Annotated in this window: 45 protein-coding genes and 1 CRISPR repeat array (1 of these 46 cut by a window edge); of the genes, 19 read left to right on the top strand and 26 right to left on the bottom strand. The window is 53.2% G+C overall.

Going from position 1 to position 57,671, the window contains the following annotated elements; all coding sequences use genetic code 11:
- The 6 genes from cmk to gyrA form a co-directional block, all read right to left on the bottom strand.
- Positions 1 to 265, bottom strand: partial view of a (d)CMP kinase gene (gene cmk / locus Q334_RS0110350; RefSeq protein ID WP_027313144.1) — the start only. The gene continues 425 nt to the left of window position 1, outside the view; only the first 265 of its 690 coding nucleotides appear in the window; it begins with the start codon at positions 263 to 265; its stop codon lies off the left edge, out of view.
- Positions 262 to 2,511, bottom strand: a complete 2,250-nt coding sequence (locus tag Q334_RS0110345) for a bifunctional prephenate dehydrogenase/3-phosphoshikimate 1-carboxyvinyltransferase (RefSeq protein ID WP_027313143.1) — start codon at positions 2,509 to 2,511, stop codon at positions 262 to 264. The genes cmk and Q334_RS0110345 overlap by 4 nt, the downstream gene beginning before the upstream one ends.
- Complete coding sequence (gene hisC, locus Q334_RS0110340) at positions 2,504 to 3,610, bottom strand: histidinol-phosphate transaminase (RefSeq protein ID WP_027313142.1); 1,107 nt, start codon at positions 3,608 to 3,610, stop codon at positions 2,504 to 2,506. Before hisC ends, Q334_RS0110345 begins: the two co-directional genes overlap by 8 nt.
- A 24-nt stretch (positions 3,611 to 3,634) precedes the next feature.
- Positions 3,635 to 4,738, bottom strand: coding sequence for a prephenate dehydratase (gene pheA / locus Q334_RS0110335; RefSeq protein WP_027313141.1), 1,104 nt, complete (start codon positions 4,736 to 4,738; stop codon positions 3,635 to 3,637).
- A gap of 44 nt (positions 4,739 to 4,782) precedes the next feature.
- Entirely contained in the window at positions 4,783 to 5,868 is a 1,086-nt protein-coding gene (serC, locus tag Q334_RS0110330; protein WP_027313140.1) for a 3-phosphoserine/phosphohydroxythreonine transaminase, read from the bottom strand.
- Positions 5,869 to 6,041: 173 nt separating this feature from the next.
- The gene (gene gyrA, locus Q334_RS18775) at positions 6,042 to 8,633 is read right to left on the bottom strand and encodes a DNA gyrase subunit A (RefSeq protein ID WP_035461461.1); all 2,592 of its coding nucleotides are present in this window, start codon (positions 8,631 to 8,633) and stop codon (positions 6,042 to 6,044) included.
- A 193-nt stretch (positions 8,634 to 8,826) separates the two neighbouring features.
- Here gyrA and ubiG point away from each other — a divergent pair, with 193 nt between their 5' ends.
- From ubiG to Q334_RS20035, 4 genes are read left to right on the top strand one after another with little or no spacing between them, the layout of a single operon-like run.
- A complete protein-coding gene (gene ubiG / locus Q334_RS0110320) occupies positions 8,827 to 9,549 on the top strand; it encodes a bifunctional 2-polyprenyl-6-hydroxyphenol methylase/3-demethylubiquinol 3-O-methyltransferase UbiG (protein WP_027313139.1) in 723 nt (240 codons plus the stop codon).
- Positions 9,546 to 10,226, top strand: a complete 681-nt coding sequence (locus Q334_RS0110315; RefSeq protein WP_027313138.1) for an HAD family hydrolase — start codon at positions 9,546 to 9,548, stop codon at positions 10,224 to 10,226. The genes ubiG and Q334_RS0110315 overlap by 4 nt, the downstream gene beginning before the upstream one ends.
- Positions 10,226 to 10,993, top strand: a complete 768-nt coding sequence (locus Q334_RS0110310) for a YciK family oxidoreductase (RefSeq protein ID WP_245593678.1) — start codon at positions 10,226 to 10,228, stop codon at positions 10,991 to 10,993. Before Q334_RS0110315 ends, Q334_RS0110310 begins: the two co-directional genes overlap by 1 nt.
- 21 nt (positions 10,994 to 11,014) lie before the next feature.
- Complete coding sequence (locus Q334_RS20035) at positions 11,015 to 13,819, top strand: cache domain-containing protein (protein ID WP_051527708.1); 2,805 nt, start codon at positions 11,015 to 11,017, stop codon at positions 13,817 to 13,819.
- Between the two features lie 5 nt (positions 13,820 to 13,824).
- On the opposite strand, the gene mtgA is transcribed toward Q334_RS20035, so the two are convergent.
- A complete protein-coding gene (mtgA, locus tag Q334_RS0110300; protein WP_027313136.1) occupies positions 13,825 to 14,532 on the bottom strand; it encodes a monofunctional biosynthetic peptidoglycan transglycosylase in 708 nt (235 codons plus the stop codon).
- 9 nt (positions 14,533 to 14,541) lie between these two features.
- Positions 14,542 to 14,949: a VOC family protein gene (locus Q334_RS0110295; RefSeq protein ID WP_035461457.1), complete on the bottom strand. Its 408-nt coding sequence runs from the start codon at positions 14,947 to 14,949 to the stop codon at positions 14,542 to 14,544.
- Between the two features lie 120 nt (positions 14,950 to 15,069).
- On the opposite strand from Q334_RS0110295, the gene Q334_RS18765 reads away from it, so the two are divergent.
- A complete protein-coding gene (locus tag Q334_RS18765; protein ID WP_035461311.1) occupies positions 15,070 to 15,561 on the top strand; it encodes an aminoacyl-tRNA deacylase in 492 nt (163 codons plus the stop codon).
- Between the two features lie 18 nt (positions 15,562 to 15,579).
- Here Q334_RS18765 and smrA read toward each other — a convergent pair whose 3' ends face one another.
- From smrA to bfr, 12 genes are all read right to left on the bottom strand, one after another.
- Complete coding sequence (gene smrA, locus Q334_RS0110285) at positions 15,580 to 16,161, bottom strand: DNA endonuclease SmrA (RefSeq protein WP_281173003.1); 582 nt, start codon at positions 16,159 to 16,161, stop codon at positions 15,580 to 15,582.
- Positions 16,162 to 16,164: 3 nt separating this feature from the next.
- Positions 16,165 to 16,467: an MTH1187 family thiamine-binding protein gene (locus tag Q334_RS0110280; RefSeq protein WP_027313133.1), complete on the bottom strand. Its 303-nt coding sequence runs from the start codon at positions 16,465 to 16,467 to the stop codon at positions 16,165 to 16,167.
- Between the two features lie 63 nt (positions 16,468 to 16,530).
- Positions 16,531 to 16,998, bottom strand: coding sequence for an outer membrane lipoprotein (locus Q334_RS0110275; RefSeq protein WP_027313132.1), 468 nt, complete (start codon positions 16,996 to 16,998; stop codon positions 16,531 to 16,533).
- A 320-nt stretch (positions 16,999 to 17,318) separates the two neighbouring features.
- Positions 17,319 to 19,121: an ABC transporter ATP-binding protein gene (locus Q334_RS0110270; protein ID WP_027313131.1), complete on the bottom strand. Its 1,803-nt coding sequence runs from the start codon at positions 19,119 to 19,121 to the stop codon at positions 17,319 to 17,321.
- A 170-nt stretch (positions 19,122 to 19,291) separates the two neighbouring features.
- Positions 19,292 to 20,035 (bottom strand): TerC family protein, encoded by a 744-nt coding sequence (locus Q334_RS0110265; RefSeq protein ID WP_027313130.1) that lies wholly within the window; start codon positions 20,033 to 20,035, stop codon positions 19,292 to 19,294.
- A gap of 97 nt (positions 20,036 to 20,132) precedes the next feature.
- On the bottom strand, positions 20,133 to 21,338 hold the full coding sequence (gene choV / locus Q334_RS0110260) for a choline ABC transporter ATP-binding protein (protein WP_027313129.1): 1,206 nt from the start codon (positions 21,336 to 21,338) through the stop codon (positions 20,133 to 20,135).
- A gap of 2 nt (positions 21,339 to 21,340) precedes the next feature.
- Positions 21,341 to 22,186, bottom strand: a complete 846-nt coding sequence (choW, locus tag Q334_RS0110255; protein WP_027313128.1) for a choline ABC transporter permease subunit — start codon at positions 22,184 to 22,186, stop codon at positions 21,341 to 21,343.
- A 27-nt stretch (positions 22,187 to 22,213) separates the two neighbouring features.
- Positions 22,214 to 23,152, bottom strand: a complete 939-nt coding sequence (locus Q334_RS0110250) for a choline ABC transporter substrate-binding protein (RefSeq protein ID WP_027313127.1) — start codon at positions 23,150 to 23,152, stop codon at positions 22,214 to 22,216.
- A gap of 180 nt (positions 23,153 to 23,332) precedes the next feature.
- A complete protein-coding gene (gene betI, locus Q334_RS0110245) occupies positions 23,333 to 23,929 on the bottom strand; it encodes a transcriptional regulator BetI (protein WP_027313126.1) in 597 nt (198 codons plus the stop codon).
- A 188-nt stretch (positions 23,930 to 24,117) separates the two neighbouring features.
- On the bottom strand, positions 24,118 to 24,897 hold the full coding sequence (locus Q334_RS0110240) for a 3-hydroxybutyrate dehydrogenase (RefSeq protein ID WP_027313125.1): 780 nt from the start codon (positions 24,895 to 24,897) through the stop codon (positions 24,118 to 24,120).
- A 133-nt stretch (positions 24,898 to 25,030) separates the two neighbouring features.
- Entirely contained in the window at positions 25,031 to 26,239 is a 1,209-nt protein-coding gene (locus Q334_RS0110235; RefSeq protein WP_027313124.1) for an ammonium transporter, read from the bottom strand.
- A 286-nt stretch (positions 26,240 to 26,525) separates the two neighbouring features.
- Positions 26,526 to 26,999, bottom strand: coding sequence for a bacterioferritin (bfr, locus tag Q334_RS0110230; protein WP_027313123.1), 474 nt, complete (start codon positions 26,997 to 26,999; stop codon positions 26,526 to 26,528).
- Between the two features lie 93 nt (positions 27,000 to 27,092).
- On the opposite strand from bfr, the gene Q334_RS20675 reads away from it, so the two are divergent.
- The 7 genes from Q334_RS20675 (at position 27,093) to Q334_RS0110200 (ending at position 38,007) form a co-directional block, all read left to right on the top strand.
- Positions 27,093 to 27,389, top strand: coding sequence for a (2Fe-2S)-binding protein (locus Q334_RS20675; RefSeq protein WP_081414417.1), 297 nt, complete (start codon positions 27,093 to 27,095; stop codon positions 27,387 to 27,389).
- 600 nt (positions 27,390 to 27,989) lie between these two features.
- Positions 27,990 to 28,379 carry a DoxX family protein gene (locus Q334_RS0110225; RefSeq protein WP_027313122.1) on the top strand — a complete coding sequence of 130 codons (390 nt, stop codon included), beginning with the start codon at positions 27,990 to 27,992 and terminating at the stop codon, positions 28,377 to 28,379.
- A gap of 13 nt (positions 28,380 to 28,392) precedes the next feature.
- Complete coding sequence (locus Q334_RS0110220; protein WP_027313121.1) at positions 28,393 to 29,262, top strand: pirin family protein; 870 nt, start codon at positions 28,393 to 28,395, stop codon at positions 29,260 to 29,262.
- A gap of 145 nt (positions 29,263 to 29,407) precedes the next feature.
- Positions 29,408 to 30,922, top strand: a complete 1,515-nt coding sequence (locus Q334_RS18760; RefSeq protein ID WP_051527706.1) for an ABC transporter substrate-binding protein — start codon at positions 29,408 to 29,410, stop codon at positions 30,920 to 30,922.
- The gene (locus Q334_RS20030; RefSeq protein WP_051527705.1) at positions 30,912 to 34,655 is read left to right on the top strand and encodes an ATP-binding protein; all 3,744 of its coding nucleotides are present in this window, start codon (positions 30,912 to 30,914) and stop codon (positions 34,653 to 34,655) included. Before Q334_RS18760 ends, Q334_RS20030 begins: the two co-directional genes overlap by 11 nt.
- A 114-nt stretch (positions 34,656 to 34,769) precedes the next feature.
- Positions 34,770 to 37,361, top strand: a complete 2,592-nt coding sequence (locus tag Q334_RS20025) for an EAL domain-containing protein (RefSeq protein WP_051527704.1) — start codon at positions 34,770 to 34,772, stop codon at positions 37,359 to 37,361.
- A 97-nt stretch (positions 37,362 to 37,458) separates the two neighbouring features.
- Positions 37,459 to 38,007, top strand: a complete 549-nt coding sequence (locus Q334_RS0110200; RefSeq protein WP_027313120.1) for a YaeQ family protein — start codon at positions 37,459 to 37,461, stop codon at positions 38,005 to 38,007.
- 381 nt (positions 38,008 to 38,388) lie between these two features.
- Here the strand turns inward: Q334_RS0110200 and Q334_RS0110190 are convergent, their stop codons facing one another.
- The 5 genes from Q334_RS0110190 to Q334_RS0110170 all read right to left on the bottom strand — a co-directional run bounded on the left by Q334_RS0110190 (position 38,389) and on the right by Q334_RS0110170 (position 43,184).
- Positions 38,389 to 39,318 (bottom strand): branched-chain amino acid ABC transporter permease, encoded by a 930-nt coding sequence (locus Q334_RS0110190; protein ID WP_027313118.1) that lies wholly within the window; start codon positions 39,316 to 39,318, stop codon positions 38,389 to 38,391.
- Between the two features lie 10 nt (positions 39,319 to 39,328).
- Positions 39,329 to 40,216: a branched-chain amino acid ABC transporter permease gene (locus Q334_RS0110185; protein WP_027313117.1), complete on the bottom strand. Its 888-nt coding sequence runs from the start codon at positions 40,214 to 40,216 to the stop codon at positions 39,329 to 39,331.
- Positions 40,217 to 40,376: 160 nt separating this feature from the next.
- A complete protein-coding gene (locus Q334_RS0110180) occupies positions 40,377 to 41,591 on the bottom strand; it encodes an ABC transporter substrate-binding protein (protein WP_027313116.1) in 1,215 nt (404 codons plus the stop codon).
- 83 nt (positions 41,592 to 41,674) lie between these two features.
- A complete protein-coding gene (locus tag Q334_RS0110175) occupies positions 41,675 to 42,397 on the bottom strand; it encodes an ABC transporter ATP-binding protein (RefSeq protein ID WP_027313115.1) in 723 nt (240 codons plus the stop codon).
- A 10-nt stretch (positions 42,398 to 42,407) separates the two neighbouring features.
- A complete protein-coding gene (locus Q334_RS0110170; RefSeq protein WP_027313114.1) occupies positions 42,408 to 43,184 on the bottom strand; it encodes an ABC transporter ATP-binding protein in 777 nt (258 codons plus the stop codon).
- 465 nt (positions 43,185 to 43,649) lie between these two features.
- On the opposite strand from Q334_RS0110170, the gene Q334_RS0110165 reads away from it, so the two are divergent.
- Positions 43,650 to 45,338: an AMP-binding protein gene (locus tag Q334_RS0110165; protein ID WP_027313113.1), complete on the top strand. Its 1,689-nt coding sequence runs from the start codon at positions 43,650 to 43,652 to the stop codon at positions 45,336 to 45,338.
- Between the two features lie 133 nt (positions 45,339 to 45,471).
- Here Q334_RS0110165 and Q334_RS18745 read toward each other — a convergent pair whose 3' ends face one another.
- Positions 45,472 to 45,942 carry a hypothetical protein gene (locus tag Q334_RS18745; RefSeq protein WP_051527703.1) on the bottom strand — a complete coding sequence of 157 codons (471 nt, stop codon included), beginning with the start codon at positions 45,940 to 45,942 and terminating at the stop codon, positions 45,472 to 45,474.
- 218 nt (positions 45,943 to 46,160) lie between these two features.
- Between Q334_RS18745 and cas1f the strand changes: the two genes are divergently transcribed.
- Genes cas1f through cas6f form a run of 6 tightly spaced genes read left to right on the top strand, consistent with a single transcriptional unit; the run spans position 46,161 to position 54,504 of the window.
- Entirely contained in the window at positions 46,161 to 47,153 is a 993-nt protein-coding gene (gene cas1f / locus Q334_RS0110155) for a type I-F CRISPR-associated endonuclease Cas1f (protein WP_027313112.1), read from the top strand.
- Positions 47,150 to 50,527 (top strand): type I-F CRISPR-associated helicase Cas3f, encoded by a 3,378-nt coding sequence (cas3f, locus tag Q334_RS0110150; RefSeq protein WP_027313111.1) that lies wholly within the window; start codon positions 47,150 to 47,152, stop codon positions 50,525 to 50,527. The genes cas1f and cas3f overlap by 4 nt, the downstream gene beginning before the upstream one ends.
- A gap of 36 nt (positions 50,528 to 50,563) precedes the next feature.
- Complete coding sequence (csy1, locus tag Q334_RS0110145) at positions 50,564 to 51,913, top strand: type I-F CRISPR-associated protein Csy1 (protein ID WP_027313110.1); 1,350 nt, start codon at positions 50,564 to 50,566, stop codon at positions 51,911 to 51,913.
- Positions 51,906 to 52,898 (top strand): type I-F CRISPR-associated protein Csy2, encoded by a 993-nt coding sequence (csy2, locus tag Q334_RS0110140; protein ID WP_027313109.1) that lies wholly within the window; start codon positions 51,906 to 51,908, stop codon positions 52,896 to 52,898. Before csy1 ends, csy2 begins: the two co-directional genes overlap by 8 nt.
- Before the next feature lie 17 nt (positions 52,899 to 52,915).
- Positions 52,916 to 53,938 (top strand): type I-F CRISPR-associated protein Csy3, encoded by a 1,023-nt coding sequence (gene csy3 / locus Q334_RS0110135; protein ID WP_027313108.1) that lies wholly within the window; start codon positions 52,916 to 52,918, stop codon positions 53,936 to 53,938.
- A 2-nt stretch (positions 53,939 to 53,940) separates the two neighbouring features.
- Positions 53,941 to 54,504 (top strand): type I-F CRISPR-associated endoribonuclease Cas6/Csy4, encoded by a 564-nt coding sequence (cas6f, locus tag Q334_RS0110130; protein ID WP_027313107.1) that lies wholly within the window; start codon positions 53,941 to 53,943, stop codon positions 54,502 to 54,504.
- Between the two features lie 130 nt (positions 54,505 to 54,634).
- Positions 54,635 to 57,663: a CRISPR direct-repeat array (repeat unit 28 nt; unit sequence CTTCACTGCCGCATAGGCAGCTCAGAAA).
- Between the last annotated feature and the right edge of the window lie 8 nt (positions 57,664 to 57,671).

The following is a 57,671-nucleotide window of genomic DNA, read 5'->3' as shown; positions in this document are numbered from 1 at the left end:
CTTCACCCTCAAGGATAACCTGCACACCCTCGCCTGCGTTGTCGGCATTAAACTGCACATCCAAATGCGCGGCTAAGACACTGAGCGCATCCTCATCACTATGCTCCAGATGATGACGGCTAGCCGCCAAGGCCACTAAACGATAGAGCGCTCCACTATCGAGCAAGTGCCAGCCTAATTTGGCTGCCAGACGTTTGCAGATAGTGCCTTTGCCTGAGCCACTGGGGCCATCAACGGTGACTACAGGTACGGAAGCCGCTGTCATAAGGAATCCTTTACACTGAGTTGAATGCCAAGCTTGGCAATAAGTTCAGGAAAATGTGGGAAGGAGGTCGCTACCGGTGCACAGTCCTCAATACTGATGGGTGCACTGGCTCGCAAGGCCGCCAGACTAAAGCTCATCGCAATACGGTGATCACCGCGGCTATGTACTTTGCCACCACTAAACACGCAACCTTCAGTATGGCCACGGCCTTGAATCAGGGCACCATCGGCCAAGGCTTCGACCTCAATACCCAGTTGGCGCAACCCCTCAACCATTGCCTGGATGCGGTCAGACTCCTTAAACCTCAGCTCCTGTGCTCCTTGGATGCGGGTCACACCCTGCGCACAGCAGGCAGCAATAAAGAGTGCTGGAAACTCATCAATGGCTAGCGATACCCACTGAGGATCAATGTCGATCCCCTGTAAAGGCGCATAGCGCACACAAATATCAGCAACGGGCTCTGCTCCGACCAAACGCTCATGCTGAAGCTCTATATCCGCCCCCATCTGGCGCAAAATATGCACCACACCAAAACGGGTTGGGTTGACTCCCACATGCTCCAGCCACACTTCAGAGCCAGGGGTAATCGCCGCCGCCACCATCAAAAACGCGGCCGACGAGATATCACCCGGCACCGCTATTTTGGCCCCCTGCAGCCGTCCTCCTCCCTGTAGGCTCACCCACCCTGGGCCCTGTTCAATCTGATAACCAAAGCTCTGCAACATACGCTCAGTGTGGTCGCGGGTGGTATGCGTCTCACGCACCAGGGTGGAGCCCTGAGCATAGAGCCCGGCTAGCAAAAGAGCCGATTTAACCTGTGCACTGGCGACCGGCAGTGCGTAGTCAATGCCAGTCAGGGCTTGCCCACCCTGAATACGCAGCGGTGGGCAACCAGCGGCACTGGTGTGAATCTGTGCCCCCATCGCGAGCAACGGAGTCGCTACCCGTTCCATGGGCCGCTTACTTAAAGAGGCATCGCCTGTCAGCTCTGAGTCAAACGCCTGGGCAGCCAGGATACCGGCAAGCAAGCGCATCGAGGTGCCGGAATTCCCCAAATAGAGTGCTCCTGCCGGAGCCTGCAATCCCGCCAACCCTACGCCATGAATCTTCACCCGCCCTTGTTCAGGGCCTTCAATCACCACCCCCAGGTCGCGAAATGCCTGTAGCGTAGCCAGGCTGTCTTCCCCTTCCAGGAAGCCTTCAATCTCTGTCATCCCCTCCGCCAAAGAGCCCAGCATAATGGCGCGATGCGAAATCGACTTATCACCCGGCACCCGTAAGCGTGCCTGGGCATGACCACCGGGCTGCAACAGGTAATGATTACCTTGGCTGGTTTTGCGCGGCTTCGCGTAGGCGGTCCCTTCCAGAATACGGGAGAAGTGTTCACGTGCTTCTTTAGCGCGAGTAAACACCCCCAACATGGTTAGGCTGTCACCTTGCTCCACCGCCTCACGTAAGGTCGAGAGTCCTGCAGTAAAGCGGTCCAGCACCTCTAACACGGCATCACGATTAGCTAAGAAAACATCATGCCACATGGTCGGATCACTGGCGGCAATCCGGGTAAAGTCGCGAAAACCACCCGCGGCATAGCGGAAAATGTCGCGATTCTCATGGTCATGGGCCAGGGTATCAACCAATGAAAAGGCTAACAGATGGGGTAAATGACTGGTTGCCGCTAACACTTCATCGTGATGCGGCACACTCATGCTCAGGACTTCTGCTCCGGCGGCTTGCCACATCGCCGTCACCACCGCCACCGCCTCACTGGCACTGTGTTCTAGTGGCGTAATAATCACTTTATGACGGGCGAATAACTGGCCATCCGCTGCCGCCATGCCACTGCGCTCTGCGCCGGCAATGGGGTGCCCCGGCACAAAGCCCGCTGGCATCTGCGGAGCAAAAATACGCTGGGCGGCCGCCACAATATTGCCCTTGGTTGAACCCACATCGGTCAATACCGTATGGGGGCGCAAGACTGGCCTGATCTGCTCCAGCAACGACTCCATGGCCTTTACCGGTACCGCCAATACCACTACATCTGCCTTGGCCACTTCAGCTAATAAATCCTGGCTACCACGGTGAATGGCACCACGCTGCAGAGCAATTTCGATCTCTTCTACCTTGCCATCGACACCGACCAACTCCCGGGCAAAACCCTGGCGCCGCAGCGCCAGAGCCAAGGAGCCGCCGATCAGGCCCAGACCAACAATCAGGACCCGCTCATGCTTAAACTCACTTTCAGGCATCCGCCAGCACCTTTGCCAAGGCGTCCAGACAACGCTGGTTTTCTTCCGGCAAACCAATGCTGATACGCAAGTATGTCGGCATCCCGTAGTTCGCCACCGGACGCACAATCACACCTTCCCGTAGCAGTGCCTGGTATACCGGCGCAGCCTCTTTCCCCACATTGACGCAAACAAAGTTGCCAACCGAAGGAATGTAATCGAGCCCCAATTTGGCAAAGCCCTGCTCAAACTGCTGCATCCCCGCCGTATTCAGGGCAACCCCTTTAGCCAGGTAGTCCTTATCTGCCAAGGCGGCAACCGCCGCGGCCAAGGCCAAGGAGTCGACGTTAAAGGGCTGACGCACCCGGTTCAGAATATCCGCCACCTGTGGGTGAGACACCGCATAGCCAACCCGCAGTGAGGCCAAGCCATAAGCCTTGGAGAAAGTACGGGTCACCACCAGGTTCGGATAACGCTGCACTAATTCCAGCCCATTGGGGAAATCCGGATGCTGCACATACTCGGTATAGGCTTCATCCAACACCACCAGCACCTGCTCTGGCACCTCAGCCAGGAAGGACTCTAGCTCCGTCCGGGTTAGCCAAGTACCGGTAGGGTTATTCGGGTTCGCCACAAACACCAGCTTGGTGGCAGGGGTAATGGCCGCCAACATGGCAGGCAGATCATGCCCCCAGTTTTTGGCCGGCACCTGCACACCTTTAGCCCCGACAGCCTGAGTGCTGATCGGGTAAACCGCAAAAGCATGCTGGGAATAGACCACTTCGTCCCCGGGGCCGGCAAAGGCGCGGGCTAACAGTTCCAACACATCATTGGAGCCATTACCCAGGGTGAGGCTATTAAGTGGCAGGGCAAAGGTATCCGCCAGCGCTTTTTTCAGAATATAGCCATTACCATCGGGATAGCGGGTCAGCTCAGGCAGAGCAGCCTGAATCGCCTCAATCACCTTGGGGCTCGGCCCCAAGGGATTTTCATTACTGGCCAGTTTGACAATATTGCGGATACCAAGCTCACGTTCGAGTTCGTCCACCGGCTTGCCTGGCACATAAGGATGCAGCGCCTGAACCCCTGAATTGGCCCGTGCCAGAAAATCACATGTCATCATTATTCTCCTTGTTGAGTCTTGTCACAGTACCGCTTGCGGATAAGACCCTAACACCTTCAACTCAACTACTTTGCTGGCGACTTCATCGAGTACGCTCTTAATCAGGGCATTCTGTTGATGCCCTTCAAAATCAATAAAGAATACATAGCCCCAGGCCCCCGAATTGGCGGGACGGGTTTCGATCCGGGTCAGACTGATCCCGGCACGATGGAAGGGCTCCAGAATATGATAGAGCGCCCCAGGTTGATTACGGGCGTTCACCAGAATGGAGGTCTTGTCCTTGCCACAGGCCGGCACACACTGATGCCCCAGAATCAGGAAGCGAGTGGAGTTATCTGGCCGGTCTTCAATGTTGCTAAACAGCCGTTGCAGGCCATATAGCTGCGCGGCCATATCACCCGCAATCGCCGCGACTCCAGCCCCTTCTGCTGCCACCAGGCGGGCAGCCTCTGCATTGGAGCTCACTGCGATCCGCTCTACCTTGGGATAGCGTGCATCCAGCCACTGGCGGCATTGGGCCAAAGATTGCTGATGGGAGTATATGCGACGAACATTATTCGGATCGCAGCCATCCACCCCTAACAGATGCTGATGGATACGCAACTCAACTTCACCACTGATTTTGAGTGGTGAGTCACGGAAGTTATCCAGGGTATGATGCACCACCCCTTCGGTAGAGTTCTCAATTGGCACCACTCCATAGTTGGCTGCCTTGGCCTCTACCTCACGGAAGACATCATTGACCGAGTGCATGGGTAAGCAGACGGCGGAATGGCCAAAATGCTTGAGGGCTGCCTGCTGGGTAAAGGTACCCTGGGGGCCTAAAAAAGCGATTCGCAGAGGACGTTCCAAGGCTAAGCAAGCAGACATGATTTCACGGAATAAGCGGGCCATTTCCTCATTATCGAGGGGCCCACCATTGCGCTCCATCACCTTGCGTAACACCTGAGCTTCACGCTCGGGGCGATAGAAAACTGGCTCATTACCTAATTGCTGATGTGCCTGCTTTACCTCGGCCACCTGCTGAGCGCAGGCGGCACGACGGCTGATCAGCGCTTGGATCTGCTGATCGATGGCATCGATTTCTTCACGAAGTTGCTGTAACTGCTGTTGTTCTGTGGCCATGCTGATTGCCCTTTATGCTGACGACTTTAAGTATCCTGTGCCCCTTAACCGGGGTAATAACGGGACTCAAAATCGGCCATAAAAGCGACCAGCGCATCGACCGCCTGCTCAGGCACAGCATTATAAATACTGGCTCTCATGCCCCCCACCGAGCGATGTCCCTTGAGATTAAGCAAACCATTGGCTTCTGCTTCCTGCAGGAAAGTCTTCTCAAGCGCCGTGTCAGCAAGAGTAAAGGGCACGTTCATAATGGAACGGTTGGCACTGGCCACGGGATTGGCATACAACCGACTCGTATCAATCGCCTGATACAACTTGGCGGCTTTACGCTCATTTTGTGCGGCAATGGCAGTTAGACCACCCTGACGCTTTAACCACTGGAATACCAAGCCAGACAGGTACCAGGAGAAGGTGGGCGGGGTATTAAACATAGAGTCGTTTTTCGCCACGGTCTGGTACGTCATGGTGGCAGGAGTGATCGGCAGTGCTCGCTCAAGCAAGTCCTCACGCACAATCACAATGCAGATACCAGCAGGGCCAACGTTCTTTTGCGCGCCCGCATAGATCACACCAAAGCGGCTAACGTCGATCGGCCGAGACAAAATGTTGGAAGACATATCGCACACCAGCGGCGCCTCTGTCTCCGGCACATAATCGAACTCCAGGCCACCGATGGTTTCATTGGCACAGTAATGCACATAGGCCGCATCCTGACTGAGTCGTAGCTCATCCTGACGGGGCACGCGATGGTAATTAAAAGGTTCAGCACTGGCTGCCACCTTCACATCGGCGTAGCGCTTGCCTTCTTGCAGTGCGTCCTTCGACCAAATTCCAGTATCGATGTAGTCAGCTACCCGAGCCTGCCCCAGCAGGTTCAGGGGCACGGTACTAAACTGTTGCTTAGCACCGCCCTGCATAAAGAGCACTTTGTAGTTAGCTGGAATGGCCAGCAAATCTCGCAGATCTTGTTCAGCCTGAGCCGCGACTTCCATATAGTCAGCACTGCGGTGGCTCATTTCCATAATGGACACGCCGCGTCCATGCCAATTGAGTAGTTCAGCCTGAGCCTGTTCCAGCACTTCGTCCGGCAAGGCAGCCGGACCGGCGCAAAAGTTATATGCGCGAGTCATGATGACGTCTTTCCCCAACCCTCGTAAAAAGAATGCAAAGTTATACCTGTTCGCTTCTGGCTTGACCAGCCATGCACCGCGGTATCCGGCCCTGCTCTGCACTCTTTAGTCAGCACAGAGCCAATTTTTCCCTGCCACAAACTAAAATGCGGCCCTTAGGCCGCATTTTAGTTTTACTCTGTTGTATCCTCGTGCTGCTCGGCTTGCTGTTGCTCGCCCTCTTCAGCCTCGTCCACTTCAGGTTCATCAATAGGGGCCAAGCCCACTAAGTGCTCACCTTCCGCTACCCGAATCAAGGTTACCCCCTGGGTGTTGCGGCTGAGACAGGAGATTTCATCCACACGGGTACGCACCAGGGTGCCGCGATCGCTGATCAGCATCACTTCCTCACCGCTACGTACTTGAATCGCACCAACCAGTTCACCATTGCGCTCGCTCATTTGCATCGCAATCACACCCTGGCCACCACGACCATGTGCGGGGAACTCTTCCACCTCAGTGCGCTTACCATAGCCCTTGGCGGAAGCCGTCAGAATGCTGGCACCGGCCTCGGGAATCACCAGGCTGATCACCTTAGCGCCCTCGGCCAAACGCACTCCTCGCACGCCCCGCGCGGTACGTCCCATGGCACGCACATCCGCTTCAGGGAAGCGAATCGCTTTACCATTGGAGGTAAAGAGCATGGCATCCTGCTCACCATTGGTAATGGCGGCACCGATCAGGGTATCCCCCTCTTCCAGATCCAGGGCAATCAGGCCCACCGAGCGGGGACGAGAGAACTGCTCCAGCGGAGTCTTTTTCACCGTACCCTGACTGGTCGCCATAAAGACGTAGTGATCTTGCAGATACTCTTCCACTGGCAGAATGGTGGTAATACGCTCACCTTCATCCAGGTTGAGCAGATTCACCAGCGGTCGTCCCCGTGCACCACGGCTGGCCTGGGGAATCTCAAACACTTTGAGCCAGTACACCTTGCCTCGGTCGGAGAACAGCATCACGGTGGTATGGCTGTTCACTACCAGCAGATGTTCAATAAAGTCTTCTTCTTTCACCGTGGTGGCGGCTTTACCTCGCCCACCGCGACGCTGAGCCTGATAGTCTGCAACCGGTTGGGTCTTGGCATAGCCGGTATGGGAGATGGTCACCACCAGATCCTCTTCATTGATCAGATCCGCCATGGTCAGGTCCTGACGGCTGGTGACAATCTCACTACGACGAACATCGGCATACTGCTCACGAATCGCTACCAGCTCTTCACGGATAACTTCCATCAAGCGCTCATCGGAGCCAAGAATCTTCAGCAGTTCCGCAATCTTTTCCAGCAGATCCTGGTATTCCTGCAGCAGTTTTTCATGCTCAAGACCGGTCAGACGATGCAGGCGCAATTCCAAAATAGCCTGGGCCTGGGCCGGTGACAGGAAGTACTGACCATCACGTAGGCCGTATTCCTCGGGCAACTCATCCGGACGACAGGCATCTTCACCTGCACGCTCCAGCATATTCACCACATTACCCGGCGCCCAACCCTGCGCCAGCAACCGCTCTTTCGCATCCGCCGCCGTAGCAGAGGACTTGATCAGTTCAATGACCGGATCAATATTCGCCAGCGCCACCGCCAAACCTTCCAGGATATGGCCACGCTCACGAGCTTTACGCAGTTCAAACAGGGTACGGCGGGTCACCACTTCACGACGGTGACGGATAAAGGCTTCCAGCAGCTCTTTCAGGTTCAGGGTGCGCGGCTGGCCATCGACCAGTGCCACCATGTTGATACCAAAGACACTTTCTAACTGGGTATTGGCATAGAGGTTATTCATCACTACTTCGGGCATTTCGCCACGGCGTAGTTCAATCACGATGCGCATACCGTCTTTGTCAGACTCATCACGCAGCTCAGTGATACCCTCTACCTTCTTTTCTTTGACCAGCTCGGCAATCTTTTCGATCAAACGAGCCTTATTCACCTGGTAAGGAATCTCGGTAATCACCAGCGCCTGCTTACCGCCGCGATCCATATCCTCAGTGTGATACTTGGCCCGCATATAAATGCGGCCACGACCACTGCGGTAGGCTTCAATAATGCCAGCGCGACCGTTAATAATCGCTGCAGTCGGGAAGTCAGGACCCGGAATAAACTCCATCAACTCATCGATGCTGATACGGTCGTTATCAATCAACGCCAGGCAGCCATCCACCACTTCACCGAGGTTATGCGGCGGAATATTGGTGGCCATCCCCACTGCAATACCCGAGGAGCCGTTGACCAGCAGGTTAGGTACCCTGGTGGGTAACACTTCCGGAATTTGCTCAGTGCCATCGTAGTTCGGCACATAATCGACAGTGTCTTTCTCAAGGTCAGCCAAGAGTTCATGGGCCATCCGTGACATACGGATTTCGGTATAACGCATCGCCGCCGCAGAGTCGCCGTCGATCGAACCAAAGTTACCCTGACCATCCACCAGCACATAACGCATGGAGAAAGGCTGCGCCATCCGCACAATGGTATCGTAAACCGCACTATCACCATGGGGGTGATACTTACCGATCACGTCACCGACTACACGAGCTGACTTTTTGTAAGCCTTGTTCCAATCGTTGCCCAATTCATGCATGGCAAAGAGCACACGACGGTGTACTGGCTTTAGGCCATCCCGCACATCCGGCAACGCCCGCCCGACAATGACACTCATGGCATAGTCGAGGTAGGACTGTTTCAGCTCATCTTCAATATTGACGTGAACAATTTCTTTAGCCAGTTCACCCATGGTCATCCGCGTTCCTTAATTATGTCTTCCGGCGGTACCGGACGGGTTTGACAGCGCGAGCGCAACGCTCCCGAAAAATCCGAGCGAGTATACCACAAACCCTTGATTCACGAATGCTTTATGCCGAGATAACTTTGAAAGCCCGGCTCCAGAAAGTATCATGGTGACTTTCCCAACCCTGGCCGGAATCCCTATGAAGCAAGCTGACTCCAAAGCCAATGTGGACCTGAACGAGATCGCCAAGTTTGAAGCCTTGGCCGCACGTTGGTGGGACACCGAAAGTGAGTTCAAGCCTCTCCACGACATCAACCCACTGCGGGTTAACTATATTGATGAGCGTGTCAGCCTGGCTGGCAAAAAAGTACTGGATGTGGGTTGCGGCGGCGGCATTCTCAGTGAGGCTATGGCCCGTCGCGGCGCGGATGTAACAGGCATTGATATGGGCGAAGCACCGCTCAGCGTGGCCCAGCTGCACAGCCTTGAAAGCGGTGTTCAGGTCAACTACCGCCGCATTACCGCTGAGCAATTAGCTGCCGAACAGCCCGGCCAGTATGATGTGGTCACCTGTCTGGAAATGCTGGAGCATGTTCCAGATCCAGGTTCAGTCATTCAAGCCTGTACCACCCTGGTCAAACCCGGCGGTCAAGTCTTTTTCTCCACCATTAACCGCAACCCTAAAGCCTGGCTATTCGCGATTGTTGGAGCCGAATACTTACTCAAGATGCTGCCCAAGGGCACCCATGACTTTAATAAGTTCATTCGCCCTGCGGAGCTGGCCAACTGGATTCGCCAAGCCGGTTTGCAGCAACGCCATATGACCGGAATGACCTACAACCCGCTCAGCAAAACTTATCGTTTAAATGAGCAGGATGTCGATGTGAACTACCTGGTGTACTGCGAGAAACCCAACCTATGAAGCTCCCTGCAGCGGTTTTGTTTGACCTTGATGGCACCTTGCTCGACACCGCTGCAGACTTTGTTGCCGTGGTGAACAGCATGCGCGAGCAACGCGGCCTGAGTCGGCGTCCGGATGAACTGATTCGCGCCCAGGTCTCCAATGGTTCTAGCGCACTGATCCGTGATGGCTTTGGCCTCGCGTCCGACCACCCCGACTTTGCTCCCCTACGCCAGGAATTATTGGATCAATACCTCGCTCATATCAGCGTCCACACTCGCCCCTTTCCTGGGATTGCCGAATGCCTTGCTCTCCTTGGTCAACACAACATTCCCTGGGGCATCGTCACCAACAAGCCACGTCTCTACAGCGAAGCACTACTGAACAAGCAACCTCTCATGCACAATTGTGCTGTTTTAGTTTGCCCAGATGATGTACGTCATAGCAAACCTCATCCCGAACCCTTATTAAAAGCCTGCCATACTTTGGGAGTGGCTCCCGTTGACACTATGTATATTGGAGACCATCAACGGGATATCGAGGCAGGACGCGCAGCTGGCATGTTTACCATTGCTGCCGCCTACGGTTATATCGAGGAAAGCCAGCCCAGCGAGTGGCAGGCTGACCTCCTAGTCGAGACTGCTATTAGTCTGACGGAGTGGTTGGCAACCCTCCTCAGCCAGAAGGAACCTAAATAATGGAAGCGCTGTATAGCTACCAAGCCCCAGCAGATGTACTCAAAGATCGGATTATTATCGTCACAGGTGCAGGCGATGGCATTGGCCGAGAAGCAGCCAAAACCTTTGCCGCTCACGGTGCGACAGTGGTGTTAATGGGCCGCACTACCAGCAAGCTAGAGGCCGTCTATGACGAAATTGAGCAAGCTGGCCACCCTCAACCGGCCATTATCCCCATTCATCTGGAGGGCGCCACCGCCCATGATTACGAGCTCATTGCCGAGAAACTGGCAGAAGAGTTTGGTCATATTGATGGCATTTTGCTGAACGCTGCCATCTTGGGCCAACGCACCCCCATCGCCCAATACGAAGTGGATACCTGGAACCAAGTAATACAGGTTAACGTCAATAGCCACTTTATGCTGGTGAAGGCGCTGCTGCCACTACTGGAGAAAGCCAAGGATGCCTCCGTGGTATTCACCTCTTCCTCCGTTGGCCGTAAAGGCCGTGCTTACTGGGGCGCTTATGCGGTTTCCAAGTTTGCCATTGAAGGCTTGATGCAAGTTCTCGCCGATGAGTATGAAAATATCAGCCAGGTACGTTTCAATAGCCTTAACCCTGGCGCTACCCGCACCCAAATGCGGGCCTACGCCTACCCAGGGGAAAATCCTAGCGTCAACCCCAGCCCCGAACAGATTATGCCGGCCTATCTCTACCTACTCGGCCCAGATAGTCGCGGGGTAACCGGTCAGGCTTTTGATGCTCAACCCCCGAAAGCCAAGGCTTAATCCAGCCTAGCTGGACGTGATATGCGCCCCTGGAGCCTTCCCCGCCCATTCAGGCAGCTGCACAGTCTCACCTTTATCACCACTCTTGCGGTGGTGTTACTGGCAGTCTGCCTGATAGGCTATCTCTGGTTTATGCAGCGCTATGAGAGCTTTGAGGCGCAAGCGGCCAATCTGCGTGAAAGCTTTATCGAAAAAACCCAACAAGATATTCGCTATCAGGTTGAACAGGTTGCCCAGCAGGTCGAGTATCAAATTCAGCAGATCAACCGCCGCACTGAAGAATTACTATTCCAGCGTAATAATCAGGCTTATCAGCTTGGCTTCCGCCTGAGTCGCTCCTCCCTCGCCAGCGAGGATGCCATCCAGCTAGCCCTGCATACTTTAAGCTCCCTGCAGTATGACGATGAGCTGGGTTACAACCTGATCATCAGCCCCACCGGGCAGCTTCTCAGCACAGCGGACAATAGCCTCCAAGCTGAAGCAAAACTGCTGTATACGCAGTTAAAAAACCTTGATGCCCTCCGCACTCCAGGGCGCTTTATACGCTATACCTGGCCACGCCCCAGTCGTGACAGCCCTCGCCCGAAAATAGCCTATGCCCGCTACCTCCCTAGCTTAAACTGGCTGGTCATCACCAGCGTTTACCTGGAAGACATGCACAGCCAGCTACAGCGCGAAATTCTTGAGCGTATTGCCCGCATCCGCTATGGCGACAATGACTATATTTTTGTCAACCGCACCGATGGATATGCTCTGGTGCGCTCTGGCAAATTATTAGATTTTCCGATTTACGCCGGCGACGTGCAGGATCCTGAAGGCCGCCCCGTTGTTAGGATGCAGCAGGAAATTGCCAATAACCGCCCTGAGGGTGGCTTTATTTATTACACCTGGCGCGATCAAACCTCTGATCAATACCGGCCCAAGATGAGCTTTATAAAAGGGGTACCCACCTGGGGCTGGATGATTGGCTCTGGCACCTTTACCGATACGGTCGAGGCGCAAGTAAAGACTCTTCGACAAGAGCTCGATGAACAGATTCGCCGCGATGCCATCACCATCGTGATCATCTTGCTCAGCATCTTCTCCGTCGTCATTCTAGCTTTTCTGGCGATTACTCGGCGGTTACGCCAAAGCATCGACACCTTCCTTAACTTCTTCCACAAAGCCAAACAAGAGAACGTCCTGATCGACAGTGACGCCCTGCACTTCGAAGAACTCAAAGACCTTTCCAAGGCCGCCAACGAAGTGCTGAAAATGCGCCAAGATACCGAAAGCCTGCTGCGGGAAAATGAACAACGCATGAGCGACATTATCTATGTTGCAGGCCAATATCTGTGGCAGGTTGATACTGACTTACGCTTTAGCTATCTCAGCCGTCGCGCTGTACGCATCTACAAACGCCCGTTGAGTCACCTGGAAGGCCTATCCTTTCTGGAAATGGCAATAGAAGAAGACCAACCCGTTTTACAGGAATGGTTCCAGCGCCTGCGTGAACGCCACAATACCTTTGAAACGATCACCATTCGCAGCCTGCGCGCCAACCAGATTATCTGGCAAGAGCTCAGTGGCCATGCCATTTACGATGACCAGGGCCACCTACTTGGTTTTCGCGGTTCCGCCATGGATATCAGCGAGCGCAAAGAGATGGAACTCGCGCTCATTCAGGCGAAAGATAAGGCCGACCGCGCCAACCTGATCAAGTCCGAATTTCTGGCCAATATGTCCCATGAAATTCGCACCCCCCTCAATGCCATTATGGGGATGAGTTATCTTGCCCAGCAGCAGGCTGAGAATCCGTTGCAAAAGGAATACATGGAGCATATTCGCAGTGCCAGCAACTCACTTTTAGCCCTGCTCAATAATGTATTGGATATGGCCAAGATGGAATCCGGCAGAATGAGCCTGGAGCAGATCCCCTTTCCACCCAACACCCTAACCAACCAGATTGAAGCTCTCTTTAAGCACCACACCCAAACTGGTCGCCTTGAACTCAGCATTCAAATGGCCAATGACCTGCCGACTTTATTGCTTGGCGACCCCACTCGCATCGGCCAAATACTGACTAACCTCGTCGGCAATGCGATTAAGTTTACCGCCAAGGGGAAAATCCAGGTCTCCCTTAGCTACCACCGCCAGCATTTACGCATTTTAGTCTCAGATACAGGTGCTGGGATTGATGCGGACAAACTGGGCGAAATTTTCTCGCCTTTCAGGCAAGCTGACTCCAGCATCACACGCCATTACGGTGGAACAGGCCTAGGCCTAAGCATCGCAGCGCAACTATGCAGCCTGATGAATGGCCACCTCTATGTCAGCAGCACTCCCGGAGTGGGCAGCATTTTTGCCGTTTACCTGCAACTTCCTATTGCAGATGCCGACCCTGCCCGCCTCCCTATTGTTGAAAAGGATAAGGCCGATTTAACCGCCCTGGTAGGTCTCTACCCACGCCTGCAAAACATGCATATCCTGCTGGTGGAAGATAACAAAGTGAATCAAATGGTGGCTAAAAGCCTACTCAAGAAGGCAGGCTGCATCGTCAATCTAGCCAACCATGGTGAAGAGGCACTGCAACTGGTAGAACAACATGGCCCCGAGTTTTTCCAAGCCATTCTGATGGATATTCAGATGCCAATCATGGATGGCCTGGAAGCCAGCCGGCAGTTACACCAACGCTGGATGGAAAAAACTCCCCCCGTGCTGGCCATGACCGCCCATGCCCGCGAAGAAGACCGTGCCCTGTCGTTAGCCAGCGGCATGTGTGCGCACCTAACCAAACCCTTGGATGCCGAAGCCCTGTTTCAAGCCCTGGATGAGCTGGCCAGATAGGAAATTTACGGAGCTAGCTGAGCATGCAGGCTGGTACCGCCCAAGTTAGCCATTTGCCGCTGAATCCAAGTTTGCCGCTTTAATACATAAGCGCTCGGCGCCTGAACCTTAAAGCGCTTAGGATTAGGCAGGACAGCAGCCAAGCGTGCTGCTTGCGCACGACTGAGCTGAGCAGGAGATTGCCGATAAAAGTACTGACTCGCGGCTCCGACTCCGTACACCCCATCGCCAAACTCCACCACATTAAGATAAACCTCAAGAATGCGTCCCTTGCTCCAAGTCAGCTCAATAGCCAGGGTCAAAGGCACCTCAAGCACTTTGCGCAACCAACTCTGACCACTCCATAGGAACAAGTTTTTAGCTAATTGCTGGCTTAGCGTACTGGCACCACGTAAGCGCTCTCCCGCACGCCAATCCTGCCAAGCCGCCTGCATTTGCTGCACATCAAATCCCCAGTGCTCGGCAAAACGTTGATCTTCTGCAGCGATGACCGCTACAGCCAGATGAGGAGACAACTCCTCCCAGTCATACCACTGGTGACGAATGCGAAATTGCCACTGCCCTTCACTCCACGCCTGCACATAGCGCTGCATCATAAAAGCGGTGAGCGGGGGATCAATCCAGCGCCCCAACACAATTAATGCAAATGGCGAAAGCAGTAGAGCCAATAGCCAAGCCTTCCAGGAGCGTCGCATACGCATCAGTAATTTCAAGCTAACACCTCAAAGGGGGTTGCTGAGCTCAACCAAATTGCCATCAGGATCCCGTAGATAAATGGATAGCAAACGCTGACAGGCACCGGTACGCTCAACAGGTCCCTGCTCAATCGGCACGCCTTGTTGTTTTAGCCAAGCCGCCACCTCCGCCACCGGTTGATCAATCAACAGACAAAAATCCTGACTCCCGGGTTGAGGGAGCTGTGCGTGGGGAGCGAACTCTGCACCCGTCACATGCACATTAAACTTCTGCGAACCAAAAAATAGCGCCCAACGCTCTCCTTGAAAGCGCTCCGCGCGCATCCCCAAATAGCGAACATAAAAATCGAGTGAGGCGCCAACATCACGAACCGTCAAGACCAGATGATCCAAGCTCTGCACTCGAAATGGCGGCGTTTGCACAGTTTCTGTCATACCCACCTCTTGGTTTGATTCATCACCAGCTCCACAGAACATTTAACCCCATCCTCTGGGGTGGTGAAGCCTCAGCATTATGCCGAAAAGGCCTAGCAGCAGCTACCGATGGAGAGCAGCATGAGTATCGCCAACACGCTAAAATCCTTTCTAACTGATAACCACATTCCGATCGACACCCTGACCCACCGCTATACCGAACACGCCCTGGAAACCGCTTACGCCACCAAACTCCCCCCGCAGGATGTCACCAAAGCCATTATTGCTGAAGATGAACGGGGCATGATTATGGTCGTTATTCCCAGCCATAATCGACTCAAATTTAGTTGGCTAAACGAGATGACCCAACGCCATTTTCATTTGGCGCGGGACTATGAGTTTGACCATTTATTTCCAGACTGTGTTAGAGGGGCCGTCCCCGCAATCGGACAAGCCTATGGCCTCTCGGTCATTTGGGATGACAGCTTAGAGTTTGAGAAAGACATTTACATTGAAGGCGGAGATCACCAGTCATTAATCCATCTGACTCATGATCAATTTATGCAGTTGATGGGTAATCTGCCGCATTTCAAAATCAGCGACTACTCACCTGTTTTTGTCAATTATCTCTAATCTTTTGCACCAGCGACGCTAGCCTAAACGTCGCTGGTGCCGCTCGAGGGTATGCAAACGGGCCTGTTCACTTTTGCGTAACAGCACATACACCGCCCCCAAGCCACCATGGGGGTGAATCGCACTGTGATAGGCCTGAACTTCCGTGCGCGCCGCTAACCACTTCGCCACATAGCTCTTCAGCCAAACCGCAGGAGACTCTGGGGTCGTGCCACGACCGAAGGCGATCAGCACAGAACGGATTTCATACTTAAGGCAATCGTCCAAAAAGCGCTTTACTTCACGGCGAGCGTCTGCAATCGACATGCGATATAGATCAAGACGGGCCTCATAGGGATATTTTCCCTGTCGCAATTGACGATACACCCCTTGTTGAATACCTGGCCGTTTAAAACTCAGCTCATCATACGGATCAAGCAGTTCAACAAACTCCTCATCCAACTCCTGCTGCAATGCTGCCTGTGCCGCCAAACGACGCTGCTCAACACCTGGCCCTTGCTCGACCGGCGCATGCTGCCACACCTTCTCCTTGGTTTTCAGCGGCTGAACATCCTGCATCAGGTCTGCAAAATTTGGCTCGATTTGCCCTTGTCTAGCCACCCACTACCCTCGCAGCTTTTGCTCAACACTCTGAATTTTATCTGCCATGCTCTGCTGGCGATCTGTTCGGGTACCGAGCTTCATGGTCGTCGAGATACGTGGCGCCCCCATCGCATGCACCACTTCATGGCAACGTTTCACCGCCGCCATCACCTCATCCCACTCTCCTTCAATATTGGTGCCATAAGCATGCATCTGATGTTGCAATCCTACCTCCGCCAAAACACGTTGGCAGGCTGCCACATGCTCAGATACCGACACCCCGACTCCTAACGGAATCACACAGAGATCAACCATCACTTGCATGACTATCTCCTTCAACGGCAGTGAGCTTAAAGCGAACTCACCGCCAATGATTTTTCACTATGCTCAAATACGGTTAGCGCGGGCGCTACCATCAGGCCCTGTCAACACCTGTACCCGATCACCGACTTGAAAACGATCATTAGGACCTATTTCCTGTACTACGGAAACATGCTGACCACTGTCCAGGCGAATGGTCAGGCTAACCCCCTGAGCGGTTGTGACTTGCTTTTCAATCGCAGAGCCAGCAATCGCACCACCCACAGCGCCCAATACGGTGGCAATTCCCTGGCCACGACCACCACCGATGGTGCTACCAGCAATCCCCCCAACCACAGCCCCTGGTACAGCCCCCAGGCCACTCTGATTACCCTCAATTTTGACTAAGCGGGTATCGGTTACCGTTCCGAACTGCACCGTTTGCATCCGACGCGCTTCACTACGGCTATAGGTATCCCCTGTCAGGGTTGAGGCACAGCCACTGAGCAATAGCGCACTGGCGGTGAATACAGAAAGCAGAACTTTATTCAACATGGCTCACCTCAGCATTCCTTGAAGTTCTCAATCTCCCCCGGCGGTCGCCGGGCCATCTAGACTGGGACCCACAGACTCCAGCCTGACTAGCCCCATTATACCTAAGTCGCGTAACTGTCCCTATGCTGCGATGTTACGGCTTGCTACCTGCGCAAGCTTGCCGTGAAGCATGAAAAAAGCCTTGCCAATCAGCACACTTTATACGACCCTAGGACTGGGCTTCATTTTCACCGGAGTCAGGTTCGCGTTCTTCGCGTGTCGACATCAAGTGATAGACGCCCCGCCGGATTGTCTCAGTCCGGCGTTAATCTTCCCTTTCATCACTTCCCTTCCAAACTTTGTAGCTCGCCATATAAACGCGCATAGAGCCCTTTTGCTTGCAGCAACTGCTCATGTCCACCCTGCTCAATAATGTGGCCATCTTCAAACACATAGACTCGATCAGCCTGTTTCACTGCACTTAAACGGTGGGCAATAATTAGAGTCGTTCGTCCAGCCAAAAAGCTATTAAGCGCCTGATGCAAGTCATATTCAGTTTGCGCATCCAGTGCGGAGGTGGCCTCATCCAGAATCACCACGCTAGGGTCCGCCAACACCATTCTGGCAATCGCCAGACGTTGGCGCTGACCACCGGACAGGCGAATGCCTTGACGCCCTACCAGGGTATCCAACCGCTGCTCCAACCCTTTTACATAATCCGCTAGTTGAGCCACGGTTAACGCCTGCCACAATGCCTCTTCGTTATACTCACGCCCCATGCAGAGGTTATCGCGAATCGTACCGTTAAACAGTGCAGGCTGTTGCAACACCGTCACGACCTTTTCCCGCACCCGATTAAGACCGATTTGCTGCAGTGCTACGCCTTGGTATTCAATTCGTCCCTCATCTGCCGGATAAAGCCCGAGCAACATCTGCACCAAGGTGGATTTCCCCCCACCACTGGCTCCGACTAACGCCACCTTTTCCCCCGCCTGCAACGCCAAGCTGACGCCTTTTAACACAGGCTCCCCTCCAGCATAGGAAAAATGCAGATTGTCCACCCGCACACTGACTGAACGCCGCCCCTGAAACGGATCCTGCTGTGGAGGGTAATCAGGCTCTACCTCCAACGCCATCAAACTATTAATGCGCTGTAATGCGGCCTTAGCACCAAAATAAGCGTATTGGATATTGAGCACCTCCTGCACCGGACCCATCATGAACCAGAGATAGCCAAACACAGCAAACATCTCGCCAATACTCAGCCCGGCAAAAAGCACCATGAACATCGCCAGTGCCCGAAACAAGTCAAACCCGATCAGGAACACCACAAAACTGAGCTTGCTGGCGGCATCGCTCTTCCAGGCGTAAGCACTGGAGTCATCCCGCACCTGGCGTGCCATCTGCAATAAGCGGCTAATATAGTGTTCATCCCGATTACTGGCGCGAATTTGCTGAATGGCTTCCAGCGTCTCTGTTAAGGCTCCCTGAAACAACTCGTAAGCTCGGTTTTCATTGCGCTTTAACTCTTTTACCCGCTTACCCAGCACCATGGTGAAGTACACCACAATGGGGTTCAGAAACAGGATAAAGAGCGCCAGCTGCCAATGCATAACCAGCAAAATCAAACTGGCACCCAGCACCGACAAACTGGCTATCAGTAGGCGACTCACTGTACTACCCAAAAACGTATCAACCGTGTCCATATCCACCACTAAGCGTGATGCTACCGCTCCACTGCCCAGGGTTTCATACTCCCGCATTGACAGACGCTGCAACTGACGCAGCACCCCCTCACGCATACGGTAGGTAATTTGTTTGGATATCTGGGTAAACTCACGCCCTTGCCACACTCCCAGCACGACGGCGAGCAAACGCAATATCACTGTCACAACAGAAATCAAAACCACATAACCCACTGGCTGCTGCCAACTCACAGGCGCCCAAGCATTAACCCAGGCCACTACCGCACCGGGTTGCTGTAGCAGCACTTCATCCACCAACAATGGTAATAACAACGGAATGGGGATGGCGCACAGCGTCGTGAACAGGGCTATCAGATGTGCCCGCCATAACTTGGGCTTATGCTGACGCAACGCATCCTTGATAAAGTGCTGGTCATAACGGGAAGGGGGATTCGACACAACAACACCTTTGCACAGTCAGAAAACATTAGGCTGCCTAGCTTAGGGCATTGTCTAAGATTGGGAGCCCTGTCTTTACCTTTATAGGGCCGAAAAGCACTATCCCCACCCGATCACAACCTAATAACAGAACGGATGGGGATAACGATGACGAGAGATCAGCTTAAGATTTATTCCGGCTGCTCTTTATGTAACTTCACCGGCTCTTTAGCCTTGCGCAGACGCAGGTTCAGCAACTCCACCACCACGCTGAAGGCCATCGCAAAGTAGATGTAGCCTTTAGGAATATGAACATCGAAGCCTTCAGCCAAGAGCGCCATACCCACCAGTATTAAAAAGCTTAGCGCCAACATTTTGACTGTGGGATGGGCATCGACAAAATCACCAATACTTTTCGCCGCCAACATCATTACCAGTACCGCGATAATGATGGCTAACACCATGACAGGGACATGATCAGCCAATCCCACCGCAGTGATCACCGAGTCCAGCGAGAAAACGATATCGATAATGGCGATCTGAATCAGCACACTCATGAAGGTGGCAGAGCGCACTGAGGTTTGATTGCTATCCCCTCCCCCTTCCAAAGCACCATGAATCTCATGGGTACTTTTCCAGATCAGGAACAATCCTCCCAAAATTAAAATTACATCGCGCCCGGAGATTTCCTGCGCCAGCACAGTAAACCATGGCGCCGTCAAACCCATCACCCAACTGAGTGACAGCAGTAACAGAATGCGAGTCCCCATTGCTAAGCCAAGCCCCAGCACTCGCGCTTGCTGACGGCGCTCTGGCGGCACCCGTGCCACCAGAATGGAGATAAAAATAATGTTATCAATGCCCAGAACGATCTCTAGCATCGTTAATGTCAGCAGAGAGATCCACGCCTGGGGATCCGCAATCCATTCGAACATAGCCCCACCTATTAGCCAATTATTGACCTTATAAAAACGCCGCCCCCCATCTTAGCGGAGGGCCGGCGTCACTCAAAGGCCAAATAAAGCTCGCTATTTAAGCGGCATGCTCAGCGGCTTGACTAGCCTGAAAATGCTTTCCCAGCAGTGCCTCATAGAAGTCTTCATCATTCAAGACACCAACACAGCGCCCCTGATCACTCAGACAAACGGGTAACCCCGTGCGATAGCGCAGCTCCATGGCATCGCGCATCGGAATATCGAGGGGCGCCAGAATCGCCATACCAGCTTCAACCTGACTCAGATCTTTGCCCGGTTGCCACAGCGTAAAGTGATGTACTTGCCCCTGTACTTGTAAGCCAGTAACCGCTCCATGACTATCCGCACTCAAGCCATGACGTCCATCCAAACGATAAACACCATGTTCAAATGCCAAACTCTGCAAAGGTTGCATCAGGCTTTTACCCGTTAGCACATGCAACGGATTGGTATGAGCAACAAAGTTTTCTACATAGGCATTGGCAGGGTTCAGCACAATCTGTTCAGGCGAACCGTACTGAATAATCCGCGCCGACTCCATGATGGCAATATTGCTCCCTATCTTCAGCGCTTCATCCAAATCGTGACTAACGAACAGAATCGTCTTGTGCAAACGTTGTTGCAGTTGAATGAGCTCATCCTGCAATTGGGTACGAATCAAGGGATCAAGTGCCGAGAAGGGTTCATCCATCAACAGAATGTCGGTATCCATGGCAAAAGCCCGGGCCAAACCAACACGCTGCTGCATCCCGCCAGACAATTCATCCGGTTTTAGATTACGCCACTCATACAGACCAACCAGCTCTAGCTTTTCCTGCACTTGCTTTTGCCAAATTTTGCGGCTCACTCCCTGCATTTCCAGGCCAAAAGCCACGTTTTCCGCCACCGTCAACCAGGGCATCAGGGCAAACTTCTGAAACACCATCGACACCCGCTTAGTACGCAGATGACGCAAGGTGGCTTCATCGCAATTCGCCACATCAACACGACGCTCGCCATCCTGTACCCAGAGATTGCCACGTGCCACCTTGTTTAGACCATTAACCGTGCGCAACAGGCTGGACTTACCTGAGCCCGACAACCCCATCAGCACGCAAATTTCCCCAGACTGCACGCTGATGTTGGCATTTTGCACACCCACTACATCACCGTTATGATCACGAATCTGGTCACGACTCATACCTTTATCCATCAGGCTCAGGGTTTCTGCCTGATGACGTCCAAAAACCACATCCAGATTTTTTACTTCTACACTGGCAACCATGCTTAGGCCTCCTCAGTACTACCAGGGCGACGGCACAGACGATCCAGCATGATCGCCACTAAAACGATGGCCAAACCTGCTTCAAAACCTTGCGCAATGTTGACCGTATTCAGCGCACGAATGACCGGCTTACCCAAACCATCAGCACCAACCAATGCAGCGATCACCACCATGGATAGTGACAGCATGATGCACTGAGTGATGCCCGCCGTGATGCTTGGCATTGCCGCTGGCAACTCTACTTTGAACAGTAGCTTCCGCGGTGTTGCACCAAAGGCACGTCCCGCCTCCAACAGCTCCTGTGGCACCTTACTGATACCCAGATAAGTCAACCGGATCGGGGCTGGAATGGCAAAGACCACGGTAGAGATCAATCCCGGCACCACACCTAAACCAAACAGAATCAGGGTTGGGATCAAATACACAAAAGTCGGAATCGTTTGCATCAGGTCTAACACCGGACGCATAAATTGATACAACCAGGGACGGTGTGCAGCGGCAATCCCTAGCGGAATACCAATCAGTACACACCAGAAAGTGGCGGTTAATACCAATACCAGGGTATCGAGCATCTCACGCCAATAACCGAGATTGAGTATCAGCAGCAGGGCACTCACTACGAAGCCAACCAACAGCCAACGCCGTTGCAACCACCAAGCCAACACCCCGATGGCGGCAATGAGGGCCAAAGGGGGGATCATCCCTAACACCCCTACCACTGCCAGAATAGAACTCTCCAGCAGCCAAGCAATGGCATCAAAAAAACCTGCACCATTACTGATCAGCCAGTTAACTACGGCCTCCATCCAGCGGCCCAGGGGAAGTTTATGGTCTGTTAGCCAGTCCATAGGGAGCACCTCTACTGCTAAGCTCAATTACTGAAGACCCAAGTAGGTTTTCACCGCATCCAGGCCAGGCTGACCATCACGGGTTTGCACCCCATCCAGCCACTTATCCAGTACTTGTGGGTTTTGCTGCAGCCACATCTGTGCCGCCATGTCAGGACGCTCGTTACGATCCAGAATGGCTCCCATCACCTCGTTTTCCATCTTCAGGCTGAATTCCAGGTTGGTCAGCAGTTTGCCAACATTCGCACACTCAGTGGTGTAACCCTTGCGTACGTTGGTATATACCGTGGCACCGCCATAGTTGGGACCAAAGAAGTCATCCCCCCCATCCAAATAAGCCAGTTCAAAGTTGGCGTTCATAGGATGCGGCTCCCATCCCAAGAAGACCACCCACTGCTCACGCTGAATCGCCCGGGCGACTTGAGACATCATGCCTGCCTCACTGGACTCCACCAGGCTAAAACCTTTCATGCCAAAAGCATCCTGATCAATCATGTCCTGAATCAGGCGGTTACCATCATTACCAGGCTCAATACCGTAGATTTTACCGTTTAGCTGATCCGCATATTTGGCAATATCTGCAAAGCTTTTTAGACCACCATCGTAAGCATATTTGGGCACCGCCAGGGTGTATTTCGCCCCTTCCAGGTTAGCGCGCAAGACTTCAACGCTCCCCTCCTCACGATATTTGGCGATATCCGCCTCCATCGTGGGCATCCAGTTACCCAAGAAAACATCAATATCTTTATTCGCCAGGGAGGTGTAGGTCACAGGAACCGACAACAACTGTACGCTGGTTTGATAACCCAGCCCGGCCAGTACTTCAGAGGTTAACGCAGTGGTGGCGGTAATATCCGTCCAACCCACATCCGCGAAACGGACTTTGTCACAGGAATCAGCCAAAGCAACAGAGCTCGCCATGGAGCAAGTTAAGGCTAACGCGAGGGTTTTCATTGTCTTTTGCATAGAAGTACTTTCCTTTTGTTGTCGTTCCACCCCTGGAGCCTCTGAAAAGGCGACCTGCCTTTGCAGAGTCCCCCTCCGCATTGCGGGGGTATCGAAAGGGCCAAAGCCCAGCCTACTTTCTCCTCATCACAAGACGTCGGAGGGCAACTCCGACGCAATGCACATACTCAATACACAGCCTTAGCTGCGACTGGCTAATAACGCCAGTTGTCCTTGTAGATAATCCTCAATCAGGGCAATCGCCCCTTCACCATCCAAGTGTCCGCTTAACGCTCCCCGCAACCAGATGCCATCAATCAAGGCAGCAATACCCGTCGCCACCAATAGCGCCTGATCCCGAGGCAATAACTTACGTAACTCAAACACCAAATGGCTTAACAGACGTTTTTCATTCACGCGCTGTAAGCGACGCAGTCCTTCGTTGTGCATGGCCTCCGACCAAAATGCCAACCAAGTCTTTGCCACTCCAGGCTCTAACTGACGCGGGTCAAAGTTACCCGCCACTATGGCCTTAACCCGCTCTAACGGCTGGTTGGCCGGTACCCGCTCGCGGCGGCGTCTTACGCCATCACCGAGCTGCATCAAGATGGTGCGCATAGCGGCATCTAACAGGCCATCCTTGCCACCAAAGTAATGGTTGATGATTCCTGCTGACACACCCGCCTTGCGACTGATCATGGCCACCGTTGCTTTAGCTAGCCCCCCCTCACCAATGGTTTCCAGGGTGGCATCTATAAGCTGGGGCTTGCGAATCTCTGGCATTCCTAGTTTAGGCACGTAAACACCTTTTTATTGAATGACCATTTAATAAAAACCTATCCCCATCTAGAAAAGATGTCAACAGGAATATTTATCAAACGAATTTTTTAGTTGACTAGAAAAGCAGTAGGCCGCGTCATGCGGCCTACATAAATCAACGAAATCAAGGGGATAAAATCAAGACAAAATGATTAGTGCACGATAATTTATCGTACAGTCCACCCCCCATCAACGGTGATAGTCTGCCCGGTAATGTTTCGTGCACAATCACTTATTAAGAAAGCCGCTATGCCAGCAAGCTCATCCAAACTAATAAACACCCCCTTGGGCATCGGCTTGAGCATAATTTCACTCACCACCTGCTCAGGGGTAATGCCGTTCTCTTTGGCTTGAGCCGCAATTTGCTGCTCTACCAATGGCGTCTTCACGTAAGAAGGACAAAGGGTATTAATGGTGATATCAGTATCAGCGGTCTCTAGTGCCACCACTTTGCTAAAACCGAGCAAGCCATGCTTAGCAGCGACATACGCGCTCTTGTAGGGCGATGCGACTAAAGAGTGAATGGAACCCACATTAATAATGCGACCAAAGCCTCTTTCACGCATGCCTGGCAGTAATGCCTGAGTCAGCATGGCCACGCCCGTCAGCATTATCTGAATCAATAGCGCCCACTTTTCTGGCGGAAAGTCTTCCAGGCGTGAAACATGCTGCAGCCCAGCATTATTGATCAGTACTCCAACCGGCTCCTGCAGCTCCGCCACTAACGCCTGAATACTGTCTGTGCTGGATACATCCAACGCCGCAGCCCTTGCCTGACCACCCTGTTCCTGAATAGCAGAGGCCACTTGATTCGCTGCCTCCAAGCGCAAATCTGTTACTAGGATCGGATAACCCTGTTGCGCCAAGCGCACCGCAATCCCTTCTCCGATACCACTGCCGGCACCGGTAATTAACACCCAGGGCTTCGCTTGTGTGGAAGCATTCATGCTACTTCTCCTCATTATTGTGCTGTGCAGCAAAGATAGGCGATCCCACCGCTAAAACCAAGCGATTAGGTAAAATGCAAAAGGCGACCAAAGCCGCCTTTTACTGAATCAGTCCCACTACAACCACACAGACTTAATCCAAACTGGTTGCACCGATTTTATGGATTGCCAAGTCAGCACCATTGAACTCATCTTCATCACTGAGACGTAGCCCTACCAGCTTATTCATCGCTGCATAGATCAGATAACCACCGACAAAACCCACGACTACGCCTGCCAGAGTCCCTACCACTTGAGAGATCAAACTCACTCCCCCCAAGCCACCTAATGCTTCCTGCCCAAAGATGCCCGCTGCAATACCGCCCCACACGCCACACAAACCATGCAAAGGCCACACCCCTAACACGTCATCAATCTTCCAGCGGTTTTGCACCAGAGTGAACACCCATACGAATAGCCAGCCTGCTACCCCACCCACCACTAACGCACCAAGAGGGTGCATTAAGTCCGAGCCAGCACACACCGCCACCAAACCAGCCAAGGGACCGTTATGGATAAAACCGGGGTCATTTTTACCCGCCAACAAGGAGGTAATAATGCCGCCCACCATTGCCATTAGAGTATTAACCGCCACTAAACCACTCACCCCATCCAGCGTCTGGGCCGACATCACATTAAAGCCAAACCAACCGATGGTCAGAATCCAGGAACCCAACGCCAAAAAGGGAATATTGGAAGGCGCAAAAGCAACTAAACGACCACTGCGGTAACGACCATTACGACTGCCCAGCACCAACACCGCCGCCAGAGCTAACCAGCCCCCCACCGCATGCACCACTACTGAGCCCGCAAAATCGTGGAAGGTCGCACCAAAGCTGCTCTCTAACCAAGCCTGAAAACCCCAGTTACCGTTCCAAATCATGCCTTCAAAAGTGGGATAAACCAGCGCCACACAGAGCATGGCCGAAATCAGCATCGGCCAAAAACGCGCACGCTCTGCCACCCCACCGGAAATAATGGCTGGAATCGCAGCGGCGAAAGTCAGCAGAAAAAAGAATTTCACCAGGGCATAACCATTATTGGCTGCTAACTCCGAGGCACTGCTAAAGAAGGTGATGTCATAAGCAATCCAGTAGCCCACCAAAAAGTAAGCCACGGTGGAGAAGCCAAAGTCCGTCATAATCTTCACCAGGGCATTCACCTGGTTTTTATGTCGAACAGTCCCCACTTCCAGAAAGGCAAAGCCTGCGTGCATGGCCAGCACCATGATGGCGCCCATGAGAATAAACAGGGTATTGGAGCTGGAAATCAAGGTTTCCACAGCGCTGTTGAGATTATCCACCTAGTCAGATCTCCCAGGAGCGCAGACGCATAAGCACCAATATGGTGCAAATATTCCCTTACCTCAGACTATGCGCACTGCTTTGGTTCGTTATTGTGCTGCCTTGCCAGTAGAAACTCCGATTTATCTGGCAATCGAGCTTAATCGCCCTAAATCAAAGCATGTACTGTGCCAAAAGCAGATTTTCGCCCCAAGAATGCGCACGCTGGGAATGCTCACCCCAAAACGACACCACCCCAGGAGTTGCCCCCTGGGGTGGTGTTATGCAACCAGCAAGTACGATTGATTAGCTATCAATCACCTTGGACTGGAGATAATTCTGCATGCCCAACTGATCGATTAACTGCAGTTCAGTCTCCAGCCAATCAATGTGTTCTTCTTCACTCTCTAAGATATCTTCCAGCAACTCACGGCTGACATAATCACGAATCGACTCTGCATAGGCGATACCTTCACGTAGATCCTGCTGCGCAATCATCTCCAGCTTAAGATCACACTCCAGCATCTCCTTTACATTCTCACCAATCAGCAACTTGCCCAGATCCTGGAGATTGGGGATACCTTCCAAAAACAATACACGCTCAATCAACTTATCCGCGTGTTTCATCTCATCAATCGACTCGTGATATTCGTGATCAGCCAGACTCTTCAAGCCCCAGTTTTTATACATGCGCGCATGCAAGAAGTACTGATTAATCGCCACCAACTCATTTGCCAGCACCTTATTCAGGTGCTGAATCATCTGCGCATCGCCTTTCATCACGTTCTCCTTAAGCTGGCTGTACCACCCCCGGCGGTGATTCAGCGAAATGATTCGCATCTAGGGTTGACTGCCCGGACAAGCAGTGCTTAAATGCAAATCGTTATCAGTTTTGTTATTAAGGGCTTTCCAATGCTGGTATGTGTTTGTAAACGCGTGTCCGATCGAGACGTTAAATCTCTGCACGAACAGGGCGTCACCAGTATTGAAGCGCTTAGCACCCACACGGGACTTGGCAGTTGCTGCGGTCGTTGCAAACCCTGCGCTGAAGACCTGCTGAATGAACTAAACAACCCAACTTTAGCTCCCACTCAAGCCTGGGGAACCTCCTCCACTAACAACAATAGTGTTGGGGTATGGCAACCTAGCAGCAACTTAATCAGTTGCTGAGACTGCTATATACCAATCTACTCCTCTAACGGGCAGTAGACGTAGTTTGCCAATAGTTTATATCAAGCTAACTAATATTCCTGCCCTGCAGCGTGCTTTTGCTAAGCATAAACGCCTACATTAGCTCACCCTACCATCTTTACACTTTTGCCAGCATTAACCTTGTCGGGCAAACCTATCTTATTACGCTCAACCACTGAGCTTGGCAGCCCTCTCCTACCTCTTAAAAAACATAACTACAGCTTATGTAGCGAGTTAAGATTTGATCGTTCGTTTATCACCTTAAATTCGTCGAACCTATCACTGTTCAACCAAGGAGCAGCTGATATGAAGACTCTCATTAACACCCTCTACCATAAGCTTAACTTAGTCTTAAAAGGCCCTCTTGCTCCCCCATTACCGCAACATGATTGGTTACGTCGTGACCTTGGCTGGCCACAGGAAGACTATCCTAGCCAACACCCTACCAACCATTGGCCTTTTCATTCATCGCACGGTCGTTCAAAAAATACGAACAAAACATTGTGATCTATGCGCTTTTTATTGAATCAGGTGGCGCCATAATAGGTTTATCTTCACTGATTAAGAAGGAACCTAAAGATGCAAAACACACTTAACCTTGGCGCTCGCCTGCTGCTCTCCCAACTGTTTATCATGGCAGGTCTCAGCAAACTGGGAGGCGGTTATCAAGCCACTCAGGGCTATATGGAGGCTATGGGCGTTCCTGGCATGCTACTGCCGTTGGTCATCGCACTTGAGCTAGGTGGAGGACTTCTCTTGCTACTCGGCTGGCAAACCCGTCTGATCGCCCTGGCCCTGGCTGGTTTTTCCTTGTTATCAGGCGCACTCTTTCACTTTGATCCAAGTGATAGCATGCAAATGATCATGTTCAGTAAAAACCTTGCTATTGCCGGTGGTCTACTGCTGTTAAGTGCCTATGGCGGTGGGCGTTTAAGTTTAGATCTACACCTGCAAAACTTGGACAAGTAATAAGGAGCATAGGATGACTCAGCTCAACTCGACTCTCGCCAAGCACAGTCGTTTATTGGAAGGCAAGGTAGCAGGCATCCCCACTTCGGATGGCGCAGGCGTCAAGCTACTTCGCGTTCTGACACCTAACTTGCAACGCCGCCTCGACCCTTTCTTGATGCTGGATGAGTTTCGTTCTGATCAAGCGGATGACTACATTGCTGGCTTTCCCGACCACCCTCATCGCGGTTTTGAAACCGTTACCTATATGCTGACGGGCAGAATGCGACACCGGGATAACCAAGGCAACGAAGGGCTCCTGCAGGCAGGGGATGTGCAATGGATGACAGCAGGACGCGGCATTATCCATTCAGAGTTGCCTGAGCAGGAGGAAGGCCTCATGCATGGTTTTCAACTGTGGCTTAACCTTCCCAGTCAAAGCAAACTGTGCGCTCCAGCCTATCAGGATATTAGCGCCCAGCAGATTCCCCTGCTGACACCTCAAGAGGGCGTCAACATCAAGCTGATTGCCGGCACGTTTGAGGGTCATCAGGGCGCCGTGAAACGGCCCCAGACTGAACCTTTGTACCTGGATATAGAGCTATCTGCAGGTAGTCAGTACTTTGCTGCCATACCTGCCAGCCACAACGCCTTCCTTTACCTGTATCAGGGTTCGTTGGCTGTCGGTGAGCATGCTCAACTGCTACAGGCTCAGCATCTTGGCATTCTCAATAACGATGCCGACAGTCAAGGGGTATGGTTGCAGGCCAAGCAACCAAGCCGGGTATTGTTAATTGCCGGCCGCCCCCTCGCCGAGCCTATCGCTCAATGGGGACCTTTTGTGATGAATACTCGTGAAGAAATCGAACAAGCCGTGGAGGATTATCGTAACGGTCGCTTCTAACTCAGGATACCCATCCAGGCGCCAGGCAAGCTTGCTATGGCGCCTGATCTTTACCACTGCTTGCAAATCCCCCACTCCTCTCCTACTAACAGAATGTAACAACACCGTTAAGCGCTTTTGCTCTGCCAAATGCTAAGGAGTTGGGATGCGTTCACCATTGCCTTTCCCCCCCGCCAGGCTGACCCAGGCCGCCGATGATTTTCTGGCTGGACGCATCAGTCGACGCCGTTTTTTACAACACTGCAGCCACGCTGGGATCAGCTTGCCTTTACTGAGTCTCGCCGGCTGTTCCGCACCAACCGATGAGAGTGAATCCGCTGATATCACCAGCGAACAATCCGCCAGCCAACAAAGCAGCGATCAGCACCATTTTCTTAAAGAAGTCGGCTCTGGCTTCAAACAAACCAAGCTACGCATTGTGACGGAAGACACCCCTCCCAGCGTGGCAACCAAGCGCTTGGCCGAAAAAGAATTTACCCCGCTCACCGGAATAGAAATTGAGTGGGATCTCCTCCCTCTCGATCAGGTGCTCGCCAGACTGGTCGCCGATACATCCAGAGCCAGCGGCGTGCATGATCTGTTTTATTTAGATCAAGCTTGGGTTGGGCGCTTCCTTCCCCATACTCTCAACCACTTTAAGCTCCTCTCCAATAAGGAGTTAGCCTATCCCGATTACAACTTTGCCGACATTCTCCCCCCTTTAATTGAGAATGTTGGCTCCTATCAGGGGCAGTTGGTCGGCATTCCCTACGACATCCCCATCTTTATCATGATGTACCGCCGTGACCTGTTTGATCAGCTCAAATTACCTTTACCTACCACCCTGGCCCAATACAAACAAACATTAGCGCTGATTCAACACGCCAGACTGCCCGGCCTGTTCCCCACCACTATGCAATGGAAGTCCGGTCACTACAGCCTGGAATGCAATATGACCACCTGGCTCTGGGCGCACGGTGGTTCTATTTTCCGCTCTGATGGCCGCTGTGCACTGGATGATGAACAAGCGTATGCCGGCTTAGCCTATATGATGGAACTGGCCCACTTTGCACCACCTGAAGTCACCACCTGGGACTGGTTTGGCGAAGCCCAAAGCTTTGCCGACGGGCGCGCCGCGATGTACATCAGCTGGGGAGAGTTTTTCAGTAGTTTTGATGATGACAAGCATTCCAAGATTGCAGGATTAGCCGAAGCGGCCCCCTGCCCACAAGAACTGGCCCTACGCCCAGCCAGTGCTTGCGGTTTTGGCGAAACCCCCGGCATCAGCCACCAGGGCGGCAGCTGTCTGAGTATTTCCCGTTACTCGCGTTCGCCGCAGGCCGCTTGGGTATTTTTACAATGGGCGACCAGCTCAGACATTACCACCCGCTCCAATCTCACCGGCGGCAGTGCCAGCCCTATTCGCTTCAGTAACTACAGTGATCCCCGCACCCTGGCACGGCAGCGAATCGGCCCCGGTACGACAAGGCACTTTCCCATCGTGCAGGACGCCATCCTCAACCGCATGGGCACCGAGCCCCACTTACCGGGCTGGGCGGAGCTAGCCACCCAAATATTTGCCGTTGAACTTGGCAAAATGACCACGGGGCAACAGGATATCGAAACCACCATGAAAAACATGTGTCAGGCTGCCAATCGGGCCGTAGACGATGGCGAATGAACATGGGCTACCCTCCGCCCCGCCTGCCCGCTTAGGTATCGTTGCCAAGCTATTACTCGCACTGGTCTGCATTGCACTCCTGCCGATCATGCTCGCGCTCTATACCTATTATGACACCAGCAAAAAAGCCCTGACTCAATCTGGCTTCCAAGCACTGCAAGCAGCCGCCTCCCAAAGCAGTATCCGCCTTGATGCCTTTATCCAAAACAATTTAGCGGTCATCGGCATGGAGGCCCAGCTCCCCGCTTTCAGCGTCCCCTTCGCTCAACGACACAATTGGCTTGAACTCACTGAATTACTCAACTCACTGGTTACCCGTAATTCGATCTTTATTCGTTCCTATAGTCTCTATGATCTCAATGGCGATCTGATCATTGACAATCTCGGCAACCAGGGAAAAAGCATTGCAGACCGTCACTATTTTCGCCAAACACTGGAAGCAGGCCTGCCCCAGGTGTCGGATATTGAATTTGCGCAGGAAGATGGCCGTGCCTATCTCTACTTCTGTGCCCCGGTGTTTGATAACCAAGGACGCTTACACGCCGTGCTACGCGCCCAGTTCAGTGCCTTAGTCCTGCAACAGCTACTGGTACAGGATAATGGCTTAGGGGGAACTGATTCCTTCGCCATCCTGTTAGATCAACGCCAACAGCTAGTACTCGCCAGTGGTTTACGTTTTCTTAACTTGGATCAGCGCAATGTCGCCTTACCTCTTACCTATTTACGCCCACAGCTCAATCCGCCCAGTGCCAACCAATTGACTCAAGCCAGTCAACAAATCTGGCACCCCCAATTAGCTACCATACTGTCCCAAGATACCCCCAGCAGCTTTGTGGCAGAGCTCTTTGAAGCCTATAGCCTGCCGGTAGCAGGTGCGCTGTTAAAAACCCCGGTCAACCAATGGCGTATTGCTTTCGTTCAACCTCAACCCCTGTTTTTTGCACCTTTGCGGACTCAACTCACTAACCTGCTTTGGCTATTTCCCATTTTACTGGCTGGACTACTGCTGATTGCCTGGGTACTGGCCAACTTCCTAGGCAAACCCATCGCGACTCTTACCCAGGCGGCATTGCAAGTCGCCGAAGGTAATCAAGATTGGTCAGTGGATATCAATAGCCGCGATGAAATAGGCACCCTTGCCAAAGCCTTGGCATACATGACCTCTCGCTTACAGCGCCGTACCGAGTTACTGCACCAAAATGAACAACTGTTTCGCAGCACCTTTGAGCAGGCGGCGGTCGGTGTCGCCCATGTCGATCTGGATGGCAGCTTTCTACGGGTCAACCAAAAGCTGGCCTTGATACTGGGCTATTCCGCCGAGCAATTACAGCAGCAACGCTGGCAAGACTTATTAATACCGGAAGACCGGCAAAGCACCGGCATTCACGTCTTTGCCTTGCTGAATGGACAAGTCCCATCCTTGAGCTTGGAAAAACGCTGGCAGCGGCATGATGGCCACCTGATTTGGGCCAATATCACCCTGTCACTGGTCAAGGACCCGAACGACAGCAGCCATACTTATCTGGTACTCGTGCTGGAGGACATCACAGCCAAAAAAGCAGTGGCCTATGAACTCAAACAACTAAACGAGCGCTTAGAGCAGCGGGTAAAACAACGTACCCAAGAGCTGGAGTCCCTCAACCAGGAGTTAGCCCAGGCGAAACAACATGCCGAGGCGGCCAATCAGGCTAAAAGTGACTTCCTCGCCAATGTCAGTCACGAGTTGCGTACTCCGCTGACGTTAATTCTTACGCCATTAGAGCAGCAACTGCGGCAAAACCCCGACCAGCCATTGTTCCAGCGCCTGCATCGCCATGCACTCATGCTGCTTAGTCGGGTCAATGAACTACTCGATTTCACCAAAGCCGATGCGGAAAAACTGTTGCCGGCCTATAGCCGGGTAGACATTCACGCCATGCTCAAAGTCCTGGCGGAAGATGCCAGCCTAGTCGCCAAACGCCAGCAGCTAACACTGGAGCATGATCTTGATCCAGCCTTAGGCGAAGTGTGGACAGACCCCGACTTTATCGAAAAAATCGTACTTAACCTGCTCAGTAATGCACTGAAATTCACCCCAGAAGGGGGACGGATTCGGCTCAGCGCCAGCCTACGCGCTGGACACCAGCTCCATATTCGCGTTAGTGACAATGGCCCAGGCATCGCTAAACAACGCCAACCCTTGCTTTTCCAACGCTTTCAACAACTGGATGCGTCAAAGCAACGCAAAGTGGGGGGCACCGGAATTGGCCTAGCGCTCAGTAAGCAGCTAGCCGAGTTAATGGGGGGAGAGCTCGGCGTAGAAAGTGAAGAAGGCAAAGGCGCAACCTTTATCCTTAACCTACCCCTACAAGCCATTCCCGCCCAAGGGCATAGGGCCGGCCCCAGCCTAGCTTATCCCGGGCTACGGCAAGCCAAACTCAGTGAACACCTCGGTGGCGTGCACCCTGCGAAACGTGATACTTCACCTTCCAGCCCGCTGCAAAGCTCCCCAGCCCCAACATCAGCAGACAGCAAGCATCCCTGTTTGCTCCTGGCGGATGACAACCCCGATCTGCTGCAACTCCTGCAGGAACTGCTCAGCCAGGACTATCAACTCCTACTGGCCCACCACGGAGAAGAGGCCTGGCAACAGTTGCAGCAGCATAAAGTCGATTTAGTACTATCAGATGTGATGATGCCCTACCTGGATGGCCTGGGCCTGTGCCAACGAATGAAACACCATCCGCAAACCCAGCATATTCCCATCATTTTACTGACCGCCCGGGGCGGACAAGAAGCCAACATCACCGGCCTTGAATCCGGTGCCGACGACTACATCACCAAACCTTTTTTGCCCCAGGAGCTCAACGCCCGCATTCAGGCCAACCTCCGCATGGCCCATATCCAGCAACGCATGCGGGAACAAAGCCTGGCGGCCGGTCAAGCGATGATCGCCTCAGGCATCCTGCATAACCTAGGTAATGTGCTCAACAGCGCCACCACTTCTAGTAGTGAAATTCTCGACATCGTACGGCATTTCAAAACCCAAGCACTGGAACACTCTTCGACCCTGCTGGTTGAGCATTTACACAACCTGCCAAACTACCTGCTGGAAGACCCGCAAGGCACACAGTTACGCCAGTACCTCGATCAGCTTTGCCAACACCTACAACAGCAACAAACCCAGATACTGGCAGAACTCGTTGTGCTGCGTCAGGCCTTGGAACATGCCAGCGCTATCCTCAATGACCATCGCCGCTATACCGAGCACAGTCTCGAACTTGAACAGCTGGATTTAAACAAACTGATTGAGAATGCCCTGCTGCTAAGCAAAATACCCGCTCACATTGAGGTGCAGCTGCATCTTCCCAACCAGCCCATGAGCCTGCCTAGCCACCGCCACTATCTTCTGCAAATCCTGCTGAACTTCCTTAGCAATGCCCAACAAGCACTGCTAGCAGAGGATTCAGCGCCCCCCTGGATTCGTATCAGCCTGCAAGCAAAACAGGATCATATTGAGATCTGCGTTGAAGATAACGGTATCGGCATTGCCCCTGAACACCTCACCCTCGTTACCCACCAGGGCTTTACTACCAAAGAATCTGGCCAGGGCATTGGGCTACATATTTCTGCCTGCTGGGCCGAGGAATTAGGCGGCAATATCCGCATCAGTAGCACGGGGCTGCATCAAGGTGCCTGCCAGTGCTTGTCTCTGCCCCATAACAACCCCAATCAAACAGAAGCAGCTAGTTAGTCGAAGGACAGCTATGGATACCCCTCAAGGGTTCCATAGCCAGTTACCTAGGACGCCACCGGCAATCTGCCCGCCAACCGGCGAACAGAATCCAGCCCAGGCAGGGGTATTCACATGTCTGAAACGAATAATACAGTCAATGCGCGTATCCTGGTGGTTGACGATAACCCCAACATCCTTGATGACTTCCGTAAAATTCTCTGCCCTGCCCCTACCACCAGCCATGACCTCGCCGAACTTGAACGCCAGTTATTTGGCCAACCCCAGAGCAGTTCATCGCCACAATATGAGCTACTTTGTTGCCAATCTGGTCAATTAGCCTATGAACTAGTCGATCAGGCCCTGCAAGAACAGCACCCCATCCAGGTTGCCTTTATTGATATGCGCATGCCAAACGGCTGGAATGGGCTAAAAACCGCTAGTGAACTGTGGCGCCTGGATCCTTGTATCCAACTGGTGATCTGCACGGCCTATGCGGATTACAGCTGGCAAGAAATCACTAACACCCTAGGGGTGTCAGACCGTTTGCTGATTTTGCGTAAGCCCTTCGACAAAATTGAAGTCCAACAACTTGCCTGTGCCCTCAGCCATAAATGGGTGTTGCAGCGCCAACAACAGCAAACCGAGGCCGACTTACGCCACAATATCAGCGCACGCTCGGCCCAATTAATACAAGCCCGCTATGAGCAGTACCAAGCTGAGCAGCAAATTCAGCGCCTATTTGAGCTCTCACCGGATTTTATCTGCGTACTGGATCAACAGCTTAATCTGCAAGCTTTTAATCCCAGCCTCGCCAAGCTCAACCGCCTGCTGACCCCTCCTGGGGCCGGACAAGCCTTCATACAATTACTGCACCCCAAAGAACGGGACTCCATGCGTACCTGGCTGTTACATCTGAGCCAACAGAGCGAAGCCCAGGTGCAAGTAGTCAGCATGCATACCCAGACGCCGCTTTTTATCGAATGGCGCTTCATTCCACTGAGTGAAGAAGGGCAAGTCTTTGCTTACGGTCGTGACCTTAGTCATCACTTGGCGGCCGAGCACAATAAAAAACGTCTCAGCGCGGTACTGGAGGGCACCTCGGATATCGTCTTTTTTGCCGATCCACAGGGGCGCATTCTGTATTTAAACCCTCGCGCTGCACTGCTATTTGGACAAAGCTCGCCACCAAACGCCTTACAACAGCTTTTATCCCCTGCGGCAGCCAGCCACTTTCTGACCCACGCCCTGCCAGAAGCCTTGGAAACCGGCAGCTGGCAAGGAGAGTCGGAATTACTCACCTCCGCGGGTAAACAGCTCCCCGTATCACTCGTACTCCAGGCCCATAGCGATCACCAACAACGGCTGGAGTTTATTTCAGCCATCATGCGTGATATCAGCGAACAAAAAGCCTATGAGATGCGCCTGCAACGGCAAGCCAGTTATGACAGCCTGACTGGATTGCCTAACCGCAACCTGCTCTATGAAGTGTTAGAGAAACAAATTCAGCTCTACCCTGAACAACCGCTGTCTATCCTGTTTCTGGATGTAGACCGCTTCAAAATGGTCAACGACAGCCTGGGCCACCACTGCGGTGATCAACTGCTCTGCCAACTGGCCGAACGCTTATACCGAGGCATTGAACGTAAAGACTTAGCCGCACGCTTAAGTGGTGATGAGTTTATCGTTGTTCGTCAAGGGGTCAGCGATGCAGAACAGGCCCTCACCCAAGCAGAACAACTGCGTTTACAAATCACCGAACCGGTCGAACTGGATGGCCTGCCGGTGTTTATCAACTGCTCCATTGGCATCAGCCTCTACCCCCAGGATGGGGAAGATATTGACACCCTCCTGCGTCACGCTGACACCGCGCTTAACCGCGCCAAAGAACAAGGCCGGGGATTATGTAAACTCTTTACCCCCTCGATGTCAGCCGAAGCAGAAAGACGTATGGAGTTGATCAGTGAACTAGCCCAAGCGCTGACGCAAGAGCAACTCAGCCTGCACTTCCAGCCACAATGGGACTTAAATCCATTACGGATTCAAGGCTTTGAAGCCCTGCTGCGCTGGCATCACCCCAAACTGGGACCAATCTCCCCCGCCGACTTTATTCCCTTAGCAGAAGAAAACGGTCTGATTATTCCCATGGGGCGCTGGGTGCTGCAGCAAGCCTGCCAGTTTATTTGCCAGCTTGAGCGTGAGGGCTATGGCCAGTTCAGCATTGCCGTTAACCTCTCAACCCGTGAATACATTCAAGCCGATTTGCTTGAAGTGTTGCGCAGTACCCTGGAGCATAGCGGCCTTGGCCCAGGCCGACTGGAGCTGGAAATCACTGAAAGCCAGCTGATACGTGATATGCAAGGCGCCGCTGAAATTCTCGGCAACATTCGCCAGCTCGGCATTCAACTGGCGCTGGATGATTTTGGCACCGGTTATTCCTGTTTAAGCTACTTGCAACACTTGCCATTAAACCGGCTCAAAATCGATAAATCCTTTATCCATGATTTAAGCTTTGATCAGGGTGACAGAGCCATCACCCGCTCCATTATTAATCTCGCACATAACCTTGGTTTAAAAGTCGTTGGGGAAGGCGTCGAGACGGAGCAACAGCTCGACTTTTTGCAGCAGTACCAATGCGACCAAGCCCAGGGCTTTCTGCTCGCCAAGCCCATGCCAGCCAGTGCCATTTATCAGCTTCTGCAACAACAGCAAAAGCAGCATGCCTAAACCGCACTATTAGTTAGTGCACTAGTGCTTGCTGTCACACTTGTCAGCGCCCAATAACAGAGTATGCTAGCCGCCTTCTCTGCCCGAGCGTGATTGTATGGCACTCAAATCGACCATTTTTAAAGCAGAGGTGGCCATTAGTGACCTGAATCGTCACTACTATCATAGCCACCGCCTCACCCTGGCCCGACACCCGTCCGAGACCGATGAACGCCTGCTCGTGCGGATTCTGGCTTTTATTCTCCATGCCGATGAGAACCTGCATTTTGGCAAGGGCATTAGCAACGAGGAGGAGGCTGCACTGTGGCAACACCATTACAACGGGGACTGCCAACTATGGATTGAAGTCGGCCAACCGGATGAACGCCGACTGCGTAAAGCCTGTAATCAAAGCCAGCAGGTACGCGTCTACGCCTATGGCGAATCAGGAGTACGCCAGTGGCTGCCCAGCCTAAAAAATCACCTGAGTCGCTTTGATAACCTGCAAATCTGGCTATTTCCGGATGAGCAGCTCAACCAGCTAAGCCACCAGCTGGAACGCACCCAGCACTGGAGCTGCACCCTAGAGGGTGAACAACTGTGGGTGGCGGATGTCGCAAACCAATATGAATTCACCCCTGTGCGACTCTGGCCTGAACAACGCTAGGCAGCAATTAGTCTTTGCCCTAGACTGAGCTCGGCCCCATTTTTGGGTTTGCTCATTAATAGGACAATAACAATAAAATGTACCCACCTAGCCTGCACTCTCGGCCACGTTTGTGGCACTGCTGCCCCAGCCCTTTTCTGGCGGCGGCTAATCTGATCCAACGCTGGCGTCTGTCTAACCAGACAGAGCGAGGGGAAGAACCCGCTAAAGAGCCCCGCTCCCAGCACCTTCCCGCCACCAGCGTACGCCCCTTTCCTTTACCCTGACCAATAAAAAAACCGCCTCATTCAGGAGGCGGCAATACCCAGTCACGGGGTTGGTCAGCTAATCAGCACCCACGGGAGGGAACTTCCCTCCCACTGGGTTCAAAATGATCAAGCCTCAAAGATTGAAGTTCTTCTTCAGCAGCTTATTCAGTTCACCAACGATGCCACTGCGGAATACCAGTACGCAGATCACAAAGATCGCTCCCATCACCACATGCACATAGGATGAGAAAGGACCACTGGCCAATACGTTCTGCAAAGTCACCACCGTGGTCGCACCGATCACGGGGCCAAATAGAGTACCCACACCACCAATCAGAGCCATCAGCACCACCTCACCCGACATATGCCAATGCACATCGGTCAGGGAGGCAAGTTGGAACACCAGGCTCTTGGTCGAGCCCGCCAGGCCTGCCAAGGTGGCGGAAATCACAAAGGCAATCCACTTGTACTGCAGTACGTCATAACCCAGGGACACTGCTCGCGGCTCATTTTCACGAATGGCTTTCAGAATTTGACCAAAGGGTGAATGCACAGTGCGCTGAATCACCGCAAAGCCGAAGACGAAAATGGCCAGCACCAGATAATACATACTGTGACTGTCGGCCAGATCAATCAGCCCAAACAGATGACCACGGGGAATGCCCTGGATGCCATCCTCCCCTTTGGTAAAGGGCGCCTGCAGATACACAAAGTAAAGCAACTGGGCGAGTGCCAGGGTCACCATGGCAAAGTAAATGCCTTCTCGGCGCACCGCCAACTTGCCATAGGCCATCCCCAACAGCGCTGCCGCAGCAGTACCCAGCAAAATGCCAAGCTCGGGTGTCAGGGCATAATTCGACATTAGATAGCCGGTAATATAGCCCCCGGTTCCCAGGAAGATGGCATGCCCGAACGACAGCAAACCAGCAAACCCCAGTAGCAGGTTAAAAGCACAGGCAAACAGGGCAAAACAGAGAATTTTCATTAAAAACACAGGGTAAACCAGCCAAGGCGCCACCAGGAGCCCAGCGAGCAACACCAGATACAGCAAGGGCTTATTCATCGCTCACTCCTTAATGCTCTTTACCAAACAGGCCAGCAGGACGCATCAACAGTACGATTACCATCACCAGGAAAATCACCGTATTGGACGCCTCGGGATAAAAGTACTTGGTCAGTCCTTCAATTACCCCCATGCCTAAGCCAGTCAATATGGCCCCCATAATCGAGCCCATACCACCAATAACCACGATGGCAAACACCACAATCAGCAGGTTAGACCCCATATCCGGGCTCACTTGATACACCGGTGCCGCCAACACACCTGCCAGCCCCGCCAGCCCCACGCCAAAGGCATAAGTCAGGGTCACCATCAAGGGAACGTTTACCCCGAACGCTTGCAACAGTTTGGGATTTTCTGTGCCAGCGCGCAGATAGGCCCCCAACTTGGTTTTCTCGATCATGTACCAGGTGCCAAAGCACACCAGCAAAGAGACCACTACGATCCAAGCGCGATAAGTCGGTAGATACATAAAGGGCAGTTTGACCCCGCCTTTTAACTCCTCCGGCACCGGATAAGGCAAACCAGAGGAACCAAACCAATGGTTGAACATACCCTGCACTACCAGGGCCACCCCAAAGGTCAGCAATAACGAATAGAGATGGTCTTCATTAGCGATGCGCCTGAGTAGCGTGCGTTCAAGCAGCACTCCAAACAACCCCACCACCACAGGCGTGACAATCAACGCCAACCAATAGTTGATGCCCAGATAGTTCAATGCCATCCAGGCCACGAAAGCACCCAACATATAGAGTGCGCCGTGAGCAAAATTGATGATCCGTAACAGCCCGAAGATAATCGCCAACCCCAGGCTTAACATGGCATAGAAGGAGCCGTTAATCAGGCCCACCAGGAGCTGTCCAGACAAGCCGAACAAATTGATACCGAATAGGGTCGCCATTTGTTAGTCCACTTCTGCAGGGCAGCCTGAAAAATCAGCACAAGCCAATCTTAGAGGCGGCTGCCTTCTTATTGTCGGTACAACCTATGATCGCACTGGGTCATCACCAGCAAGATCAGGCAAAGGGGCCGGCCAGCGGCCCCCAAGGGTTAGGACTGGATCAGGACTTTTTCAGCAAGGGGCAGGAAGAATCTGCCGGCTTACGGTAAGCCTCATCACCAGGGATGGTGGACAACACCTTGTACAGATCCCACTCGTTCTGGGACTCCTTCGGCGTTTTCACCTGTACCAAGTACATATCGTGGATCATGCGCCCGTCTTCACGCAGGTAAGCATTGCGAGAGAAGAAATCTTCAATCTTCATCTCACGCATTTTCGCCATTACCGCCTTAGAGTCCGCATCAGAGCCCAGCTCCTGTACTGCTTTGAGATAATGCATGGTGGAAGAATAAGCGCCCGCATGGATCATAGAAGGCTGTACGCCAGCCTTTTCCATAAAGCGCTTGGACCACTCACGGGTTTGCTCATCCATATCCCAATAGAAACCCGTGGTCAGCTTCAAGCCACCGGCTTTATCCAAACCAATTGCCTTAACATTGGGCAGGAACAGCAACAACCCCGCCAGATCCTGGCCAGATTCGGTGATGCCGAACTCTGCTGCAGATTTAACGGTGTTCACGGTGTCAGCACCGGCGTTGGCCATACCAATAACTTCCGCACCAGAAGACTGTGCCTGCAGGATGTAGGAAGAAAAATCAGTCGTGCCCAGCGGCACCTTGACGGAACCTACGATATTGCCGCCATTCTCACTCACCACCTTGGTCACAGCTGCTTCCAGTGCATGACCAAAGGCATAGTCAGCGGTGATGAAGAACCAATTCTTCTTGCCGGAGTCGACAATCGCCTTGGCCGTACCGTTTGCCAGTGCTTGGGTGTCGTAAGTCCAGTGAGCGATGTTAGGTGAGCAGTGCTCGTTGGTGATGGAGTCAGCCGCCGAGCCCGACACAATACCGACTTTGTCTTTTTCGGTGATGACCTTGTTAGCCGCAATCGACACCCCAGAAGACACCAGACCGGCCACCAGATCGACCTGATCCACATCCAGCCACTGACGCACAATGTTGGCACCCACATCAGGCTTGTTCTGGTCGTCAGCACTGACGATTTCAACCGGCACACCATTCACCTTGCCGCCAAAATCGTCCACCGCCATTTGCACCGCAGTAACACAGCCTTGGCCACAAATATCGGCATAAACCGAACCCATGTCCGCCAGCACGCCGATTTTCAGCTTGCCATCGGTCATCTCTGCCTGGGCGCTGGTTGCAACAGCAGCCATCATGGCGGTCGTGAGCAGGGTACGCATCATCTTCATAGGAATCCCTCCTTCAGGGGGTCGTTTTATTGTTGTTGTATGACTTCTTATTGTTGACTTCACAGGTTCAGGGGTAAGCAGGCTTACACACCCAAGTACGCATTCAGAGTGCCACTCTTGGCACTGAGCTCATCCTTGCTGATCATTTCCACCACATTGCCATGCTCCATCACGTAGTGACGGTCAGCCAAAGGCGCTGCAAAGCGGAAATTCTGCTCCACCAGGACAATGGTCAAGCCACGCTCTTTTAACAGCGTTAGCACCTCACCCAAACGCTTGACGATAACCGGCGCCAAGCCCTCAGTGATTTCATCCAGCAGCAGAATATTGGCACCCGAGCGCAGGATACGGGCCATCGCCAGCATTTGTTGCTCCCCACCGGATAGACGGGTGCCCTGGCTATTCTTGCGCTCAAGCAAATTAGGAAAGAGTTCATAGATCTCATCGAGGCTCATGCCATCGCTGCGCACCATCGGCGGCAACAACAGATTCTCCTCCACCGACAGACTGGCAAAGATGCCCCGCTCTTCCGGACAGTAACCCACCCCCAGGTGAGCGATACGGTGCGCTGGGCAATCGATGGTTTCCCGACCATTAATCATGATGGAGCCGGTACGACGGCCCACCATATTCATAATCGCTCGCAGCGTGGTGGTACGTCCTGAGCCATTACGTCCCAGCAGAGTTACCAACTCACCCCGATTAACCACCAGATTGACCCCATGCAAAATATGGGACTCGCCATAAAATGCGTGTAGATCACGCAAGCGAACCTTTTCACGGTCCGCAGCTACATCATTAGACATCGGATTTCCCTCAGGCAGCGGCCTCGTCAGAGCCATCGGCACTGACACCCAGATAAGCTTCCATTACCCGCGGATCTTTCGACACGGTTTGGTAATCCCCTTCGGTCAGAATCGCGCCACGCTGCAACACGGTGATACGGTCGGACAGATCCGCCACCACATGCAGGTTATGCTCAACCATTAAGATAGTGCGGCCCACGGCAACCTTTTTGATCAGCTCCGCCACCACACTGACATCTTCATGGCCCATTCCCTGGGTTGGCTCATCCAACAGCAGCAGCTCCGGCTCCAATGCCAGCGTAGTCGCCAACTCCAGTGCACGTTTCTGACCATAAGGCAGCTCCACCGCCACCGCTTGGGCATAGCGCTTTAGGCCAACAGACTCGAGCAACTCATGGGCACGATCATTAAGCACATTGAGACTGCTTTCTGACTTCCAGAAATGAAAGCTGGTGCCTAATTTGCGCTGCAGCGCCACCCGCACATTTTCCAATACGGTTAAGTGCGGAAAAACAGAGGAAATCTGAAAAGAACGCACCACTCCTTTACGAGCAATATCCTGTGGCTTGTCACCGGTGATATCCGTGCCATTAAACAGAATCTGCCCACGGGTAGGCGTTAAGAACTTGGTCAACAGGTTAAACACCGTGGTTTTACCTGCGCCATTAGGACCAATCAGCGCATGGATATGACCGCGCTGTACTTTGAGGTTGACATTATCAACCGCTGTAAACCCTTTAAACTCTTTGACCAAGCCCTGGGTTTCCAGCACATAAGGGGTGCTCATACTGTGCCCTCTTACCGGAGACTGTTATTTTTATTTAATCCGGTGCGCTTTAAAGGCTTGTCGCCCGCTGCTTGCCACCCGGCCAGGTCACCCCTTACAGGAACGAACCCAGTACTGGTAACGCTTGCAGCCTTATTCAAAGCGCGTCACGCAAGGTTTCCCTTTACGTAAACATCCTGAACACCACTATGCAGACTTTCCCGAGCCGGTAGAAACCCTACTTTGGTATAAGGTTTTCACCCTATCGTCGGTTTTTTAGCTAACCCCTATCCAGATACAACTAAAAAGCGTTACAAAACCTAGGGTTATCCCTTATTTGCAGCGTCTTTTCTCACAACTAAAACTAAGCAATTACCCTATTAGACTTTAGTCAGACTGCACCCCTGACGAACAGATGCTAACGTTAACGTCAACTTTGCACCTTCACCCTAAGTAAAAACAACAAGAGTTTAAGAGGGATACAAGATGTCCAGGCCCCTACCCAGCTACACCCATGGCACCAGCCAGCAGCCGTTAATCGGCATGACTATTGGCGACTTCTTCGACCATATCGTGGCGCAATACCCCGACAATGAAGCCCTGGTCGTCAAACACCAACAACTGCGCTACAGCTATCGGCAGCTACAACAACAGGTCGATCAATGCGCACTGGGCTTAATGGCACTGGACATTAAAAAAGGAGATCGCGTCGGCATCTGGGCCCCCAACTGCGCCCAATGGTGTATTGCCCAATTTGCCACCGCTAAAGTTGGCGCCATCCTAGTGAACATCAACCCCGCCTATCGTCTGCATGAACTGGAATACGCCCTCAACCAATCCGAGTGCAGTTGGCTGATCAGCGCCGACACCTTTAAAAGCTCCAACTACAGCCAGATGCTCTATGACCTGGCCCCCGAGCTGATTCACCAACGTCCCGGTGCCTTGCAAAGCCAGCGCCTGCCCCATTTAAAAGGCATCGTCACCCTGGCCGCAGGCGTCAAAGAAGGCATGCTCAGCTGGGACGATTTACTTGCTGGGGGAAGCAACTTAAGCGCCAGCCAACTGACCGAGCGCCAAGCCAGCCTGGAGTTTGATGATCCCATCAACATTCAATACACCTCTGGCACCACCGGCTTCCCCAAGGGGGCTACCCTCAGCCACCACAACATTCTCAATAACGGCTACTTTGTCGCCGAAAGCATGAGATTCACCGCGCAAGATCGTCTGGTTATCCCCGTCCCCCTGTACCACTGCTTTGGTATGGTGATGGGCAACCTCGGTTGCGTCACCCATGGCGCAACCATGATCTACCCCGGCGATGCCTTTGACCCCGAAACCGTCCTGCAATGCGTGGCAGAAGAGCGCGCCACCGCCCTCTACGGCGTGCCTACCATGTTTATTGCCGAGCTCGGTCACCCCAACTTCAAAGAATACGATCTCTCCAGTCTGCGTACCGGCATTATGGCGGGCTCTCCCTGCCCGATTGAGGTGATGAAAAAAGTCATCGAACAAATGCACATGAGCGAAGTGCAAATTGCCTATGGCATGACCGAGACCAGCCCTGTCTCCACTCAGACTAGCGCCGATGACCCCATCGAAAAACGAGTAGGCTCAGTTGGCCGCACCCAACCCCATATTGAGACCAAGATCGTCGCCCCCAATGGCCAAATTGTTGCACGCGGTGAAATAGGTGAACTCTGCACCCGCGGCTACTCCGTTATGCTCAAATATTGGAATAACCCCAATGCGACCGCCGATGCCATCGATGAAGCGGGCTGGATGCATACCGGCGACCTCGCCATCATGGATGAAGAAGGCTATGTCCGTATTGTCGGACGCAGCAAAGACATGATTATTCGGGGTGGTGAAAACGTCTACCCACGGGAAATCGAAGAGTTTCTCTACACCCACCCAGCGGTAGCCGATGTCCAAGTGACTGGCGTACCGGACGAAAAATACGGTGAAGAAATTATCGCTTGGGTGAAATTACAACCTGGTCAACAAGTTGAGGCTGAAGACTTACAAGCTTTCTGCAAAGGCAAGATTGCCCACTACAAGGTGCCGCGCTACTTCAAGTTTGTTGACGAATTCCCCATGACCGTCACTGGCAAAATCCAGAAGTTCAAAATGCGTGAGATCAGCACCGAAGAACTTGGGCTGAAAGGGCTGAATTAAACGCGGGCTGCTCAGCACCCTGGCCATTAGGCTAATCGCTTGAGCCTTTGCACCGCCGCTAATCGCGGGAGCCAAATTTCGGCTCCCGCTTAGCTACCCCTCAACCAACAACCAGCAGGCTCTTTTGACCTTCTTAATCAGAGAGATTGTCAGGTAAGGCCCCCGTTGCAGGAGTAGATAAAGGCGTTAACCCCAGTTTTTGCAATAACTCTGCCCGTTGCCCCCGCATTGCCGACAACAATAACTGCCGCCCCTGCTCCGGCTGAACCCCTTTTTGCTCCAGCATTTTCAGCAACGCATCAAAACGCCGACGCCGCTCCATCCCCTCCGGACTAAAGTCACGCCTATCACCACAAAATGTCATCAAGGTAGAACCACAGAGACAATTGCGGAATACCTCAACAACAGTGCGGTCCTGCTCATCCCAGCCCTCCTTCAGCCCGGTACAGTCATCCCGCACTTGCTGGGTCTGCAGGAGAAAATCCTGCTGTGAGGCATACTCCCGCCCACAGTTAGCACAACGCTTAGGAAAGCTACTATCATCCAGTGCCTGCAAGCCTGCAAAAAAGGCCTGTTCAAACTCCTGTGCCGCGCCCTTACTCATCAGCCTACCCCGCCCTGCTCTGCCTTTTCACTTACGGCTGAGAAAACAGAATTTCAATTGCCGATTTGCCTAAGGTGCAACATCCACTATCACGGCCTAGCTAGTGACCACCCGTCGCGCCGTGGCAAGTAGCAGCGACCACACTTAATGACCAGGATCAGTGGCAGACCCAGGAAAGTTCATTTATAAAAACATAAGTGCTTCAGGGAGAACGCTTCATGGACGATATCAGCCCCTCTGATCTCAAAACGATCCTTCACTCCAAACGAGCCAATCTGTACTACCTGCAACACTGCCGCGTGCTAGTCAATGGTGGCCGGGTTGAATACGTCACGGATGAAGGCAAACGCCAGTTGTATTGGAATATCCCCATTGCCAATACCACCACCCTACTGCTTGGCACCGGTACCTCTATTACCCAGGCAGCCATGCGAGAGCTGGCCAAAGCTGGCGTTATGGTGGGATTTTGCGGGGGCGGAGGTACACCCTTATTCAGTGCCAATGAAATCGATATCGACATTGCCTGGTTTTCCCCGCAGAGCGAATACCGCCCAACCGAGTACTTACAAAACTGGGTACGTTTCTGGTTTACCGACACCCTGCGCCTGGAAGCCGCCAAGACCTTTCAACGCGCCCGACTGGAACGTATTCGCCAACAATGGCTGCATGAGCGCACGCTGCGGGAGCTGGGCTTTAAACCAGATAGTCAGGCACTCCAGCATCTCCTCAGCCAATCACTTGAAGCCATCAATAATGCACCTGACCATACCTTTCTCCTGACCGAAGAAGCCCGCCTCAGCAAACGACTGTTCAAATTAGCCGCCACCACTACGCAATACGGTGATTTTGTCCGTGCCAAACGTGGCGGCGGCACCGACCCTGCCAACCGTTTTCTCGATCACGGTAACTATCTGGCCTATGGCCTGGGCGCCACCGCCTGCTGGGTGTTAGGGCTGCCCCACGGGCTGGCAATACTGCATGGCAAAACCCGTCGCGGCGGACTGGTATTTGATGTGGCGGATTTAGTCAAAGACGCCATCATCCTGCCGCTGGCCTTTATCTGCGCCATGAATGGTGATGAAGAGCAAAGCTTCCGCCAGCAGTGCATCGATGGGCTGACCCGCAGCGAAGCATTGGACTTTATGATCGATACCCTGAAGGCCACTGCCGAGCAGCTTGGTCACCAAGCGCAGATGGAATCACAGGGATGAATATTCTATTGATCTCCCAGTGTGACAAACGCGCGCTGGTAGAAACCCGCCGTATTCTCGACCAATTTGCCGAACGCCGTGGCGAGCGCACCTGGCAAACCGCCATCACCCAGGCGGGCTTGGACACCCTGCGCAAGCTGCTGCGCAAATCAGCCCGACGCAATACTGCCGTTGCCTGCCATTGGATACGTGGACGTGATCATAGTGAGTTGATCTGGATTGTGGGCAATGCGAGCCGTTTTAATGAGCAGGGTGCAGTGCCAACCAATACCACAGAACGGGATATCATTCGCCAGCAAGATGAAAACGACTGGCATTGTGGCGCGGCCATCTACCTGTTATCCGCCATGGCCGCCCTTATGCATGATCTGGGCAAGGCTTGTCGTGCTTTTCAATTACGTCTGCAAGGTCAGCTCAGTGAGCGAAACCGCTACCGCCACGAGTGGATTTCACTGCGTTTGTTTCTCGCCTTTGTCGGCCAAGACAGCGATGAACAATGGCTAACCCGCTTGCTTAACCCTAGTGCAGAGGATGATCAACGCTGGTTACAACATCTGCAAAAAGATGGGCTGGACTCCCAGTGCCGCCCTCCATTTGAGCATCTTCCACCTCTGGCAACGGCTATTGGCTGGCTGGTTCTCAGCCATCACCGCTTACCGGCCTACCCAGCGTTTGATGATCAACAGCAGCAACTTCGCTGGGGAAAGAAGCCCAAAGGCATCAATAGCGCAGGGCTACAACAACTATTGCTAAAAATAGACGCCCGTTGGAATGAAATCGTCGTGCCCGCCAGTCCGCAAGAATTGGCCAGCTATTGGCAATTTGACCACCCCTTACCGCCATTAACCTCACGCTGGCGTAAGCAGGCAGCCCGTCTTGCTCAACGCCTGTTAGCCCAACCCAGTGACTTTCAGAATTGGCTCAATAGCCCCTATGTCATGCATCTATCGCGCCTTACCCTGATGCTGGCTGACCATTACTACTCATCGCTGAGTAGCGCACCTAATACGCCTTTGCTCAAACACCCACAACGGGTCAGCGGTGAGCCAAATTACCCTGTATTTGCCAACACCCTGCGAAAAACCGGGGAGATGAATCAACCCTTAGACGAACACCTGATAGGCGTATGCAGCCATGCCAGCTTAGTCAGCCATGCCCTGCCTGGAGTGGAACAGCAACTACCACGCCTGGCCCGTCACCGTGGACTACGCCGCCGTAGTGATGACCCACGTTTTCGCTGGCAAGACAAAGCCGCCGACATGGCCACAGCGCTACGTGATCGCACCAGCCAACAAGGGCTATTTTTGCTCAATATGGCCTCAACCGGCTGTGGCAAAACCCTGGCTAATGGCCGCATTGCTTACGCCCTGGCTAATCCGCAACAGGGTGCGCGCTTTACCATTGCCCTGGGGCTGCGCACCCTCACCCTGCAAACCGGTAATGCCCTGCGCGACCGCCTGCATCTGGCCGATGATGAATTAGCGGTATTAGTCGGAGGTAGCGCACACCGGGAGCTGCAAGAACACTATCAACAGCTGGCTGAACAGAACGGTTCAGCGTCCGCTGCCTCACTGCTGGAAGAAAGCAGTCACCTGCGCTTTGATGGCAACTGCGACAGCCACCCGCTGTTAGCGCGCTTGATGTTGGAGGGACGCAGCCGCCAGCTATTGGAAGCCCCTATTTTGGTCTGCACCCTTGACCACCTGATGCCTGCCACCGAAAGCCTGCGCGGCGGCGGGCAAATTCTGCCCATGCTGAGATTGCTCAGTAGTGACCTGATTCTGGATGAGCCTGATGACTTCGACCTGGCCGACAGCCATGCCCTGACTCGACTGGTTTACTGGTGTGGTTTGCTTGGTAGCCGCCTGATTCTGTCTTCCGCCACCTTACCACCCGCGCTGATTCAAGGGCTGTTTAATGCCTACCGGCAAGGGCGGGAAGAGTATCAACAACAACGCGGCCAACCAGGACTCCCCGTAGACGTTTGCTGTGCCTGGGTGGATGAACATCAATATCTGGCGATCCAATGCGCCAATGAGAGTGCATTTGCACAGTCCCATCTGAATTTTGCCCAACAGCGTTACCAGCGACTCGCGCAGGAAGAAGCCCGACGCCTTAGCCAATTGCTGCCCCTGCCAGCGCCCCCGCTGCAACTTGAGCAAATCGGCCCAGCGATAGCACCGCTGCTGTTAGAGGCCATTCAATCTTTACACCAAACGCATGCCGAGACTGATCCCCACAGCGGCAAGCAGGTCAGTTTTGGCCTGATCCGCATGGCCAATATCGAACCGCTGATTGAGGTGGCTCAGGCCTTGTTTCAGCAGGAATTGCCGCCAAGTTGGCGAATACACCTCTGCGTCTACCACTCGCAGTTTCCCTTATTTCTGCGTTCCGCTATCGAGTACCGGCTAGATCAGACGCTTAACCGGCGCACGCCATCAGCGGTATTTGAGTTAGCCGATATTCGCCAGCGCCTCGACCACTCTCCCGAGCCCCAGCAAATATTTGTGGTACTTGGCAGTCCAGTAACGGAAGTCGGTCGTGACCATGACTACGACTGGGCGATTGCTGAACCCTCCTCCATGCGCTCACTGATTCAGTTAGCAGGGCGTATCCGCCGCCACCGTCCCGGTGCCTGCAAGGCAGCCAATCTGCTGATTCTTGATACCAATATTAAGCACCTGCGTGAACCGGCCCAGGCCGCGTTTTGCCAACCCGGCTATGAAACACCCAGCACCCGCCTTAACAGCCATCGGCTAGCTGACATTCTGACTCTTGAGCAATACCAAAGGATTGACGCACGTCCCCGGCTACTGGAGCGCTCGCCGTTACAACCACGCAGCAATCTGGTTGATCTGGAACACCAGCGCACCCGCGACACCCTGCTTATGCCGTCAGCCCCTGCCGCCGTGCCTGCAGGTAGACGTACCGCCCGTACTGGGGCCGTTGCACAGGGGCTCCCCCCACTAGGGGCCTACAGTTGCTGGAGCCTTCCCCATATCAGTTTGACGGCTGTATTGCCGCAATGCTTCCCCTTCCGGGAAGACAACCAGCATTACCAGGAACTAGTGTTTCTACCCGATGAGGAGGAGGTAGCGCTGCTCTGCCATGAAATTGATCGCAGCAACAAGCTGGACCCTAGGCCTCTACTGATCGACGGCAGCCTGCTGCACTACTACGGCCCAGAACTCTTTAACAGCTCCAGTATTAGTCCCTGGGGGGATACCGACATGCTGACTGCACTGATCGAACTGGCCGAATCACTTGAAATCAGCCTGAACCAATGCGCTTGGCGCTTCGCCACAATACGTTTACCTGCCAATCAGAACGGCTGGCGTTTTCACCCAATCCTGGGATTTAGGAAAAACCGCTAGCAATGCTGCAAAAGGACATTCACTGAAGGAGTAGCTATGACCGAAGACCCACAACAGGAAGCCTCACGGCTCCGCGCCCAGATCGCTGCTTTTATCAAGGAGCGATTGGATGCCAAACTCAAAAAGTTGGAACCGAATGACCCAAAATATGCGCTCTTGATCCAACAACATGAGTACCACACTTGGTTAAATGACGCAGCCAAACGCGCTGGCAAAATTCAGATTGCAACACATACGATTAAAGCTATTCATACTAGTGCTCGGGGTACAAACCTCTATATCGAACCACATAACCTCCCTTCCCATCCAATCGTGGGTAGCCATTTACTAGGCAACAATTTCAAACCTGACGCTGCAGTTGAAGATGCCAAAGTTTTGGATGTTTATGCTTTTCTACAAATCCAGACTGGGTCAGGCAAAACGCTACTAGAACTTGCACTACTGCAAGATGAATCCCTTAAAAACGCCTTGAATCACGACGAAGAAAAAGCTCAACACTTACTGGATGCTTTTGCAGCTCCAGTAAAAGCAGCACGAAAAGCAGTAAGCCATACACTCGCCAAACAACTTTACTGGCATATTGGTAATGATCCGTGTCAAGACGACCAATACCATTTGCTGGCACCACTGTTTGCCAGTTCCCTTACTCAAAGAGTATATGAGCAAATCAATGAAGATCGTTTCGGCCCTGCCGCCACATCAGCTCGCGAAGCAAGAAAGACTAAGTCTCCACACCATCAAGGTTTCAATGAATATCCAAATCTCGCAATTCAGAAGCTTGGAGGAGAAAACCCACAAAACGCAGGAAAATTGAACCAAGCTCGCCGTGGACAAAACTACCTGCTCGCCTCCCTGCCCCCTCGTTGGGATCGTAGTCTACTGACCCCACCACTGCGCACTGATTCAGTCTTCCCGCGTTTTACCCGCCGCAAAGAAGTCTGGCTCACGGTACGCCAACTGCGGGCACTGCTCTTAAGTGAGCCACCCAAAAACCTGCAGACACGCGAAACCCGCTATTCCCTGACCTCCAAACTGGTGGATGAGCTACTCCAGTTCGGAGCCGAATACTGGCAGCTTCCCCCCGGCTGGAGCGCACAGCCAGAATGCCGCCTGGTGGAGGCTGAAGCCCTGTGGCTCGACCCCTACCGCGCCCACCACGATGAAGACTTTGCTAGTAAATGGCGCCAGGGCGACTGGCAACAGACCATCTGCCAACGCTTTGCTAACTGGCTGAATAGGCTACTGCGCATAGTCGACTTACCCGTGGCTGATCCCGAGCATCGGCAGTGGAGCAAAGAGGTCAAACTGGCCGAAGACTGGCGCGAATGGCTAAAGCATCTGGAGCAAGAGCTGAACCAATTACAGAAGGAACTGAGCAATGAGTGAAACAGGCTTACTGATCCTTCCCCGTGTACGGGTACAAAATGCCAACTGTATTTCCAGCCCGATGACTTGGGGTTTCCCATCCATCACCGCCTTCACCGGCCTGATGGCGGCGCTAGAGCGCAAAGTGCATGAGCACACAAGGCTTGAGTTTCTCAGTGTCGGGGTTATCTGCCACCACTTTGCTGCTCAAGTGACCAGCGGTGGTTATACCCGCACCTTCTGTCTGACCCGTAATCCAGTTGATAAAGATGGCAGCACCGCCGCCATTGTCGAGGAGGGCCGTGCCCACCTGGACATCACCCTGGTGTTTGGCGTGGGCGGCACAGGGATGGAAAACAGCGAAGAACAACGGCAGCAGGCGGCCCGCTATTGCGCCGAGGCACTGGCCACCCTTCGCATCGCCGGAGGCAGCGTATTACCCGCCCTGCCCGGCACCCCCGGCTACTACCAGCAGCCAACACTTAAGGGATTGGATGACGACCCAGACAAACGCGCCCAAGAATTTCGCCGCTTGCGCCGCCAATGGCTACCAGGGTTTGCCTTAGTCTGCCGAGATGACCTGCTCACAGCGCGATTACAGGAGCTACAACAGACAGACCCCGAGGCCAGTCGCCTCGATGCCTGGCTTGATCTATCGCGCTTGCACATCCGCCCGCGCGCTGCTGAACCGACTCAGGAACAAGAGGCCCCACCAAAAGATAAGCTGGAATGGGAGGTGAGCCGCCCACCTGGTTGGCTAGTCCCTATTCCCATCGGTTTTGCTGCGCTATCGCCCCTCCACCCACCCGGTGAAGTGGCCAATGCCCGCGATATGACCACCCCCTTTCGCTTTGTCGAAAGCCTTTATTCCATTGGCCAATGGCTGAGCCCGCATCGGCTGCAAAGCCACGAACAACTCCTGTGGTATAGCGTTTATGACGACAGCAACGGCCTTTACCGTTGCCAAAATGACTATGCCCTCACTCACAATCACGACTTTGCTTAAGTAAAAGGAACCTCACGATGGCAACTACTACTGTAAAAACCGCTTCCGTACTGGCTTTCGAGCGTAAGCTGGACCCTTCCGATGCCTTAATGTTTGCCGGCAACTGGGATGAGCGCGACCACCAGGCCCGCTGGCAAGGCATTCCCATCCGCACCAAGTCCGTGCGCGGTACCATTTCCAACCGTTTAAAAACCAAGGACCAAGATCCTGCCAAACTCGATGCCGCCATTGAAAACCCCAATCTACAAACCGTTGACATTGCCGCACTACCCAGTGATGCCGACACCCTTATGGTGCGCTTTACCCTGCGCATCCTGGCTGGCGCCGGTACTCCCTCAGCCTGCAACGACAGTGACTATCGCAACAAGCTACTGCAAACCGTCGCCAGCTATACCGAACACCAGGGTTTTACTGAACTCGCCAACCGCTATGCTCACAACCTGGCCAATGGCCGCTTCCTCTGGCGCAACCGCATCGGTGCCGAACAGGTGGAAGTAGTTATCAGTCATCTGGTCGATGGCCAGGCAACCTGCAGCTGGACGTTCAATGCCCTGAACTTTTCTCTGCGTCAGTTCGATAACCACGCAGATATCGCCGAGCTAAGCCAGCTCATTGCGCAAGGGTTAGCCGGTCAGCGCCATGTGCTGCTAGCCATCACCACCTTTGTGCGCATGGGCGCGGGACAGGAAGTCTTCCCCTCACAAGAGTTAATTCTGGATAAGTCCAGCAACGGTAAAAGCAAGACGCTTTATCAAGTCAACGAGATTGCCGGTATTCACTCGCAGAAAATCGGTAACGCCCTGCGCACTATCGATACCTGGTACCCCAATGACAGCGGTGACGCCCTGGGCCCGATCGCAGTTGAGCCCTATGGTTCCGTCACCACCGAAGGTAAAGCCTACCGCCAACCCAAAGCCAAAATGGACTTTTATACCCTGCTCGATAGTTGGGTGACCGAAGACAAAGTACCCCCTGTAGAACAACAGCACTTTGTCATGGCGACTCTTATCCGTGGTGGTGTATTTGGCAAGGCGGACTAACCATGAACTACTACCTTGATATCCGCCTGCGTGCCGATCCGGACTTTACCCCACCGCAGTTAATGAGTGCGCTCTACAGCAAGTTGCACCGTGCGCTGGTCGCCGGGCAATACACCAGCATTGGCGTCAGCTTCCCCTTCATGGAGCAGCAACATGCAGGTTTAGGGGGGCTATTGCGCCTACACAGCAATGCTGCCGAGCTTGATCACCTGATGGGGCAAACCTGGCTAAGCGGCATGCACGACCATGTGACCGTGGCAGAGATATTGCCTGTTCCCGATAATGCGTCCCATCGCACTTTACGTCGTGTACAGGCACAAAGCAGTCCGGAACGTCTGCGGCGGCGTTTCGCTAAACGTCACCAACTCAGCGAAGCTGAGGCCAGGGAGCGCATTCCAGACTCCGCCGCACAGATGCTAAAGCTGCCCTACCTGCAACTGCGCAGCCATAGTACTGGCCAGCACTTCAGGCTGTTTTTACAGCTAGGTGCAGCACAGGAGCATCCTATTGCCGGCACCTTTAACAGCTATGGATTAAGTCAGAGTGCCACCCTACCGTGGTTTTGACCCTTTTTTTAAACCCTAGAAATAGGGTTATAAAAATCAAACAGTTAGAGCACACCTGAGAAAAAGGCTCTGGCGTGCTCTAACGGGGTTTGCTCTTTAACAATCAAGCAGTTAAATTGCCTTGGCTCTACTTCACTGCCGCATAGGCAGCTCAGAAAGCCGATCAGCTGCCGGCGACGGCACCGGCTGACTTCACTGCCGCATAGGCAGCTCAGAAAGCCGCGATGGCGGGGAAACTTGGGGACGCGGGCTTCACTGCCGCATAGGCAGCTCAGAAAGTTCCGGTAAATTTTGCGAGAAAAAAAGTTATCTTCACTGCCGCATAGGCAGCTCAGAAAGCTAACAGTTGCCGCCGTTGTCCCCAGACGTTCTTCACTGCCGCATAGGCAGCTCAGAAAATATAGGACTAACAGCGACCCCCACGCGCCTGCTTCACTGCCGCATAGGCAGCTCAGAAAAGCAGGACGTGCCGGAGGCGATAGACGACCGGCTTCACTGCCGCATAGGCAGCTCAGAAATTGGGGTTACTGATGGGAACTATATACAGTCGCTTCACTGCCGCATAGGCAGCTCAGAAAAGATGACAGTAGATGGGTCGATAACGCCACCACTTCACTGCCGCATAGGCAGCTCAGAAACAAAAGAGCAGGTCGCCAGCCTGCTAAAACAGCTTCACTGCCGCATAGGCAGCTCAGAAAATAGAGCCACCGGAGCCCATCACGCGCACCCACTTCACTGCCGCATAGGCAGCTCAGAAACTGCTGCCAATTGATATGCCGAGCTGATAGACCCTTCACTGCCGCATAGGCAGCTCAGAAATATTGGTACTAATGGTGCGTGTGTTCTGGGGACTTCACTGCCGCATAGGCAGCTCAGAAAAATTGCAGATTAAAGATAAGTCGATCAAAGTTCTTCACTGCCGCATAGGCAGCTCAGAAAAGTAGGCGGTGCTTTGCTTGTTGCTTCTGGTGCTTCACTGCCGCATAGGCAGCTCAGAAAGTTAAGCCGCTAGTCACCGCCGTCCAGCACTGCTTCACTGCCGCATAGGCAGCTCAGAAAATCGGTTAGTAGAGCCCACCTCTACCCACGTTCTTCACTGCCGCATAGGCAGCTCAGAAAGCACGCTGATATCGTTCGTGCAGCGGCGAACGCTTCACTGCCGCATAGGCAGCTCAGAAATTTGTCGTCACGCAGCGCGTTAGCGTACAGGCCTTCACTGCCGCATAGGCAGCTCAGAAAAGAGTGGGCGCAGTGGTTGGCGCAGAATGATTCTTCACTGCCGCATAGGCAGCTCAGAAATGGGCCGACACCTGCAGCACCCCGGCCAAATTCTTCACTGCCGCATAGGCAGCTCAGAAAAGGGCGCGACCAATTTTAAACCCGATTATGTTCTTCACTGCCGCATAGGCAGCTCAGAAAAAATCTGAGAACTCGACAGCATCTGCAAAATCCTTCACTGCCGCATAGGCAGCTCAGAAAGATGCGCTGGGCCGCTGTGGGCTGGTTGTCGTCTTCACTGCCGCATAGGCAGCTCAGAAAATATCTAGCTCAGGCATATTAGCCAGCCTTAACTTCACTGCCGCATAGGCAGCTCAGAAAAGCCCGGAGGGGTTTGCTAAATCGGTGGCAAACTTCACTGCCGCATAGGCAGCTCAGAAATATGATGAAATGCGCCAAGGGGGCGATGCCGACTTCACTGCCGCATAGGCAGCTCAGAAAAGTGGTGCCTGGCAGGATGTAGACGGAGCTCCCTTCACTGCCGCATAGGCAGCTCAGAAAAACCAAAAAACAGAATAGGGAGGCTATATGGCCTTCACTGCCGCATAGGCAGCTCAGAAAACATCGCCGCCGCTGGCTGGGCCAGAACAATGCTTCACTGCCGCATAGGCAGCTCAGAAAATGTTTTCCACGTCGATTTCGTGGACGACCTGCTTCACTGCCGCATAGGCAGCTCAGAAAAGAGCTGGACGCCGAAGCGGTCGAAAGCCTCACTTCACTGCCGCATAGGCAGCTCAGAAAGATTATATCAGCAGGCTTAGCAGGAAAGCCCCCTTCACTGCCGCATAGGCAGCTCAGAAATTCATGGCTGGAGAAGCTGCCCAGCGCGGGCGCTTCACTGCCGCATAGGCAGCTCAGAAAAGCTAGCCGACCTGCTGCGGACAAATGGCGTACTTCACTGCCGCATAGGCAGCTCAGAAAAGATAACGCGCCCTAGCGCCTCGACTTCGGCCCTTCACTGCCGCATAGGCAGCTCAGAAATTTGCATCGGCGCCGGGGAGTTCGCAAGGGCGCTTCACTGCCGCATAGGCAGCTCAGAAAGAGGGGTCAGCGGGTACGCTCACCAGGCTGATCTTCACTGCCGCATAGGCAGCTCAGAAAAACTGGTCAGCCAGCCAGGCGGCGGAGGGGATCTTCACTGCCGCATAGGCAGCTCAGAAAGTCTGGGGCGCGGCAGGCATTTGTCAGGTGTGCTTCACTGCCGCATAGGCAGCTCAGAAAAGAACCACCTGCTCCATTTTCACCTCCTGTATCTTCACTGCCGCATAGGCAGCTCAGAAAGGTGGAAAACTCGTAAAACTGGGCAGAGAACCCTTCACTGCCGCATAGGCAGCTCAGAAATATCGACTACATAAACGCCATAGGGTTTAGCACTTCACTGCCGCATAGGCAGCTCAGAAAGTGATACTCGGAGTTGCTTATATCTGCATAAACTTCACTGCCGCATAGGCAGCTCAGAAAATCGTCACGAGGCTGACTTGATCGATCTGATCCTTCACTGCCGCATAGGCAGCTCAGAAACAGCCGAGGGCCGCCGTAACAGCTAAATCTGCCTTCACTGCCGCATAGGCAGCTCAGAAAAAGGCGCTGGGATTAATGCCCATCCAAGAAAGCTTCACTGCCGCATAGGCAGCTCAGAAATGGCATTAACCGCTAGCTGCTCGGTGCCTGGGCTTCACTGCCGCATAGGCAGCTCAGAAATGCATCGTGCTAGATCACGCCAATAAACGCAACTTCACTGCCGCATAGGCAGCTCAGAAATATCTGGCTGGTGTTCAAACTTTTCACATTATCTTCACTGCCGCATAGGCAGCTCAGAAACGTGGATCGACTGGCTGCGTCCAGCTAATAGTCTTCACTGCCGCATAGGCAGCTCAGAAATCAAGAAT

Source organism: Balneatrix alpica DSM 16621, assembly GCF_000619885.1.
Taxonomy (GTDB): domain Bacteria; phylum Pseudomonadota; class Gammaproteobacteria; order Pseudomonadales; family Balneatricaceae; genus Balneatrix; species Balneatrix alpica.
Note: the sequence above shows the minus strand (reverse complement) of the source record. Positions and strands in the feature narration are given on the sequence as shown.

What these genes read in the sequence shown, in the direction of transcription:
- Q334_RS0110345 (WP_027313143.1), bottom strand. Translation starts at nt 2,511, where the DNA reads ATGCCTGAAAGTGAGTTTAAGCATGAGCGGGTCCTGATTGTTGGTCTG.
- hisC (WP_027313142.1), bottom strand. Translation starts at nt 3,610, where the DNA reads ATGACATGTGATTTTCTGGCACGGGCCAATTCAGGGGTTCAGGCGCTG.
- pheA (WP_027313141.1), bottom strand. Translation starts at nt 4,738, where the DNA reads ATGGCCACAGAACAACAGCAGTTACAGCAACTTCGTGAAGAAATCGAT.
- serC (WP_027313140.1), bottom strand. Translation starts at nt 5,868, where the DNA reads ATGACTCGCGCATATAACTTTTGCGCCGGTCCGGCTGCCTTGCCGGAC.
- gyrA (WP_035461461.1), bottom strand. Translation starts at nt 8,633, where the DNA reads ATGGGTGAACTGGCTAAAGAAATTGTTCACGTCAATATTGAAGATGAG.
- ubiG (WP_027313139.1), top strand. Translation starts at nt 8,827, where the DNA reads ATGAAGCAAGCTGACTCCAAAGCCAATGTGGACCTGAACGAGATCGCC.
- Q334_RS0110315 (WP_027313138.1), top strand. Translation starts at nt 9,546, where the DNA reads ATGAAGCTCCCTGCAGCGGTTTTGTTTGACCTTGATGGCACCTTGCTC.
- Q334_RS0110310 (WP_245593678.1), top strand. Translation starts at nt 10,226, where the DNA reads ATGGAAGCGCTGTATAGCTACCAAGCCCCAGCAGATGTACTCAAAGAT.
- Q334_RS20035 (WP_051527708.1), top strand. Translation starts at nt 11,015, where the DNA reads ATGCGCCCCTGGAGCCTTCCCCGCCCATTCAGGCAGCTGCACAGTCTC.
- Q334_RS0110295 (WP_035461457.1), bottom strand. Translation starts at nt 14,949, where the DNA reads ATGACAGAAACTGTGCAAACGCCGCCATTTCGAGTGCAGAGCTTGGAT.
- Q334_RS18765 (WP_035461311.1), top strand. Translation starts at nt 15,070, where the DNA reads ATGAGTATCGCCAACACGCTAAAATCCTTTCTAACTGATAACCACATT.
- Q334_RS0110280 (WP_027313133.1), bottom strand. Translation starts at nt 16,467, where the DNA reads ATGCAAGTGATGGTTGATCTCTGTGTGATTCCGTTAGGAGTCGGGGTG.
- Q334_RS0110275 (WP_027313132.1), bottom strand. Translation starts at nt 16,998, where the DNA reads ATGTTGAATAAAGTTCTGCTTTCTGTATTCACCGCCAGTGCGCTATTG.
- Q334_RS0110265 (WP_027313130.1), bottom strand. Translation starts at nt 20,035, where the DNA reads ATGTTCGAATGGATTGCGGATCCCCAGGCGTGGATCTCTCTGCTGACA.
- choV (WP_027313129.1), bottom strand. Translation starts at nt 21,338, where the DNA reads ATGGTTGCCAGTGTAGAAGTAAAAAATCTGGATGTGGTTTTTGGACGT.
- choW (WP_027313128.1), bottom strand. Translation starts at nt 22,186, where the DNA reads ATGGACTGGCTAACAGACCATAAACTTCCCCTGGGCCGCTGGATGGAG.
- Q334_RS0110250 (WP_027313127.1), bottom strand. Translation starts at nt 23,152, where the DNA reads ATGCAAAAGACAATGAAAACCCTCGCGTTAGCCTTAACTTGCTCCATG.
- Q334_RS0110240 (WP_027313125.1), bottom strand. Translation starts at nt 24,897, where the DNA reads ATGAATGCTTCCACACAAGCGAAGCCCTGGGTGTTAATTACCGGTGCC.
- bfr (WP_027313123.1), bottom strand. Translation starts at nt 26,999, where the DNA reads ATGAAAGGCGATGCGCAGATGATTCAGCACCTGAATAAGGTGCTGGCA.
- Q334_RS20675 (WP_081414417.1), top strand. Translation starts at nt 27,093, where the DNA reads ATGCAAATCGTTATCAGTTTTGTTATTAAGGGCTTTCCAATGCTGGTA.
- Q334_RS0110225 (WP_027313122.1), top strand. Translation starts at nt 27,990, where the DNA reads ATGCAAAACACACTTAACCTTGGCGCTCGCCTGCTGCTCTCCCAACTG.
- Q334_RS0110220 (WP_027313121.1), top strand. Translation starts at nt 28,393, where the DNA reads ATGACTCAGCTCAACTCGACTCTCGCCAAGCACAGTCGTTTATTGGAA.
- Q334_RS18760 (WP_051527706.1), top strand. Translation starts at nt 29,408, where the DNA reads ATGCGTTCACCATTGCCTTTCCCCCCCGCCAGGCTGACCCAGGCCGCC.
- Q334_RS20030 (WP_051527705.1), top strand. Translation starts at nt 30,912, where the DNA reads ATGGCGAATGAACATGGGCTACCCTCCGCCCCGCCTGCCCGCTTAGGT.
- Q334_RS20025 (WP_051527704.1), top strand. Translation starts at nt 34,770, where the DNA reads ATGTCTGAAACGAATAATACAGTCAATGCGCGTATCCTGGTGGTTGAC.
- Q334_RS0110200 (WP_027313120.1), top strand. Translation starts at nt 37,459, where the DNA reads ATGGCACTCAAATCGACCATTTTTAAAGCAGAGGTGGCCATTAGTGAC.
- Q334_RS0110190 (WP_027313118.1), bottom strand. Translation starts at nt 39,318, where the DNA reads ATGAATAAGCCCTTGCTGTATCTGGTGTTGCTCGCTGGGCTCCTGGTG.
- Q334_RS0110185 (WP_027313117.1), bottom strand. Translation starts at nt 40,216, where the DNA reads ATGGCGACCCTATTCGGTATCAATTTGTTCGGCTTGTCTGGACAGCTC.
- Q334_RS0110180 (WP_027313116.1), bottom strand. Translation starts at nt 41,591, where the DNA reads ATGAAGATGATGCGTACCCTGCTCACGACCGCCATGATGGCTGCTGTT.
- Q334_RS0110175 (WP_027313115.1), bottom strand. Translation starts at nt 42,397, where the DNA reads ATGTCTAATGATGTAGCTGCGGACCGTGAAAAGGTTCGCTTGCGTGAT.
- Q334_RS0110170 (WP_027313114.1), bottom strand. Translation starts at nt 43,184, where the DNA reads ATGAGCACCCCTTATGTGCTGGAAACCCAGGGCTTGGTCAAAGAGTTT.
- Q334_RS0110165 (WP_027313113.1), top strand. Translation starts at nt 43,650, where the DNA reads ATGTCCAGGCCCCTACCCAGCTACACCCATGGCACCAGCCAGCAGCCG.
- Q334_RS18745 (WP_051527703.1), bottom strand. Translation starts at nt 45,942, where the DNA reads ATGAGTAAGGGCGCGGCACAGGAGTTTGAACAGGCCTTTTTTGCAGGC.
- cas1f (WP_027313112.1), top strand. Translation starts at nt 46,161, where the DNA reads ATGGACGATATCAGCCCCTCTGATCTCAAAACGATCCTTCACTCCAAA.
- cas3f (WP_027313111.1), top strand. Translation starts at nt 47,150, where the DNA reads ATGAATATTCTATTGATCTCCCAGTGTGACAAACGCGCGCTGGTAGAA.
- csy1 (WP_027313110.1), top strand. Translation starts at nt 50,564, where the DNA reads ATGACCGAAGACCCACAACAGGAAGCCTCACGGCTCCGCGCCCAGATC.
- csy2 (WP_027313109.1), top strand. Translation starts at nt 51,906, where the DNA reads ATGAGTGAAACAGGCTTACTGATCCTTCCCCGTGTACGGGTACAAAAT.
- csy3 (WP_027313108.1), top strand. Translation starts at nt 52,916, where the DNA reads ATGGCAACTACTACTGTAAAAACCGCTTCCGTACTGGCTTTCGAGCGT.
- cas6f (WP_027313107.1), top strand. Translation starts at nt 53,941, where the DNA reads ATGAACTACTACCTTGATATCCGCCTGCGTGCCGATCCGGACTTTACC.